Source organism: Acidovorax sp. HDW3 (assembly GCF_011303755.1).
Classification (GTDB): domain Bacteria; phylum Pseudomonadota; class Gammaproteobacteria; order Burkholderiales; family Burkholderiaceae_C; genus Paenacidovorax.
Map to the genome: position 1 here is coordinate 1,192,545 of NZ_CP049885.1, position 55,280 is coordinate 1,247,824.

General features: G+C 65.6%; 51 protein-coding genes, 2 tRNA genes, 1 other RNA gene and 1 pseudogene (2 of these 55 cut by a window edge). 31 read left to right on the top strand and 24 right to left on the bottom strand.

Annotated features, from left to right (window positions below; translation table 11 throughout):
* The 5 genes from G7045_RS05325 to G7045_RS05345 form a co-directional block, all read left to right on the top strand.
* Window positions 1-498, top strand: the 3' portion of a protein-coding gene (locus G7045_RS05325; protein ID WP_166158333.1) for a DUF364 domain-containing protein. It extends 351 nt beyond the left edge of the window; only the last 498 of its 849 coding nucleotides appear in the window; its start codon lies off the left edge, out of view; its stop codon occupies window positions 496-498.
* 11 nt (window positions 499-509) lie between these two features.
* On the top strand, window positions 510-1,226 hold the full coding sequence (modA, locus tag G7045_RS05330) for a molybdate ABC transporter substrate-binding protein (protein WP_166158336.1): 717 nt from the start codon (window positions 510-512) through the stop codon (window positions 1,224-1,226).
* 9 nt (window positions 1,227-1,235) lie between these two features.
* The gene (gene modB, locus G7045_RS05335) at window positions 1,236-1,898 is read left to right on the top strand and encodes a molybdate ABC transporter permease subunit (protein WP_166158339.1); all 663 of its coding nucleotides are present in this window, start codon (window positions 1,236-1,238) and stop codon (window positions 1,896-1,898) included.
* Entirely contained in the window at window positions 1,895-2,773 is an 879-nt protein-coding gene (modD, locus tag G7045_RS05340; RefSeq protein WP_166158343.1) for a ModD protein, read from the top strand. The genes modB and modD overlap by 4 nt, the downstream gene beginning before the upstream one ends.
* Window positions 2,774-2,905: 132 nt before the next feature.
* Window positions 2,906-3,334, top strand: a complete 429-nt coding sequence (locus tag G7045_RS05345) for a molybdopterin-binding protein (protein ID WP_205737209.1) — start codon at window positions 2,906-2,908, stop codon at window positions 3,332-3,334.
* 28 nt (window positions 3,335-3,362) lie between these two features.
* Here the strand turns inward: G7045_RS05345 and ffs are convergent.
* From ffs to G7045_RS05360, 3 genes are all read right to left on the bottom strand, one after another.
* Window positions 3,363-3,459: signal recognition particle sRNA small type (ffs, locus tag G7045_RS05350), an RNA gene on the bottom strand.
* Window positions 3,460-3,511: 52 nt separating this feature from the next.
* Window positions 3,512-5,866 carry a DUF1631 family protein gene (locus G7045_RS05355; RefSeq protein ID WP_166158349.1) on the bottom strand — a complete coding sequence of 785 codons (2,355 nt, stop codon included), beginning with the start codon at window positions 5,864-5,866 and terminating at the stop codon, window positions 3,512-3,514.
* Between the two features lie 74 nt (window positions 5,867-5,940).
* Entirely contained in the window at window positions 5,941-8,016 is a 2,076-nt protein-coding gene (locus G7045_RS05360) for a sodium-translocating pyrophosphatase (RefSeq protein WP_166158352.1), read from the bottom strand.
* A 243-nt stretch (window positions 8,017-8,259) separates the two neighbouring features.
* Here G7045_RS05360 and ppa point away from each other — a divergent pair, with 243 nt between their 5' ends.
* The 3 genes from ppa (at window position 8,260) to G7045_RS05375 (ending at window position 11,383) form a co-directional block, all read left to right on the top strand.
* Window positions 8,260-8,796 (top strand): inorganic diphosphatase, encoded by a 537-nt coding sequence (ppa, locus tag G7045_RS05365; RefSeq protein WP_166158355.1) that lies wholly within the window; start codon window positions 8,260-8,262, stop codon window positions 8,794-8,796.
* 218 nt (window positions 8,797-9,014) lie between these two features.
* Window positions 9,015-9,506, top strand: coding sequence for a chemotaxis protein CheW (locus tag G7045_RS05370; RefSeq protein WP_166158358.1), 492 nt, complete (start codon window positions 9,015-9,017; stop codon window positions 9,504-9,506).
* Window positions 9,507-9,598: 92 nt separating this feature from the next.
* Window positions 9,599-11,383 carry a methyl-accepting chemotaxis protein gene (locus G7045_RS05375; protein ID WP_166158361.1) on the top strand — a complete coding sequence of 595 codons (1,785 nt, stop codon included), beginning with the start codon at window positions 9,599-9,601 and terminating at the stop codon, window positions 11,381-11,383.
* Between the two features lie 135 nt (window positions 11,384-11,518).
* Here G7045_RS05375 and G7045_RS05380 read toward each other — a convergent pair whose 3' ends face one another.
* Complete coding sequence (locus G7045_RS05380) at window positions 11,519-12,556, bottom strand: porin (protein ID WP_166158364.1); 1,038 nt, start codon at window positions 12,554-12,556, stop codon at window positions 11,519-11,521.
* Between the two features lie 215 nt (window positions 12,557-12,771).
* Between G7045_RS05380 and phaR the strand changes: the two genes are divergently transcribed.
* The 5 genes from phaR (at window position 12,772) to recR (ending at window position 17,690) form a co-directional block, all read left to right on the top strand.
* Entirely contained in the window at window positions 12,772-13,302 is a 531-nt protein-coding gene (phaR, locus tag G7045_RS05385) for a polyhydroxyalkanoate synthesis repressor PhaR (RefSeq protein ID WP_166158367.1), read from the top strand.
* A 51-nt stretch (window positions 13,303-13,353) separates the two neighbouring features.
* Complete coding sequence (rimO, locus tag G7045_RS05390) at window positions 13,354-14,748, top strand: 30S ribosomal protein S12 methylthiotransferase RimO (RefSeq protein ID WP_166158370.1); 1,395 nt, start codon at window positions 13,354-13,356, stop codon at window positions 14,746-14,748.
* A 123-nt stretch (window positions 14,749-14,871) separates the two neighbouring features.
* Window positions 14,872-16,728 carry a DNA polymerase III subunit gamma/tau gene (gene dnaX / locus G7045_RS05395; protein ID WP_166158373.1) on the top strand — a complete coding sequence of 619 codons (1,857 nt, stop codon included), beginning with the start codon at window positions 14,872-14,874 and terminating at the stop codon, window positions 16,726-16,728.
* Window positions 16,729-16,763: 35 nt separating this feature from the next.
* Entirely contained in the window at window positions 16,764-17,096 is a 333-nt protein-coding gene (locus tag G7045_RS05400) for a YbaB/EbfC family nucleoid-associated protein (protein ID WP_166158376.1), read from the top strand.
* A 3-nt stretch (window positions 17,097-17,099) separates the two neighbouring features.
* Window positions 17,100-17,690 carry a recombination mediator RecR gene (gene recR / locus G7045_RS05405; protein WP_166158379.1) on the top strand — a complete coding sequence of 197 codons (591 nt, stop codon included), beginning with the start codon at window positions 17,100-17,102 and terminating at the stop codon, window positions 17,688-17,690.
* Between the two features lie 64 nt (window positions 17,691-17,754).
* Here the strand turns inward: recR and G7045_RS05410 are convergent, their stop codons facing one another.
* Window positions 17,755-19,236, bottom strand: coding sequence for a transglycosylase SLT domain-containing protein (locus G7045_RS05410; RefSeq protein WP_166158382.1), 1,482 nt, complete (start codon window positions 19,234-19,236; stop codon window positions 17,755-17,757).
* A complete protein-coding gene (gene gloB / locus G7045_RS05415) occupies window positions 19,233-20,009 on the bottom strand; it encodes a hydroxyacylglutathione hydrolase (RefSeq protein WP_166158385.1) in 777 nt (258 codons plus the stop codon). The genes G7045_RS05410 and gloB overlap by 4 nt, the downstream gene beginning before the upstream one ends.
* Between gloB and G7045_RS05420 the strand changes: the two genes are divergently transcribed.
* Window positions 20,008-20,799: a class I SAM-dependent methyltransferase gene (locus G7045_RS05420; RefSeq protein WP_166158388.1), complete on the top strand. Its 792-nt coding sequence runs from the start codon at window positions 20,008-20,010 to the stop codon at window positions 20,797-20,799. The genes gloB and G7045_RS05420 overlap by 2 nt on opposite strands.
* Before the next feature lie 2 nt (window positions 20,800-20,801).
* Window positions 20,802-21,248: a ribonuclease HI gene (gene rnhA, locus G7045_RS05425; RefSeq protein WP_166158391.1), complete on the top strand. Its 447-nt coding sequence runs from the start codon at window positions 20,802-20,804 to the stop codon at window positions 21,246-21,248.
* Window positions 21,249-21,255: 7 nt separating this feature from the next.
* Here the strand turns inward: rnhA and G7045_RS05430 are convergent, their stop codons facing one another.
* From G7045_RS05430 to moaA, 4 genes are read right to left on the bottom strand one after another with little or no spacing between them, the layout of a single operon-like run.
* Window positions 21,256-21,573, bottom strand: a complete 318-nt coding sequence (locus G7045_RS05430) for a thioredoxin family protein (RefSeq protein WP_166158394.1) — start codon at window positions 21,571-21,573, stop codon at window positions 21,256-21,258.
* Between the two features lie 7 nt (window positions 21,574-21,580).
* The gene (locus G7045_RS05435) at window positions 21,581-22,111 is read right to left on the bottom strand and encodes a GNAT family N-acetyltransferase (protein WP_166158397.1); all 531 of its coding nucleotides are present in this window, start codon (window positions 22,109-22,111) and stop codon (window positions 21,581-21,583) included.
* The gene (mobA, locus tag G7045_RS05440; protein WP_166158400.1) at window positions 22,108-22,755 is read right to left on the bottom strand and encodes a molybdenum cofactor guanylyltransferase MobA; all 648 of its coding nucleotides are present in this window, start codon (window positions 22,753-22,755) and stop codon (window positions 22,108-22,110) included. Before mobA ends, G7045_RS05435 begins: the two co-directional genes overlap by 4 nt.
* A complete protein-coding gene (gene moaA / locus G7045_RS05445; RefSeq protein WP_166158403.1) occupies window positions 22,752-23,894 on the bottom strand; it encodes a GTP 3',8-cyclase MoaA in 1,143 nt (380 codons plus the stop codon). The genes mobA and moaA overlap by 4 nt, the downstream gene beginning before the upstream one ends.
* A gap of 157 nt (window positions 23,895-24,051) precedes the next feature.
* On the opposite strand from moaA, the gene G7045_RS05450 reads away from it, so the two are divergent.
* The 3 genes from G7045_RS05450 to G7045_RS05460 all read left to right on the top strand — a co-directional run bounded on the left by G7045_RS05450 (window position 24,052) and on the right by G7045_RS05460 (window position 26,778).
* A complete protein-coding gene (locus G7045_RS05450; protein WP_166158406.1) occupies window positions 24,052-24,882 on the top strand; it encodes a type IV pili methyl-accepting chemotaxis transducer N-terminal domain-containing protein in 831 nt (276 codons plus the stop codon).
* A 189-nt stretch (window positions 24,883-25,071) separates the two neighbouring features.
* Window positions 25,072-25,827: a type IV pili methyl-accepting chemotaxis transducer N-terminal domain-containing protein gene (locus G7045_RS05455; protein WP_240919284.1), complete on the top strand. Its 756-nt coding sequence runs from the start codon at window positions 25,072-25,074 to the stop codon at window positions 25,825-25,827.
* A 105-nt stretch (window positions 25,828-25,932) separates the two neighbouring features.
* Complete coding sequence (locus G7045_RS05460) at window positions 25,933-26,778, top strand: type IV pili methyl-accepting chemotaxis transducer N-terminal domain-containing protein (protein WP_166158409.1); 846 nt, start codon at window positions 25,933-25,935, stop codon at window positions 26,776-26,778.
* 35 nt (window positions 26,779-26,813) lie between these two features.
* Here G7045_RS05460 and G7045_RS05465 read toward each other — a convergent pair whose 3' ends face one another.
* Window positions 26,814-27,728 carry an SPFH domain-containing protein gene (locus G7045_RS05465; RefSeq protein ID WP_166158412.1) on the bottom strand — a complete coding sequence of 305 codons (915 nt, stop codon included), beginning with the start codon at window positions 27,726-27,728 and terminating at the stop codon, window positions 26,814-26,816.
* Between the two features lie 14 nt (window positions 27,729-27,742).
* Window positions 27,743-28,168, bottom strand: a complete 426-nt coding sequence (locus G7045_RS05470; RefSeq protein ID WP_166158415.1) for an NfeD family protein — start codon at window positions 28,166-28,168, stop codon at window positions 27,743-27,745.
* A gap of 142 nt (window positions 28,169-28,310) precedes the next feature.
* Here G7045_RS05470 and G7045_RS05475 point away from each other — a divergent pair, with 142 nt between their 5' ends.
* On the top strand, window positions 28,311-30,629 hold the full coding sequence (locus G7045_RS05475) for an arginine/lysine/ornithine decarboxylase (protein ID WP_166158418.1): 2,319 nt from the start codon (window positions 28,311-28,313) through the stop codon (window positions 30,627-30,629).
* A 61-nt stretch (window positions 30,630-30,690) separates the two neighbouring features.
* Here G7045_RS05475 and G7045_RS05480 read toward each other — a convergent pair whose 3' ends face one another.
* Window positions 30,691-31,620, bottom strand: a complete 930-nt coding sequence (locus tag G7045_RS05480; RefSeq protein WP_370521756.1) for a DNA ligase — start codon at window positions 31,618-31,620, stop codon at window positions 30,691-30,693.
* A gap of 133 nt (window positions 31,621-31,753) precedes the next feature.
* Here G7045_RS05480 and G7045_RS05485 point away from each other — a divergent pair, with 133 nt between their 5' ends.
* Window positions 31,754-31,978, top strand: a complete 225-nt coding sequence (locus tag G7045_RS05485; protein ID WP_166158424.1) for a YdcH family protein — start codon at window positions 31,754-31,756, stop codon at window positions 31,976-31,978.
* 8 nt (window positions 31,979-31,986) lie between these two features.
* Here the strand turns inward: G7045_RS05485 and G7045_RS05490 are convergent, their stop codons facing one another.
* The 5 genes from G7045_RS05490 to G7045_RS05510 all read right to left on the bottom strand — a co-directional run bounded on the left by G7045_RS05490 (window position 31,987) and on the right by G7045_RS05510 (window position 34,697).
* Window positions 31,987-32,745, bottom strand: a complete 759-nt coding sequence (locus G7045_RS05490; protein ID WP_166158427.1) for a 3-hydroxyacyl-CoA dehydrogenase — start codon at window positions 32,743-32,745, stop codon at window positions 31,987-31,989.
* 75 nt (window positions 32,746-32,820) lie between these two features.
* On the bottom strand, window positions 32,821-33,873 hold the full coding sequence (locus tag G7045_RS05495) for an extracellular solute-binding protein (protein ID WP_166158430.1): 1,053 nt from the start codon (window positions 33,871-33,873) through the stop codon (window positions 32,821-32,823).
* A gap of 131 nt (window positions 33,874-34,004) precedes the next feature.
* Window positions 34,005-34,080 (bottom strand) — tRNA-Asn (locus tag G7045_RS05500).
* 52 nt (window positions 34,081-34,132) lie between these two features.
* A tRNA-Asn gene (locus tag G7045_RS05505) sits at window positions 34,133-34,208 on the bottom strand.
* Between the two features lie 63 nt (window positions 34,209-34,271).
* The gene (locus G7045_RS05510) at window positions 34,272-34,697 is read right to left on the bottom strand and encodes a YbaN family protein (protein WP_370521730.1); all 426 of its coding nucleotides are present in this window, start codon (window positions 34,695-34,697) and stop codon (window positions 34,272-34,274) included.
* A gap of 127 nt (window positions 34,698-34,824) precedes the next feature.
* Between G7045_RS05510 and G7045_RS05515 the strand changes: the two genes are divergently transcribed.
* Both G7045_RS05515 and G7045_RS05520 read left to right on the top strand, forming a co-directional pair.
* On the top strand, window positions 34,825-35,136 hold the full coding sequence (locus tag G7045_RS05515) for a hypothetical protein (protein WP_166158433.1): 312 nt from the start codon (window positions 34,825-34,827) through the stop codon (window positions 35,134-35,136).
* A gap of 20 nt (window positions 35,137-35,156) precedes the next feature.
* Complete coding sequence (locus G7045_RS05520; protein ID WP_166158436.1) at window positions 35,157-35,495, top strand: hypothetical protein; 339 nt, start codon at window positions 35,157-35,159, stop codon at window positions 35,493-35,495.
* Between the two features lie 7 nt (window positions 35,496-35,502).
* On the opposite strand, the gene G7045_RS05525 is transcribed toward G7045_RS05520, so the two are convergent.
* Window positions 35,503-38,094: a [protein-PII] uridylyltransferase gene (locus G7045_RS05525; protein WP_166158439.1), complete on the bottom strand. Its 2,592-nt coding sequence runs from the start codon at window positions 38,092-38,094 to the stop codon at window positions 35,503-35,505.
* 7 nt (window positions 38,095-38,101) lie between these two features.
* On the bottom strand, window positions 38,102-38,917 hold the full coding sequence (gene map, locus G7045_RS05530) for a type I methionyl aminopeptidase (RefSeq protein ID WP_166158442.1): 816 nt from the start codon (window positions 38,915-38,917) through the stop codon (window positions 38,102-38,104).
* Between the two features lie 93 nt (window positions 38,918-39,010).
* Between map and purL the strand changes: the two genes are divergently transcribed.
* The 7 genes and pseudogenes from purL (at window position 39,011) to arsB (ending at window position 48,262) form a co-directional block, all read left to right on the top strand.
* Entirely contained in the window at window positions 39,011-43,027 is a 4,017-nt protein-coding gene (gene purL, locus G7045_RS05535; protein WP_370521732.1) for a phosphoribosylformylglycinamidine synthase, read from the top strand.
* A gap of 93 nt (window positions 43,028-43,120) precedes the next feature.
* A complete protein-coding gene (locus tag G7045_RS05540) occupies window positions 43,121-44,098 on the top strand; it encodes a DUF808 domain-containing protein (protein WP_166158448.1) in 978 nt (325 codons plus the stop codon).
* A 70-nt stretch (window positions 44,099-44,168) separates the two neighbouring features.
* Window positions 44,169-44,405, top strand: a pseudogene (locus G7045_RS14675) (ArsR/SmtB family transcription factor); the annotation flags it as partial.
* A gap of 57 nt (window positions 44,406-44,462) precedes the next feature.
* Window positions 44,463-44,990, top strand: coding sequence for an arsenate reductase ArsC (locus G7045_RS05545; RefSeq protein ID WP_240919300.1), 528 nt, complete (start codon window positions 44,463-44,465; stop codon window positions 44,988-44,990).
* Window positions 44,991-45,075: 85 nt separating this feature from the next.
* Window positions 45,076-45,435: an arsenite efflux transporter metallochaperone ArsD gene (gene arsD / locus G7045_RS05550; protein WP_166158454.1), complete on the top strand. Its 360-nt coding sequence runs from the start codon at window positions 45,076-45,078 to the stop codon at window positions 45,433-45,435.
* A 14-nt stretch (window positions 45,436-45,449) separates the two neighbouring features.
* Window positions 45,450-47,216 (top strand): arsenical pump-driving ATPase, encoded by a 1,767-nt coding sequence (gene arsA / locus G7045_RS05555; RefSeq protein WP_166158457.1) that lies wholly within the window; start codon window positions 45,450-45,452, stop codon window positions 47,214-47,216.
* Between the two features lie 20 nt (window positions 47,217-47,236).
* A complete protein-coding gene (gene arsB / locus G7045_RS05560; RefSeq protein ID WP_166160364.1) occupies window positions 47,237-48,262 on the top strand; it encodes an ACR3 family arsenite efflux transporter in 1,026 nt (341 codons plus the stop codon).
* 98 nt (window positions 48,263-48,360) lie between these two features.
* Here the strand turns inward: arsB and G7045_RS05565 are convergent, their stop codons facing one another.
* Window positions 48,361-49,461: an alkene reductase gene (locus G7045_RS05565; RefSeq protein WP_166158460.1), complete on the bottom strand. Its 1,101-nt coding sequence runs from the start codon at window positions 49,459-49,461 to the stop codon at window positions 48,361-48,363.
* A 203-nt stretch (window positions 49,462-49,664) separates the two neighbouring features.
* On the opposite strand from G7045_RS05565, the gene G7045_RS05570 reads away from it, so the two are divergent.
* The gene (locus G7045_RS05570; protein WP_166158463.1) at window positions 49,665-50,261 is read left to right on the top strand and encodes an OmpW family protein; all 597 of its coding nucleotides are present in this window, start codon (window positions 49,665-49,667) and stop codon (window positions 50,259-50,261) included.
* A gap of 58 nt (window positions 50,262-50,319) precedes the next feature.
* Here the strand turns inward: G7045_RS05570 and metE are convergent, their stop codons facing one another.
* Complete coding sequence (gene metE / locus G7045_RS05575) at window positions 50,320-52,659, bottom strand: 5-methyltetrahydropteroyltriglutamate--homocysteine S-methyltransferase (RefSeq protein ID WP_166158466.1); 2,340 nt, start codon at window positions 52,657-52,659, stop codon at window positions 50,320-50,322.
* A 104-nt stretch (window positions 52,660-52,763) separates the two neighbouring features.
* On the opposite strand from metE, the gene G7045_RS05580 reads away from it, so the two are divergent.
* A complete protein-coding gene (locus tag G7045_RS05580) occupies window positions 52,764-53,651 on the top strand; it encodes a LysR family transcriptional regulator (RefSeq protein WP_166158469.1) in 888 nt (295 codons plus the stop codon).
* On the opposite strand, the gene G7045_RS05585 is transcribed toward G7045_RS05580, so the two are convergent.
* Both G7045_RS05585 and G7045_RS05590 read right to left on the bottom strand, forming a co-directional pair.
* Window positions 53,648-54,934 carry an O-acetylhomoserine aminocarboxypropyltransferase/cysteine synthase family protein gene (locus G7045_RS05585; RefSeq protein WP_166158472.1) on the bottom strand — a complete coding sequence of 429 codons (1,287 nt, stop codon included), beginning with the start codon at window positions 54,932-54,934 and terminating at the stop codon, window positions 53,648-53,650. The genes G7045_RS05580 and G7045_RS05585 overlap by 4 nt on opposite strands.
* A 70-nt stretch (window positions 54,935-55,004) precedes the next feature.
* On the bottom strand, window positions 55,005-55,280 hold the final stretch of the coding sequence (locus G7045_RS05590; protein WP_166158475.1) for a U32 family peptidase. 1,704 nt of this gene lie beyond the right edge of the window; the window shows 276 of its 1,980 coding nt (coding positions 1,705-1,980); its start codon lies beyond the right edge, outside the window; it ends in the stop codon at window positions 55,005-55,007.

Below are 55,280 nucleotides of genomic sequence, written 5' to 3' on the forward strand. Positions count from 1 at the left end.
CAGCGTGATGGCCCGCCGCCGGACGTGCGGGTGCAGGCGGGCGATGCCTTCGATGCCCTGGCCATTGCCCCGGGCGAGCGCGTGGCGCTGGTGGGGGCCTTCCCGCCGTATATGCGCCGCCTGCGCCAGGCCGGCCAGCCGTTCACGGTACTCGAACTCGATCCGGCCACGCTCAAGGCCGAGGAGTTGCCGTACTACCGTCCGGCACACCAAGCGGCTGAAGTGCTGGCGCAGTGCGATGCCCTCATCACCACCGGCACCACCTTGGTCAACGACAGCCTCGACGGGCTGCTTGCGCACCTGCGCCCGGGCGCTCGCGCCGCCGTCGTCGGCCCCAGTGCCACCTTGCTGGCCGCACCCTTTGCACGCCGGGGCGTGCGCGTGGTCGGCGGCACGCGCGTGCTGCAGCCCCAGGGGCTCCTGGACTTGCTGGCCGAGGGCGGTTCGGGCTACCACTTTTTTGACAAGGTGGTGCAGCGGGTGTGCCTGTGCTGGTGAAAGGAGAGCGTATGTTCCGATGGCTGTGGGCCAGTCTGGCCTTGGTGTGGGTGTGCAACGTCTGGGCGGGCGAGCCCCTGCTGGTAGCGGCCGGAGCGGGCTACCGTAAACCAGTGCTGGAGTTGTTGGCGGGATTTACACAAGCCAGCGGCATTCAGGCCGAAGCCAGTTTCGGCAACATGCAGCAGGTGCAGACCCAGGCACAGCAGAATCCGGCGATTGCTTTGCTCATTGGTGACCGCGCCTTTCTTGAACCCATGGGCTTGACCGAACGTTTGCAGCCCCTGGGGCAGGGCCTGCTGGTGCTGGTGACGGCGCGTGGGCAGGCGCTTGCCAGCCTCGATGAGCTGCGTGCGCCGCGCTTTGGGCGTATTGCCTTGCCCGACCGCAACAAAGCCGTCTATGGCCGTGCAGCGGCCATATGCCTTGAGCGGCTGGGGCTGCAGCAGGCGCTGGCCGCCCGGTTACTGGAGGTGGCCACCGTACCCCAGGTGGCGGCCTATGTGGCGGCAGGGGAGGTCGATGCCGGTTTCGTCAATCGCACGCAGGCCCTGGCTCTGCAGGAGCGTGTCGGCACCGTCCTGGAGGTGCCGCCGGGCTGCTACCCGCCTATCGAACTGAGTGTGGGCGTGCTGCGCGGGCGCAGCGAGGCGACAGCGGTACGGGCCTTTTTGGCCTACCTGGAGGGGCCGCAGGCGCGCCAGGTGCTGCAGCGGCATGGGATGTAGGGTCCAACCATGTGGGGTGGCTGTTCGGCAGCACCACTGTCTTTGAGCCTGGGCGTGCTGGCGGCGAGCCTGGCGCTGCAGCTGGTCATCGGTACGGCCCTGGCCTGGCTGCTGGCGCGCCGGAATTTTGCTGGGCGTGGCTTGCTGGATGCGCTGGTGACGCTGCCGCTGGTGTTCCCGCCCATCGTCCTTGGTTACGGCCTGTTGTTGTTGCTCGGCCGCCAGGGGGCGCTGGTGCGCTGGTTGCCGCCAGCGTGGCAACCGGAAATCATTTTTACCGCCACCGGGTTGGTGCTGGCGGCCTTTGTCGCCGGACTGCCGCTGATGGTCAAGTCGGTGCAGGCTGCCTTGGGCAGCGTGTCGCCGCGCCTGCATGAAGCGGCGGCCCTGCTGGGGCACGGGCGGTGGTCGGTGTTCTGGCGTATCGACGTGCCCCTGGCCCGGCGTGGGGTGGTGGCCGGGCTGATCTTGGCTGCTGGGCGCAGCCTGGGGGAGGTGGGACTGTCGCTCATGCTGGGCGGCAACATTGCCGGGCGCACGGAAACACTGTCGCTGGCCATTTACAACCATGTGCTCGATGGCAATGCGGGCTGCGCGAACACGTTGTCGCTGCTTCTGGGCGCCGTTGCCTGGGCCGCTTTTTGGGCCTTGCGCCGTTGGGGAATGCTGTGAATGATGTTTTCGATGTTTTTTTTGACCACGCCACGATCGACGCCTGGATTGCCGAGGATGCAGGCTACCTCGACCTGACGGCGCATCTGCTCGGGCTGGGGGCGCAGCCGGCGTGCATTGCGTTCACGCTGCGCGGCGCCGGCGTTGCAGCGTGCACCGAGGAGGCGGCGCGGGTGCTGCAGCACTGCGGTGCGCAGCTGCTGCGGCTGCGCCCCAGCGGCACGCCGGTGCCGGCGGGTAGCGAGCTGCTGGCGGCCAGCGGGCCGGCGGCGAGTGTGCTGCGGGCCTGGAAGGTGGTGCAGAACCTGCTGGAGACGGCCTGCGGCATCGCCAGCGCCACGGCAGCCATGGTGGCGGCCGTGCAGGCCACGGCGCCTGGGGTGGCGTTGCTGACGACGCGCAAGAGCGCCCCCGGCCTGCGCCGCATCGCCCTCAAGGCCACGCTGTGTGGCGGCGCGCATCCGCATCGCCTGGGGGTGGGGGAGACGGTGCTGGTGTTTGCCCAGCACCGGGCGTTGCTTGGCGATGCCCCCTCGGGCCATTGGCCGGCGTTGGTGCAGCGGCTGGCGCGCATGGCGCCAGCGTTGGCAGAGAAGCTCTGCGTGATCGAGGTGACCTCGCTCGAAGAAGCCTGGTTGGCCGCACAGGCCGGCGCCCAGGTGCTGCAGTTCGACAAGGTGGCACCACCGCAGTTGCGTGCCTGGGGGCCGCAGCTGCGGGCACGTTACCCGCAGCTGCGCCTGTTGGCGGCTGGCGGTATTCATCTGGGCAATGTGGCCGATTACGCCGCCAGCGGTGTGGATGCCTTGGTCAGCAGCAGCCCGCACCATGCGCCGCCGGCGGATGTGGCAGTGCAGGTGCTGCCGCTGCAGTAGACAAAAAAATATTTTTTTGCAGCGCTAGGGTTATTTGGCGAGCCCACAATCGCAGCCGCTTTCAGTGGGCCAACGTCGTGTGCAGGCATGGGGCTTGTGCCGGCAAAGGCCGCTTTTTCAAGGAACCATGCTATGAAAACCAGTGCACGCAACCAGTTTGCCGGCCAAGTCACGCGCGTTGTCGCCGGGGCGGTGAATGATGAGATCGAGATCAACGTCCCCGGTGTGGGCGCGCTCGTGGCCATCGTTACCCACGGCAGCGCCGTGAACCTCGGGCTGCAGGCCGGTGCGAGCGCCGTGGCCCTGGTCAAGGCGTCGTCGGTGATCGTCGTGGCGCAGGCGCAGGGCGCCAAGTTCTCGGCACGCAACCATCTGCAGGGTCAGGTGACGCGCGTGCAAAAAGGTGCTGTCAATACCGAGGTGGTGATTGGCCTGCCTGCCGGCGGCGCCGTGGCAGCGATCGTGACGAACGAGAGCGCCGTGGCGCTGGGCCTGGCGGTGGGTGTGCCGGCAGCGGCGCTGTTCAAGGCGTCGAGCGTGATCGTCGGCGTGAACGCGTAAGGCGCAGGCAGAAAACGGGGGAGGGGGAGTTGACGAGCCTTACCCCCGGCACTGTATCCACGGTTAGGGCTGCTTGGTTCCCCACCTGACCCGGTTGGCCGCTTCCCCATGCGAGGAGGCCCGTCAGCCGCTGATTGTAGGTCAAAAGGGCCGGGCTTTGATCCGGCCCTTGCTATTTCAGAGGGTGCTATCGACGCTGTTGCGGATGGCGGTTTGGGTGATGGCGTCCAGGGCGCCATCGACGACTTTGTGCGGCGACAGAATGTGCAGGGCGCCTTGCTCGCGCAGGCGGTTGAGCAGGCGCAGCGTCATGGATTGGGTGCGACCGCTGGCGCTGGTGAACAGAAACAGGGTGTCATGCGGGCCGATCCAGGACAGCTGCATACGCTCCCACTGGCCTTGCACCAGCAGGTTGATCCAGGTGCCCAGGGCCAGGGTGGGTTCGGGCGCAAGAAGTGGCGCGGGGCTGCTCGGCAGGGGCAGGGGGGCGCTGTCTTCGATGAGCGCGGCATCCATGAAGCCGGAGTCTTTGGCCTCTGCTGGGGCCACCCACAGGTCGTCGTTGAGCTCCAGGGCTGGCCGGGGTTTGGGCGGTGGCGCTGCGGGCGTGGGTGCAGGGGGCAATATGACCTGTGTGGCTGGCGCGGTGGGTTCTGCGTTGCTGGGGCGAAAGGCTTCTTGGTGCAGCTGCATCAGGCAGTCGAAAAAAGCCCGGGTTTCGTTGGCTGGATAGTCGATGCAAGCGAGTCCTTCGCGCAGCTTGGCCAGGAGCTTGGGCACCAGGCGGGCGAGTTGGCTGGCGTTGGCGCGGGTGAGCTCGGGTTGGGCGCTCCAGAGCAGGGCATCGACGGTTTCGCGGTAACGGCCGGGGTCGCTGCTGCTGCTGGCGGTGCTGTCGTGGTTTTCTAGGCGTGCTTGTGCAATGACCTGTACCCAGGGGCCGAGTAAAAAGCTGGCAATTTCACCGGGCACTTTGTCGATTTGCGGCAGCAACCAGATTTCGCGCGAAATATCGACGGCCAGCAGGTGGCGCTGCTCGGCGTGCTCCAGGGCGGCGATGGCGCGCGTGCGCTCGCGGGTGCCGGTTTCTTCCTGGCGGGCCCAGATGGCTTGCAGTTGCGCCAGTACCTGGGCAAAAGGGGCCTGGCTGTCGATGGTGGCACTCACCAGGGGGCCTGCGGTGTCGAGCAGCGTTTGCATGAAGGCGTCAAACCCCGGTGATTGGGGGTGGGCAAAGGCCAGGCTGCGCTCGGTGATGTCTTGCAGCAGGCGGCGTGCCGGATGGTCTTTTTGGCTGAAAAAGCGCGGGTCGATGATGGCCAGTTGCAGCAGCGCAGGTTCGAGCGTGCGTACAAACTGCTGTACGGGGGGCAGCAGCCGGTCGTCGTGGGCGATGTTTTCGAGCATGAGCGCCACGACTTCCATGCTCAGGGCCTGGCCCAGGCCGCCGGGCTGCTGGCGCAGCGCGGCGTAGTCGGTGCTGCGGTTGGGGCCTTGTGCGCGTTGCTGCGCGAGGCGGGTCACCATGTGATCGACCTGCTTCATCTCTTGCAGGGCTTCAAAGGCGGCGGGCACGGTGATGGCGAAGTCGGTGCTCGGAGGCTCCAGCGAGGGCAGGGCGCCGGGGGCTTCAAATTCGCGCGCAAAGCGGGCGGCAAAGTCGTCACCGGCGGTGGGGGCGGTGGGAGTGGTGTTGTGGGGCGCTGGTGTGAGCTCGCCCAGCAGCAGGCTGCGCAGGCGTTCGAGCGTGAGCAGCGAGGCTTCTGTCTGCGGCGTGGCTTCGGTGGGGGCGGCATCAAAGCCGGGGCTGCTGCTACCGCTGCTGCTGGGAGTGATGTAGGCGTAGTCGCCGCCAGCTTGGCGCATGGCAAAGCCCACGGGTTGTACGCCGCTTTGGCGCAGCTGGCCGATCAGCTGTAGATACAGCTGGCGCAGCTGCACGCCCAGCGCCGGGGCCATGTGCCCTATCCATTCGTGCCGCACGGCGGGCGTGGCCTGCATGGGCGTTAGCACTTTTTGTAGTGCCTGTAAAAACACTTCGGGGCGCAGCGGGTTGTGGGCGGTATCGACGGTATGGAGCCCCAGGGCGGCGCAGACCAGCCCATCGAGATCGGCCAGTGGCCCTTCGACGCTGGCGGCCAGGATTTGCTGCGCCCGGGCCCGTTCCACGCTTTCGCTCACCTGTGTCTCATCCATGAGTTCGAGGTCGTCGAAATGAATGCTCGATAGCGTGCGTGCGGCGGGGCGGGGTCCGCTCGATGGGCCGCGCCCGTGGTGCGCGCTCAGGCTGCTGCGCAGCGCCTCGGGGTAGCGCTCGGTCATGATGCGGCCCAGGCGCACGAGCTGCTGGCGTGCCTCGTGCAGGGCCTGGTGCTCGCCGGCGGTGCGCGCCTGATCTTCGCGGTTGCGTAAGGACAGGCGGGCGGCTTCGATGACTTGCTCGATCAGATCACCGGCCCCTGCCAGCACCTGGGTCAGGAGCTGGGGCAAAGGGGAGGAGGCAGGGGCAGGCGGGGCAGAAAAAACGTCCATGGGGCGATGTCAGGCAATACCGGCGGCAATCGGTGGATGCGACCGTGGGCCGGGCAGGGCGGTTGTCCTGGTGCTCAATTCACGTGGAATTTGACGACCAGCGGCACGATCAGCAGCGCGACAATGTTAATGATTTTGATTAAGGGGTTGATCGCCGGCCCCGCCGTGTCTTTGTAGGGGTCGCCCACGGTGTCGCCCGTGACGGCGGCCTTGTGCGCCTCTGAGCCCTTGCCGCCGTGGTGGCCGTCCTCGATGTATTTCTTGGCGTTGTCCCAGGCGCCGCCGCCGGTGCACATGCTGATCGCCACGAACAGCCCGGTGACGATGGTACCCATGAGCAGCCCGCCCAGCGCCTTGGGGCCCAGCAGCAAACCGACGATGAGGGGCGCGGCCACGGGCAGCAGGCTGGGGACGATCATTTCCTTGATGGCGGCGGAGGTCAGCATATCGACCGCGCGGCCATATTCGGGCTTGGCCGTGCCTTCCATGATGCCTTTGATCTCGCGGAACTGGCGCCGCACCTCGACCACCACGCTGCCGGCGGCGCGGCCCACGGCCTCCATCGCCATGGCGCCGAACAGGTAGGGAATCATGCCGCCGAGGAACAGGCCGACGATGACCAGAGGGTCGGACAGATCAAACGCCACCTGCAGGCCGTAGCTGCCGAGCTTGTGCGTGTAATCGGCAAACAGCACCAGCGCGGCCAGGCCGGCAGAGCCGATGGCGTAGCCTTTGGTGACAGCTTTGGTGGTGTTGCCCACGGCGTCCAGTGGGTCGGTGATGTCGCGTACGCTGCTGGGCAGCTCGGCCATTTCGGCAATGCCGCCGGCGTTGTCGGTAATCGGCCCGTAGGCGTCGAGCGCGACGACGATGCCCGCCATGCTGAGCATGGACATGGCGGCGATGGCAATGCCGTACAGCCCTGCCAGGCTGTAGGCGGCAACGATGGCGGCGCACACAAAAACCACCGGCCAGGCGGTCGAGCGCATGGACACCCCCAGGCCGGCAATGATGTTGGTGCCGTGCCCGGTGGTCGAGGCCTGGGCGATGTGCTGCACTGGCGAATACTGCGTGCCGGTGTAGAACTCGGTGATCCACACCAGCGCCGCCGTCAGCAGCAGGCCGGTGGCGCAGGCGCCAAAGAGTTGCAGCTGTGCACCAGCGCCGCCCAGGGCGTTGTCGGGAATGATCCAGACCGTGACAAACCAAAAGGCGATGAGCGACAGCACACCGGCAATGGCCAGGCCTTTGTAGAGGGCTGGCATGACGTTTTTCATGCCCGGCGATGCCTTGACGAAAAAGCAGCCAATGATGGAGGCGACGATGGACACGGCCCCCAGCGCCAGCGGGTAGGCTACCGCTGCAGCAGGCGCTGCGCCCACCAGCAGCGCGCCCAGCACCATGGTGGCAATCAAGGTGACGGCGTAGGTTTCAAACAAGTCGGCGGCCATGCCGGCGCAGTCGCCCACGTTGTCGCCCACGTTGTCGGCAATCACGGCGGGGTTGCGCGGGTCGTCCTCGGGGATGCCGGCTTCGACCTTGCCCACCAGGTCGGCGCCCACGTCGGCGCCCTTGGTGAAAATGCCGCCGCCCAGGCGCGCGAAGATGGAGATGAGCGAGGAGCCAAAGGCAAAGCCGATCAGCGGGTGCAGCGCAGCCGAGAGGCTGGCCCCGGGCGCTGCATTGGCCAGCAGCAGCCAGGCAAAGCCGGCCACGCCCAAAAGGCCCAGGCCGACGACCAACATGCCGGTAATGGCACCGCCGCGAAACGCCACTGTCAGCGCCGGCCCCATGCCCTGGGTGGCGGCCTGCGCGGTGCGCACGTTGGCGCGTACCGAGACGTTCATGCCGATGAAGCCGCAGGCGCCCGAGAGCAGGGCGCCAACGACGAAGCCGGCGGCAGTGAGGGGATCCAAAAACGCCCCAATGCACAGCGCCAGCACCGCGCCCACCAGGGCAATCGTCTTGTATTGACGTGCCAGGTAGGCGCTGGCGCCGGCCTCGATGGCGGCGGCGATCTCCTGCATTCGGGCGTTGCCCGCGTCTTTGGACAAAATCCAGCTACGGGCCCATAGGCCATAGAGCACGGCCAGCAGGCCGCAGGCCAGGGCCCATACCAGGGGGGAAGTCAGTGCCGATGCTTGCGCCATACGCTGTCTCTCCATGCCAGGGGATAGGGTGGCAAGCACGATGGACAAAACAAAAAAGATGCTGCTTGCCGCTGCGTGGCGGCGGCCCCACAGGCGTTGTGCGAGCGCAACCACCGGGCCATTTAACGCCGATTGCGCCGCTGCAAGCAAGCAGCAAGGGGCCAGGGCCTAAAATCCGTGGTTGTTTCGCAGCAGGGGCAAACCCGGTGGCGATGCATTTTCTTTTTCTACCCCAACCCCATCATGTCGCTCAATAACGTCAAGCCTGGCAAGAACCTTCCTGAAACCTTCAACGTGGTGATCGAGATCCCCGCTGAATCCGATCCGATCAAGTACGAGGTGGACAAGGAGTCGGGCGCGGTGTTCGTGGATCGTTTCTTGACCACGGCCATGTACTACCCCTGCAACTACGGCTACGTGCCCCAGACCCTGTCGGGCGACGGTGACCCGGTCGATGTGCTGGTCATCACCCCTTACCCGCTGCTGCCGGGCGTGGTTGTGCCTTGCCGCGCGCTGGGCATCTTGAAGATGGAAGACGAAGCCGGCGTGGACGGCAAGGTGCTGGCCGTGCCCACCACCAAGATTTTGAAGATGTACGAAGGCTGGAAGAGCGTGGAAGACGTCAACCCCATGCGCCTCAAAGCCATCAGCCACTTCTTTGAGCACTACAAGGACCTGGAAGAAGGCAAGTGGGTCAAGGTGCTGGGCTGGGAGGGGGTGGAGGCAGCGCACAAAGAAGTGCTCGACGGCGTTGAAAGCTACCAAAAGTCCCTGGCTTAAGGGTCAAAACAGCTTGTAGCGCTTGTCCATCAAGCGCTAGTAGCTATAAAAATAGGAGCGTTTACCTGGGTTGCAGGTAACGCTCCTTTTTTATTAGCACAAACGCCAGTATTCACAGCCGCCTGGGGTTGAGCGCAAAATCAGCCACAATGCGGCCCGCAAACTGCAACAATTTGTGTTGCAACTGTTTTCCGTTTTTGCTTGAGAAAGACCTGACTATGGCCACCACCGCTTCTTCCTCCCCACGCGCCGCTGCTGCGGCTGAATTTCTGACCTTCCGCCTGGGCCAGGAGGAGTACGGCATCGACATCCTGCGGGTGCAGGAGATCCGCTCCTATGAGCAGCCCACGCGCATGGCCCACGCGCCCGATTTCATCAAAGGCGTGATCGACCTGCGCGGCGTCATCGTGCCCATCGTTGATCTGCGCCTCAAGCTCGGCTGCGCCAGCGCGGAGTACACCGATTTCACCGTGGTCATCATCCTCAACGTCGGCGGCACGGTGCTTGGCGCCGTGGTCGATGCCGTGGCCGACGTCGTGCCCTTGATGAACGAGGCCATCAAGCCGGCGCCGCAGTTCCAGGGTGCGGTCGATGCCGCGTTTGTCCGAGGTATTGCCACCGTGGGCGAGCGTATGCTGATCGTGATGGACATTGAATCGTTGCTCAGCAGCGCCGAAATGGGCCTGGTGCAGGCCGTCGCTGCCGCGTAATACGCAGCCGGCGCGCGCGTTCAAGACCCGCCTGACTGCGGGCTTGGTGGTTTGTTTTCTGGCCAGCCCTGCAGGGGCGTGAGGGGTGCAAAATGGGCTTTTCCAATCTGCGCATCGGCGTCAAACTGGGGCTGGCTTTTGCCGCCATGGTGCTGCTCAGCCTGCTGTTGGGCCTGTTGTCGCTGAGCAAACTCAGCGACGTCAACGACGACACGCGTGAGATCGCCAGCAACTGGCTACCCAGTGTGCAGGTGCTGGGGCAGATGCGCGCTACCGTCAACCGCTTGCGTGCCAATGAGATTGGCATGGTGCTCTCGGATGCTGCTGAAACCAAGATACGTCTGGCGGACGATGTCAAAGCCGTCAATCAGATTCTGGCCGAGCAGGAAAAAAGCTACGCAGCCATGGTGTCGCCCGCCGAGGCCCAGGGCTACGAGGAATTCAAGCAAATGCGCCAAGCTTATATGGCGCAGCAGGCGCAGCTGATGGAGCTGGCCAAGGCCGGTGACGGCCGCCAGGTGGACGCTACCAAAATGCTGTACGGCGATTCGCAAAAAGCCTTCGCCACCATGGCTGAGCAGATTGGCAAGCTCTCCAAAATCAACAGCGATGGCGCCAGCACGGCGTTCCAGACGTCGCAAAGTGCCTACGCTACGGCGCGCACCATCGTCATCGGTGTGCTGCTGCTCTCGGTGCTGGCGGCGGTGGTGCTGGGCTGGTGGATTGCGCGCCTCATTACCGTGCCTGTGGCCGAGGCTGTGCAGGCAACGCGGGAGATGGCGCAAGGCAACTTGGCTGCGCACCTGAGCGTGCGCTCCAGCGACGAAATCGGCCAGCTGCTGCAGGCGCTGCTGGAGATGCGCGACAAGCTCGCTGGTGTGGTCGCAGGCGTGCGCCGCAGCGCCGAGGGCGTGGCAACGGCCAGTGCAGAAATTGCCTCGGGCAATCATGACCTGTCGGCGCGCACCGAAAGCCAGGCGAGTGCGCTGGAGCAAACGGCCGCCTCGATGGAGGAGCTGGGCTCGACGGTGCGCCAGAACGCCGACAACGCCCGCCAGGCCAACCAGCTGGCGCTCAACGCCTCGACGGTGGCGGCGCAGGGCGGCGAGGTGGTGTTGCAGGTGGTCGATACCATGCGCGGCATCAACGAGGCCAGCCGCAAGATCAGCGACATCATCGGCGTCATCGACGGCATTGCCTTCCAGACCAACATCCTGGCGCTCAACGCCGCCGTCGAAGCGGCGCGCGCGGGCGAGCAGGGGCGCGGCTTTGCCGTCGTCGCTGGCGAGGTGCGCAGCCTGGCGCAGCGCAGCGCCGACGCCGCCAAGGAGATCAAGGGCCTGATCGGCACCAGCGTCGAGCGTGTGGACAAGGGCTCGCAGCTGGTGGACATGGCCGGCGCGACCATGGAGGAGGTGGTGGGCGCCATCCGCCGCGTCACCGACATCATGGGCGAGATCAGCGCCGCCAGCAGCGAGCAGGCCAACGGCGTAGCCCAGGTGGGCGAGGCCGTGACGCAGATGGACCAGGCGACGCAGCAAAACGCCGCCCTGGTGGAAGAAAGCGCCGCCGCTGCCGCCAGCCTGAACCAGCAAGCGCAGGAGCTGGTGAGCGCGGTGGCCGTGTTCCAGCTCTCGGCGCAGCAGTCCGGCCCCGGTTTTGCCACGGCAGCGCGCACACCAGCGCCGCACGCGCCGGCCCCGGTTGCAGCCCCAGCCCCGGCTTTGCGCAAGCCTGCTGCGCCACCCAAGAAGGCACTGGGCGCCCAGCCTGCGGCCAAGCCGGTGGCTGCGCCTGCAGCGGCCAAACCCTTGGCCGCACCCAAGGCCAGCGCACCCAAACCCAGTGCTGATGATGGGGATTGGGAAACTTTCTAACCCAATCTACAGATTAAAAAGGCTTGCAGCGCTTGCCAGATAAGCGTGAGCAGCTATCAAAAAAATAGTAAAAAGAAACAAAAACGGCGCCGGGCCAGCAAGCCCTGCGCCGTTTTTTGGTGCTTGCGCGCCGGATTAGAAGCGGTGGCGAATGCCCACCAGCACGCTGGTGCCGGAATTGGTATCGGTGCGCTTGTCGTACATGCCGACGGCGTACAGGTCGGTGCGCTTGGAGAGGAAATGGTCGTAGCCCACGCTGGTGGTGGTGCGCGTCATGTCACCCAAGGCGGCGCCCGAGAGCTGGGTGCGTGCCAGGGCCAGCTTGACGCTGCCGGCCTTGCCCAGCACCGGCACGTCGGCACCGAGCGAGAAGGTCTTGCTGTTGTAATCGGTAGCGCTCACCTTGGACTGGCCGTAGGTCAGAAAAGCCTTGGCGACGTTGAAGTCATACGCGCCGCCGAGCATCCAGGCGGTTTTCAGGTCTTGCACCTTGGGCGTGGGAAAGCTCATGTCCATCTTGCTGCGCTCGTAAAAGCCGGTCAGCGCCAGCGGGCCGGCAAAGTACAGCACATTCAGGCCCAGGTTGCCCTTGTTGTTTTGACCTGCTTGTTCGCCAAATTGGTAGTGGATGTTGGCCTTGAGACCGTTGAAATCGGGCGTGGTGTAGGTGATCTGGTTGCTCCAGCCGGTGTCTGCCGGGGTGGTCAGCGCGCCAAAAGGCCAGCCTGCCGAAGGCACGTTGGCGTGCAGCACCAGCGGCGAGACGGTGAACGAATCGCCAAACGGGTTGAACAAAATGGTGGGCAGGAAGTTGGGCGCCATGCCCCGGCCCAGGGTGAGGGCGCCAAAACCGCCCGACAGGCCCACGTTGGCATCGCGCGAGAAGAAGTTGTCGCCGGGGAAGCGGCCGGGCTCGCCCGTGTCGGTGCGCAAGAAGGAGGTGAGTTGGAAGTTGGCCTTCAAGCCGCCGCCCAGGTCCTCGCTGCCCTTGAAGCCCAGCCACGAGGTGGTCATGCCGCCCGAGCCGACGACGTTGGTGCGCTCGGCATCGCCAGCCATGCGCATGGAACCGGCATACATGTCGATCAAACCAGTGACTTGAACCGAGCTTTGGGCGTAGGCGCCGCTGGCGCAGGCCAGGGCGGCGCCCAGGGCGATGAGAGACTTTTTCATGACAATCCTTTGAAAAAAAGTGGGGCAATACGGGGTGCAGCGGTTTAGGGTTAACTCTGTTGTTTTCCTGCCAGTGCAGCTGTGGGCCGCGTTTGTACCACTGCGCCAGGGTTCGCGCGTGCCCGGTGTGGCAAAAAAGAGCCACTGCAGCCCGGTGGGCTCAGGGTTAGCGCCGCCGGCGCTGGCGGTGGCTGTGCCTAAAATCAACGCAACCCATGAAGGAACCTGCCGTGCCAGAAAGCAACGCCGCTGCCGCTCCCGGCCAGCGCATCATCAAAAAATACCCCAACCGGCGCCTGTACGACACCGACACCTCCAGCTACATCACCCTGGCGCAGGTCAAGCAACTGGTGATGGCGCACACCCCCCTGGTGGTGCGCGACGCCAAGACGGGCGAAGACCTCACGCGCTCGATCCTGCTGCAAATCATTCTGGAAGAGGAGGCCGGCGGCGCCCCCATGTTCAGCGAGGCCGTGCTGGCCAACATCATCCGTTTCTACGGCCACGCCATGCAGGGCATGATGGGCAACTATTTGGAAAAGAACATCCAGCTTGCCACCGACATGCAGGCGCGCATGGCCGAGCAGGCGCAGGGCATGACGCCCGAGATGTGGGCCCAGTTCATGGCGGCACCCGGCCTCATGGGTGGCTATGGCGAGCAGTCGCGCCAGATGTTCTCGCAGATGCAGGAACAGATGCAAAAACAGGCCGAGCAGATGTGGGGCGCCTTCGGTATCAAGCGCTGATATTGAGCCCCGTCCTAAACCCCTACGCCGCCAAACTGGGAAAATGCGGGGATGAGCGAAGCACTCTCCCCCACCAAAACTCCCAAAATCGGTTTCGTCAGCCTGGGTTGCCCCAAGAACCTGACCGACTCCGAACTCATCCTGACCCAGCTCTCGGCCGAGGGCTACCAGACGTCCAAGACCTTTGCCGGGGCCGATCTGGTCATCGTCAACACTTGCGGCTTCATTGACGACGCCGTCAAGGAAAGCCTGGACACCATCGGCGAGGCCCTGGCCGAGAACGGCAAGGTCATCGTCACCGGCTGCCTGGGCGCCAAGACGGGCAGCAGCGGCGACGGCACGCTGATCCAGGAAGTGCACCCCAGCGTGCTCGCCGTCACCGGCCCGCACGCCGCGCAGGAGGTGATGGACGCCGTGCACGCCAACCTGCCCAAGCCGCACGACCCCTTCCTCGACCTGGTGCCCGGCAGCTTTGGCGCCGCCGGCATCAAGCTCACGCCGCGCCACTACGCCTACCTCAAGATCAGCGAGGGCTGCAACCACCGCTGCACCTTCTGCATCATCCCCTCGATGCGTGGCGACCTGGTCTCGCGCCCGGTGGGCGACGTGCTCTCGGAAGCGCGGGCGCTGTTTGCGGGCGGCGTCAAGGAGCTGCTCGTCGTCAGCCAAGACACCTCGGCCTACGGCGTCGATGTCAAGTACCGCATGGGCTTCTGGGACGGCAAACCGGTCAAGACGCGGCTGTTCGACCTGGTGCAGAAACTGGGCGAAATCGCGCGCGAATACGGCGCCTGGGTGCGCCTGCACTACGTCTATCCGTACCCGAGCGTGGACGACATCATCCCGCTGATGCAAGAGGGCCTGGTGCTGCCCTACCTGGACGTGCCGCTGCAGCACAGCCACCCCGACGTCTTGAAGCGCATGAAGCGCCCGGCCAGCGGCGAGAAAAACATCGAGCGCATCGCCCGCTGGCGCGAGCTGTGCCCGGAGATCGTCATCCGCTCCACCTTCATCGCCGGCTTTCCCGGTGAGACGGAGGAAGAATTCGAGCACCTGCTCGACTTCGTGCGCGCCGCGCAGATCGACCGCGCCGGCTGCTTTGCCTACAGCGACGTCAAGGGCGCCGCCGCCAACGACCTGCCCGGCATGTTGCCGCAGGCGCTGCGCGAGGAGCGCCGCGCGCGCTTCATGGCCGTGGCCGAGGAGGTATCGGCCGCACGCCTGCAGCAGCGCGTGGGCCAGACCCTGCAGGTGCTGGTCGATCAGGCGCACAGCCTGGGCAAGAAGGGCGGCGTGGGCCGCAGCTGGGCCGATGCGCCCGAGATCGACGGCCTGGTGCACCTGCTGCCGCCGCAAAAGGCGAGCAAAACCTACAAGGTGGGCGACTTCGTCAAGGCCCGTGTCGTCCAGGCCCAGGGGCATGACCTCGTGGCGCAGCCGATTTAATTATTTAATTTACTATCAAATTGATAGCTGCTCACGCTTGCTGGATAAGCGCGAGTGGCCCATTTGATTCCAAACCCTGAGCGCGCCCGGGCCCCGGGCGGGCACGGCTAGAATTCCTGCCCTATGTCTTACCTCGTCCTGGCGCGCAAGTACCGCCCGCGCAATTTCTCTGAAATGGTGGGCCAAGAGCATGTGGTGCAGGCGCTGACCAATGCGCTCACGCAGCAGCGGTTGCACCATGCCTACCTGTTCACCGGTACGCGCGGTGTCGGCAAGACGACGGTCTCGCGCATTCTGGCCAAATCGCTCAACTGCCAGGGCGCGGACGGCCAGGGCGGCATCACCGCCCAGCCCTGCGGCGTGTGCCCGGCCTGCACGGCCATCGACAGCGGGCGCTTTCCCGACTACACCGAGCTCGACGCCGCCTCCAACCGGGGCGTCGATGAGGTGCAGGGCCTCTTGGAGCAGGCGGTGTACAAGCCGGTGCAGGGGCGCTTCAAGGTCTTCATGATCGACGAAGTGCACATGCTCACCAACCAGGCCTTCAACGCCATGCTCAAGACGCTGGAGGAGCCGCCCGAGTACCTCAAGTTCGTGCTCGCCACCACCGACCCGCAAAAAGTGCCGGTCACCGTGCTCTCGCGCTGCCTGCAGTTCAACCTGCGGCCCATGGCGCCCGAGACGGTGCTCGAACACCTCACGCACGTGCTGGCGCAAGAGAGCGTGCCCGCCGAGCCCCAGGCGCTGCGCCTGCTGGCGCGCGCGGCGCGCGGCTCCATGCGCGATGCGCTCTCGCTCACCGACCAGGCGATTGCCTTTGGCTGCGGCCAGCTGCAGGAGGCGGGCGTGCGCCAGATGCTGGGCGCGGTCGATCGCAGCTACATCTTTCGCCTGATCGAGGCCCTGGCGCTGGGCGACGGCGCCAGCGTGGTCGATACCGCCGAGGCCCTGCGCACGCACGGCCTCTCGGCTGCCGCCACGCTCGAAGACATGTGCGCTGTGCTGCAGCGCATGGCCGTGCTGCAGGCCGTGCCGCAGCGCGCCAGTGCCAGCGATGCCGACCCCGAGGCGCAGGAAACCGCGCGCCTGGCGCAGCTGCTGCCTGCCGACGAAACCCAGCTGCTGTACAGCATCTGCCTGCATGGTCGGGGCGAGCTTGGCCTGGCGCCCGACGAATACGCCGCCCTCACCATGGCGCTGCTGCGCCCGCTGGCCTTCAAGCCCGCCGGCTTCGTGCCCGGTACGCTGGAAAAAAAAACTCTAGCGCCTGCGCCGGTTCAGCCGGCGAGCCCGGTGGCGCCGCCCCCACCCCGGGCGCCTGAATCCCTGCCAGAACCCCGGCCAGAACCCGCGCCTGCGCCGGTTTCTGCGCCGCCGCCGCCGGCCCCCACCATCGCGCTGCCCGTGCGCTCGCTCGAAGAAGTGGCGCAGCCGCTGCCCGTGGAACCACCGCAGGCGCAGGAGGTGCCACCGGCCCCGCCAGCCGCAGCGCCAGCCGTTGTCGCCCTGCCGGTGCACGAGGCACCGGCGCCCAGCGAGCGCCTGCAGCCCCTGCCCGCAGCCGCCAAGGCCCTGGCCGCCGATTCGTTCGAGCCCAGTGCCGAAGGGGCTTTTTGGCACGCCACGGTGCAGCAGCTCATCGCCAGCGAGGCGATTACGGCCCTGGTCAGCCAGCTGGCGCTGCAGTCGCAGCTGGTGCAGCGTGCGGGCGACGCCTGGACGCTGCGCGTCGAGGCCCAGTCGCTGAACCAAGCCGTGGCGCGCGAGCGCCTGCGCGCGGCGCTGCAGGCGGCCGGCCATGCGAGCGTGCTCGACATCGAGGTCGGCCCCGTCACCGACACCCCGGCGCGGCGCAACGCCGCCGCTGCCAGCGCCCGCCAGCGCGCCGCCCAGGCGGTGGTCGAGCAAGACCCCCTGGTGCAGGCGCTGGTGCGCGATTACGACGCCAAAATCCTCCCAGGCAGCGTCAAGCCGCTCTGATCGTCATTCATCTCACCCGAAAAAAGGAAAACACCATGTTCAACAAAGGACAACTCGCCGGCCTCATGAAGCAAGCCCAGGCGATGCAGGACAACCTGAAAAAGGCCCAGGAAGAGCTCGGCAACATCGAGGTCGAGGGCGAGTCCGGCGCCGGCCTGGTCAAGGTCGTCATGACCTGCAAGCACGACGTCAAGCGCATCACCATCGACCCCAGCCTGCTGGCCGAGGACAAGGACATGCTCGAAGACCTGGTGGCCGCCGCTTTCAACGCCGCCGTGCGCCGCGCCGAGGAAACCTCGCAGGAGAAAATGGGCAAGCTCACCGCCGGTATGCCCGGCCTGCCCGGCGGCATGAAGTTCCCGTTCTAAGCCATGGTGCACAGCGGCGCGCTCGATGCGCTGGTGCAGGCCCTGCGCCTGCTGCCGGGGGTGGGTGTCAAGTCGGCGCAGCGCATGGCCTTTCACCTGCTGCAGCGCGACCGCGACGGCGCTCTGCAGCTGGCCCAGGCGCTGCAGCAGGCGGTGCACGGCGTCGGGCATTGCGAGCGCTGCCACACATTCACCGAAGGCGCGCTCTGCGCCACCTGCCTGGACAGCGAGCGTGACGCCACGCGCCTGTGCGTGCTCGAAACCCCGGCCGACCAGGCGGCCATGGAGCGCACCGGCGCTTTCAACGGCCTGTATTTCGTCCTCATGGGGCGGCTCTCGCCGCTCGATGGCGTCGGCCCCAAGGACATCGGCCTGGCGCAGCTGCTCGCGCGCGCCAGCGATGGGGCGGTGCAGGAGGTCATCCTCGCCACCAGCTTCACCGCCGAGGGCGAGGCCACAGCCTACGCCATCAGCGAAGCCCTCAAGAGCCGGGGCCTGCAGGTCACGCGCCTGGCGCGCGGCGTGCCGGTGGGCAGCGAGCTGGAATACGTCGATTTGGGCACCATCGCCCATGCACTCGTGGCCAGGCGCTGATTTGCTATAAAAATAATAGCTGCTTGCGCTTGCTGGGTAAGCCCTAGAGGCTATTTTCTTTTAATTAACGCCGCTGGATCTTGGACGGCTTGCCGCCGCGCCGCTGCGGTGCGGTACTGCTTTTGTCTTTTTTGCTTGGGCCGCTGCTGGCGCGCAGCGGCAGGTGCAGAACCACCTGCTGGCCGGCCTTGAAGCTGGCGCTGGGCTTGACGTCGTTCCAGTCGGCGATGTTGGCGGCGCTGACCCGGTAGCGCTGCGCCAGGCTGGCGACGCTGTCGCGTTTGCCGGCGCGTACGAGGGTGCGGCGGGTGGTGATTTCGGGGGTGAGGGTGATCTGGCCGTTGTCTGCCAGGCGCTCGGTAACGTCGTGTTGTACTGCACTGCTGCGCGGCACGATCAGCGCCGAGCCGGCCTTGATCATCATGCGCGGTGGAATGTCGTTGAGGCTGCGCAGCGTGCCTTCGTTCATGCCGAGCTGCTTGGCGGCAGAGGCGACGCTCAAGGTGCTGGGGGCGGTCCAGACCGTCCAGCTGGCGTACTGCCCTTCGTCGTAGGCCTGCAGGTTGCGCCGAAAAACCTGGGCGTTGTCCCAGGGCAGCAGGATTTGCGGCGTGCCGGCGGCGAAGATCACCGGCTTGGTGTAGCCGGGGTTGAGGGCGCGAAAGTCTTTGGCATCGACGCTGGCGAGTTTGACCACCAGATCGACGTCGATGTCGCGCTCGATCTCCACGCTCTGGAAGTAGGGGTGGTTGGCAATGTCGGGCAGCTCGGCATGGAAGCCGTCGGGGTCGGCGACGATGTTCTTCACCGCCTGCAGCTTGGGCACGTACAGGCGCGTCTCGGTGGGCATTTTCAGCTCGGTGTAGCTCGTGCCCAGGCCCTGCTTCTGGTTGCGCGCGATGGCGCGGCTGACGCTGCCTTCGCCCCAGTTGTAGGCCGCCAGCGCCAGGTGCCAGTCGCCGAACATGGCGTAGAGCTTTTGCAGGTAGTCCAGCGCGGCGCGCGTGGATGCCAGCACGTCGCGCCGGTCGTCACGAAAGGCGTTTTGCTTGAGGTCGAAGTAGTTGCCCGTGGCGGGCATGAACTGCCACATGCCGGCGGCGCGGGCGCTCGATACCGCCTGCGGGTTGAAGGCGCTTTCGATGTAGGGCAGCAGCGCCAGTTCGGTCGGCATTCCCCGGCGTTCGAGCTCTTCGACGATGTGAAACAGGTACTTGGACGAGCGCTGCGTCATGCGCAGGATGTAGTCCGGGCGCGTGGCGTACCACTGCTCGCGCTCTTGCACCAGGTCGTCTTGCAGGTCGGGCATGGCAAAGCCCCGGCGGATGCGCTCCCACAAATCGGCCGGCGGTGTGAGCGAGGCGACACCGCTGCGCTGCGCCTGGCCGGGCGTGATGGGCTTGAGCGGCCCGCCGGGAATGAAGGCGTTGCTGGCCGAGGTCTGGGTGTCGCTGGCGCTGTCCGGGTTTTCGCCTTGGCTTTGGGTGGTGGCACAGCCGGTGAGCCACAGCAGGCTGGCGAGCAGCCAAAAGTGCAGAATTTTCATTGGAAATCGTCTTTCCAGGCGCGCAGTGCGGCCAGTATGGCGGCGCCGTCGTCGGTGTTCAGGTGCGGCACGCGCGCGCGGGCAGCGGCTTGCACTGCTGGCACTTGCGTGCGCAAAAAAGGGTTGATGGCGCATTCCTGCGCCATGGTCGAGGGCAGGGTGGGGCGGCCCTGCGCGCGCAGCGCCTGGCAATGCGCCTGGTACTGCTGCAGGGCCGGGTTGTGCGGCTCTACGGCCAGGGCAAAGCGCAGGTTGGAGAGGGTGTACTCGTGTGCGCAACAGACGCGGGTGCGGCCCGGCAGCGCGGCCAGGCGCGTGAGCGCGGTGTGCATCTGCGCCGCCGTGCCCTCGAACAGGCGCCCACAGCCGCCGGAGAACAGCGTGTCGCCGCAAAACAGCAGCGGCGCGCCATCGACGTCGGGGCAAAAATACGCGATGTGACCGGCGGTGTGGCCAGGCACATCGAGTACTTGCCAGTGCAGCCCCAGCGTCTGGCAGGGCTGGCCGGCCATCAGGGGGGTGTAGGGGCCGGGAATGGCCTCCTGCGCCGGGCCAAAAACTGGGGCGCCGGTGGCGGCACGCAGCTGCGCCACGCCACCGACATGGTCGCCGTGGTGGTGCGTGACTAGAATTGCCTGCAGCTGCAGGCCGTGCTGCTGCAGCGCCTGCAGCACCGGTGCAGCCGCCCCCGGATCGACGACCAGGGCGCGTTGCGCGTCGTGCAGCATCCAGATGTAGTTGTCGGTAAAGGCAGGCAGCGGCAGCAAATTCATGAGCGACGAAATTATAGGTTTGCACCATTGGTTCGAGTCCGCCCCCGGGCGCTACCTGCTCGATTGGGAGCAGGCGCGCCTGGACGCGGCCGTGGCCGATGTGTTTGGCTACCAGGCACTGCAAATCGGCTTGCCGTGGCTCGACGGCCTGCGCTGCAACCGGATGCCGCAGCGCTGGCTGGCGCTCGATGCTGCTTATCTTGGCCTGGACGTGGCCGCGCCCGCGCTCTGGGCGCAGGCGCAGGCGCTGCCATTTGCCGACAACAGCCTGGATTTGGTGTTGTTGCCGCACAGCCTGGAGCACAGCCAGGATCCGCACGCTGCGCTGCGCGAAGTGGCGCGTGTGCTGGTGCCCGAGGGGCGGGTGGTGGTCTGCGGCATCAATCCAGCCAGCCTGTGGGGCTTGCGCCAGCTGCGCGCGCGCTGGGGGCAGCGCTGGGGGGCGCGCCTGTATTTGCCTGACGAGGGCCAGTTCATCGCCCCCTGGCGCCTGCGTGATTGGTTGCGTCTGCTTGACTTTGAAGTCGAGAGCACGCAGTTTGGTTGCTGGCGGCCTGCGGTGCGCTCGGGCGGTTGGCTGCAGCAGTGGCGCTGGCTGGATGCGGCGGGTGCGCGCTGGTGGCCGATACTCGGGGCCGCGTATTTCATGGTTGCCGTCAAGCGCGTGCACGGTATGCGCCTGCTCGAACCCGCCTGGCGCCAGCGCCGGCGGCGCCTGGCGGCGACCGCTGCCCTGGCGCGCCGGGGCAAGGCGCCGCTGGCGGGCCAGCGTTTTCATCACAAGGATTGAGTTTGAACGAAGTTGAGATCTATACCGACGGGGCCTGCAAAGGCAATCCGGGGCCCGGTGGCTGGGGCGTGCTGCTGCGCGCCGGCAGCGTTGAAAAAGAGCTGTGGGGCGGGGCCCTGGACACGACCAACAACCGCATGGAGATGCAGGCCGTGATCGAGGCCCTCTCGGCCTTGAAGCGCCCCTGCGCCGTTACGCTGTACCTGGACAGCCAATACGTGCGCAAGGGCATCACCGAATGGATCCATGGCTGGAAAGCCAAGGGCTGGCGCACGGCGAGCAAGGAGCCGGTGAAGAACGTCGAGCTTTGGCAGCAGCTCGATCACCTCGTCAGCCAGGCGGGGCACCGCATTGAGTGGCGCTGGGTCAAGGGCCATGCGGGCAACCCGGGCAATGAGCGCGCCGACCAGCTTGCCAACCGGGGCGTGGAGCAGGCGCTGGGGCGCTGACGCAGTGCTACGCCCGTAGCGCCTGCTGCAATACCGCCAGGTCTTGCGGGCGCACTACGCGGGCCACCTCCTGGCCGGCGCGCAGCACGATCAGCGTCGGCCAGAGCTTGACGCCAAAGCTGCGCCCCAGGCGCTGTCCCTTGCCGTCTTCGACCTTGATGTGCTCGATCTGCGGGTGCGAAGCCAGGGCGGCTGCGATCAGCGGTTGTGCGCCTTGGCAGTGGCCGCACCAGGGGGCACCGAATTCGAGCAAGCTGGTGCCGGGCAGGGCGTCGATGGCCTCGCGCGTCGGGGCCTGGGGCAGGTGCTGGGCTTGGTAAGGCATGGCAAATCTACGTCCGTGGATGCAGGGGGCGGTTCATGTGCAGGGCATCGTACGCCTGCCCGGCGACGATGAGTGCACGCGGCTGCAATCCCCAGGCGACGAAGCCCAGGCTTTCGTACAGGCGCACCACGTGGGTGTTGCTGGCGGTCACGGTCAGGGTCAGCTGTTCCAGGCCCGGCACCCGCACCGCCACCATCAGCATGTGCTGCAGCAAGCTGCGGCCCAGCCCTTGGCGCTGGGCGCTGGGGGTTACGCACATGCCGACCAGTTGCGCGCTGTGGCGTTGTTGGGCTGGCAGGGCGCGTTCGCAGCCCAGGCAACCCACCAGGGTGTGGCGGGCATCGAAGGCGCCCAGAAAAAACGTGCCTGATAACGGCGAGCCAAAGCGTGGCGCGTAGGCCTGGGCTGGCTGCAAGCGGGCGCTGGCGTAGTTGGCGGCAAAGGCTTCAGGGGCGCAGCGCAGGGCTTCGTCGCGCAGGCGTTTGTAGGCTGGTGCGTCGGCTGCGCCCAGGGGGCGAATACGTGCCGTCGTGCTCATGGTGATGGCTGCTGCAGCGCCTGCAGCTCGGCCAGGGTATTGGCGTTGGCAAAGGCGTGTGGTGCGTCGCCGGGCTGGTTAAAGGGGGCCAGGGCGCAGCCAGCTTGCGCCGCCCAGGCGCCAATCTGGCGTCCACCCGCATCGGTATAGCGCTGCAGGCTGGGCAGCAGACTGCGTTGCAACAGGCAAAACACCGGCTGGCGGCGCAATGGGCTGGGCGCCGTGGTTTGTCCTGGGCTGTGTTCAGGGGCGCAGGCCATGGCCAAGGGGACTTGCGCGCTCTGGGCGGCAGCGAGCAGGCGCTGTGCCAGGTCGAGGGGAAAAAGCGGGCTGTCGCAGGGCACGGTCAGCAGCCAGGGCGTGTGGCAGTGCGCCAGCCCGGTGAGAAAGCCCGCCAGGGGGCCGGCGTAGCCCTCCAGGGAGTCGGTCAGCACGGGGGCGGCGTAGGGCGCGGCCAGGGCCTGGTACTGCTCCAGGTGGCGGTTGGCGCTGATGAGCAGCGGCCCGACCTGCGGCGCCAGGCGCACCAGCGCGTGCTGCGCCAGCGGCTGGCCGTGCAGCAGCTGCAGGCCCTTGTCCACCCCCCCCATGCGGCTGCCCTGGCCGCCAGCGAGCAGCAGGCCGGTGATGTCGTGCGGCTTCATCCGCCGATGTAGCTCATCTCGATGCGCCGTGCCTGGCCGTCGCTGGTGTCGGCCGGCAGGCTGGCGCGCAGCTCCGAGTAGCGGTCGCTGCGGCCTTGCCAGATGTGGGCGATGGCGGTGCTCAGCTGCGCGTCGCTGGCGGTGCTGCGCAGCAGGCTGCGCAGATCCCAGCCCTGGCTGGCGAACAGGCACAGGTAGAGCCGGCCTTCCATCGACAGGCGGGCGCGGTTGCAGGCGCCGCAAAAGGCTTCGGTCACGCTGCTGATGACGCCGATTTCGCCCAGCGCCGGGTCGTGTCGGCCCTGGGCGTCGGCCCAGCCCCAGCGCTTGGCGGTTTCTCCGGGTGCCTGGGCGGCCAACGGCACCAGTGGCAGCGCGGCCTGCAGGCGGGCGATGACTTCGGTCGATGGCACGACCTGATCCATGCGCCAGCCGTTGGTGGCGCCGACGTCCATGTATTCGATGAAACGCAGCGTGATGCCGCTGCCACGAAAATGCTGCGCCATGCGCACGATCTCGTGGTCGTTGGTGCCGCGCTTGACCACCATATTGACCTTGATGCGCTGCAGTCCGGCGGCTTGGGCGGCGTCGATGCCGGCGAGCACCTCGGCGACCGGAAAATCGACATCGTTCATGCGCCGAAAAATGGCGTCGTCCAGGCTGTCGAGGCTGATGGTGACGCGGTCGAGCCCCGCTGCCTTGAGCACGGATGCCTTGCGCGCCAGTAGCGAACCATTGGTGGTGAGGGTGAGCTCGGGTTTGCGCCCTTCGGTGGTGTGCAGCTGTGCCAGCTGTGCTACCAATTTTTCCAGACCTTTGCGCAGCAGCGGCTCGCCGCCGGTGAGGCGAATTTTTTGCACCCCGTGCTGCAGAAACAGTTGCGCCAAGCGGGTGATTTCTTCAAAACTGAGCAGTGCGCTGTGCGGTAGGTAGCGGTACTGGGTATCGAACACCTCCTTGGGCATACAGTAGCTGCAGCGAAAGTTGCAGCGGTCTGTGACGCTGATGCGCAGATCGCGCAGGGGGCGTTGCCAGTGGTCGGTGAGTTCACCCGACGCTGGCTCCAGGGCCCCCAGGGGCAAGGGGGGCACCAGCGCCAGGGCGCGCTGGTCCACAAGAGGAATGACACGTTCAGCCATGGCTGAAATTGTGCCCCATGGCTTGGGTAGGGGGATGGGTGCTTTGCGTGCGTTTGATGTTGGTCAAGGCTTGGCGTGGATTGGGCGTTGGTTGACATATTGTGGTCGCCATAATTTGTACTGTCCGCGCCCTTGCGCGCCTACTCTTTTGATCGCCATGGCATCTTCTGCTTTGCTCCCTCTGTCTTCTTCGTCTGCCAGCCGCCGCCAGGCACTGCGTGCTGCTGCGGCCCTGGGCTTGATGGCGGTGTTGCCGCTGTCGGCGCAGGCGCGGCTGGCGCTGTCTTCGGCTATCAACCGCACGGCGCGCAACCGGGCGTTGTCGCAGCGCATTGCCAAGGCCTACGCCCAGCTGTTGCTGGGCGTTTTCCCGGATCGCGCCCGGGAGATCATCAATACTGCACGCCAGTTGGTGCGTGCCGGCTTTGATGAAATGGCGCAGCAGGAATGGCCGGCAGACGTGGCCAAGCTGCTCGCCGAGCTGCGCACGCAGTCCGATCGGCTCGATGCCCTGATCGTTCAGGCGCCCACCAAGGACAGCGTGGTGCAGGTGGCGGTGCAGGCCGATCGGATGCTCGACGCCGCCAATGCCGCCACCTTGGCGCTGGAGAAGCTGTCCCAGGCGGGCACGGCCAAGTTGGTCAACCTCGCTGGGCGCGAGCGCATGTTGTCGCAGCGCCTGGCCAAGAACTACAACCTGCAGGCGGTGCACCCGGACAGCAAAGCGGTGCGCGACATCCTGGCGTCCGATGCGCTCGAATTCAAGCGGGGGCTCGATGAACTCGGAAAAACGCCAATTTCCACCCCGGCGATTCGTACCCAGCTGGAGCTGGCCCAGGGGCAGTGGGTGTTTTTTGATGCCGCCTTGCAGCGTCAGGCTGACGCACGCGGCCTGGAGGCGGTGGCCACCACCAGCGAGCGTTTGCTCGAAGTCACCAATCGTCTGACGGATCTGTACGAGCTGGCACTCAAAGAAGTCTTGGGGTAATTGGTAACAGATTGGCAATTCCTGTGTGCGCATAGGTTTTTGGGATTTGTGTCATTGAAATGACAGGATAATTAGGGTTTACACCATTGCGTGTTTTCTCTTATTGTTGTTATGAAATCGATGGATTCCCTGTTTTCCTTTGGCTCAGTACAGGCTGGCCGCCGTCAGGCATTGCGCGCAGGTGCAGCCTTGACCCTGTTGGCGGCCCTGCCCCTGGCGGCGCAGGCACGCTTGGCGATCGCCACCGCCATCAACCGCACGGCACGCAATCGTGCGCTGTCGCAGCGCATTGCCAAGGCCTATGCCCAGCTGCAGCTGGGGGTACTGCCTGACCGCGCGCGTGATGTGCTCACCACGGCCCGTCAGCTGGTGCGCAATGGTTTCAAGGAAATGGGGCAGCACGAATGGCCCGCTGATATTGGCAAGCTGTTGGCGCAGTTGCACACCGAGGCCGACAAGCTCGACAGCCTGGTGACCCAGGCGCCGACCAAGGACGGGGTGCTGCAGGTTTCGGCCCAGGCCGACCGGATGCTCGATGCCGCCAACACCGCCACCCTGGCGCTGGAAAAACTGGCCCAGGCCGGCACAGCCAAGCTGGTGAACGAGGCGGGCCACCAGCGCTGGCTGTCGCAGCGTCTGGCCAAGAACTACAACCTGCGGGCCATCAGCCCCGAGGACAAGGCGCTGCGCGAACAGCTGCAGGCCGATGCGCAGGCGTTTCGCCATGGCATGGACATGCTGGCCAAGGCGCCGATTTCCACCCCGGCGATTCGTACCCAGCTGGAGCTGGCGCAGGGCCAGTGGATGTTCTTTGATGCCGCCTTGCAGCGCCCGTCTGATACACGCGGCCTCGAAGCCGTGGCCACGACCAGCGAGCGCTTGATCGAAGTCACCAACCAGCTCACCGATTTGTACGAAGTGGCTCTTAAGGAAGTGCTCGGTTGAGCCCTTTCGTTTGAAACGGTTGTCTACAAACTGTTGCAAGGAGGCGTGGGCAGGAGTTGATCGGCGTCAGAGTGGGGTTGGTAAGTGGTTTCCACAATCGCGCCCATGTCCGATACCTCCAGCTCCTTGCCTTTTTCTGCATCTTGCGCCTTGCGCTGGCCGCGCCGTCGTGCAGCGCTGCGCCTTTTGGTGGCCACCGTAGGGGCTGCGGCCTTGCCCCTGTCGGCCCAGGTGCGCCCGGCCTTGCTCACGGCCATCAACCGCACGGCCAGCCTGCGCGCCTTGGCACAGCGCCAGGCCAAGTTGTACGCACAGCATTTTTTGAGTGTGCAGTCGCCCAAAGCGCAAGAGCTGCAGGCTTACACGCGCCAGCAAATTCAAGCCGTGTTTGCGGATGTGTTGCCCCATCCCTGGCCGGCTGAGGTGGTGCAGGCGCTGGAGCAGGCACGCAGCCAATGCACGCAGCTCGATGCCTTGCTGGTGCGCGTGCCCACCAAGGAGTTGGTGGCGCAGGTATCGGCGCAGGCAGACAAGGCTTTGGAGGCGGCCCAGCAGGCTACGCTGGCGCTGGAGAAGCAGGCGCCGGCACCTACGGCGCGTCTGGTCAGTCTGGCAGGGCGCTTGCGTTGGTTGTCGCAGCGTCTGGCCAAAAACTACTATCTGTTGGCCACGGGCATGGATGCCAAGCTGCTGCGCGAGCAGATGGCGCAAGATGCGGTCGAGTTTCGGCAAACGCTCGAAAGCCTGCAAAAAGCCCCGGTGGCGACGCCGGCGATTCGTTCGCAGTTGGAGCTGGCGCAGGGGCAATGGGTGTTTTTTGACGCTGCCCTGCAGCGCCCGGTTGATGGCCGGGGGCTCGACGCCATGAGCACTGCCAGCGAGCGGATGCTGGAGGTGATGCAGCAGCTCGCTGGCGCTTATGAGGCAGCTCTCAAGGAAATTTTGGGCTAAAAGGCCCGCAGCCCTTGCTGAATCAGCGTGAGCTGCTATTGTTTTTGTGTTCCCTGCACCATCTTCATGGCCGAGGCAATCAGGGCGGAGACTTCCCCCATGTTGCTGGGCACGATGAGGGTGGTCTGGGCATCCTTGGCGACGCGGCCATAGGCGTCCACGGCTTTTTCTGCCACCTTGAGCTGCACTGCCTGGGCGCCGCCGGGGCGTTCAATGGCGCCAGCGACGCGCTCGATGGCGCGGGCGCTGGCTTCGGCCACGGCCAGGATGGCGGCCGCCTCGCCCTGCGCGCGGTTGATGGCGGCTTGTTTTTCCCCTTCGGATTTGGCAATGAAGGACTGGCGCTCGCCTTCGGCAAGGTTGATCTGCTCTTGTCGGCGGCCTTCGGAGGCGGCAATCAGCGCGCGCTTTTCACGCTCGGCGGTGATTTGCGCCTGCATGGCGCGCAGGATGTCGGCTGGCGGCGTCAAATCCTTGATTTCGTAGCGCAGCACCTTCACGCCCCAGTTGAGCGCCGCCTCGTCGATGGCGGTCACTACTTGGGCGTTGATCATGTCGCGCTCCTCGAAGGTGCGGTCGAGTTCGAGCTTGCCGATGACGCTGCGCAGCGAAGTTTGTGCCAGTTGGGTGATGGCCATGATGTAGTTGGAGGAGCCGTAGCTGGCGCGCATCGGGTCGGTGACCTGGAAGTACAGGATGCCATCGACCTGCAGCTGGGTGTTGTCCTTGGTGATGCAGACCTGGCTGGGCACGTCCAGTGGCACTTCTTTGAGGCTGTGGCGGTAGGCGATCTGATCGACGAAGGGAATGAGGTAATTCAAACCTGGCCCCAGCGTACCAGCGTACTTACCCAGGCGTTCTTTGACCCAGGCGTGCTGCTGCGGCACGATTTTGATCGAGCGCACGATGAACAGGGCGGCGATAACGAACAGGACGATGGCGACTTCCATGGCTGTACTCCTTTTTAGATTTTTTCCACCACCAGGCGGTTGCCCAGCAGTTCAACGACGCGGTGTGCTCCCGGGCTGGGGCTGCTGCCGGGGCGGGACAGGGCTGTCCATTGGGCGCCTCGGTATTTGACCTGGGCTGTGCCGTCGGGCTGCCAGGTGTCGATGTGCAGTGTCTCACCAATGTCGAGGTTGACGCTGCGGTCCGCGCGCACGGAGGGCGCTCCGGGTGGTGGGCGCCGGCGCAGGTAGGCCAGGGTTACTGCGGCGCTGCCGACCAAGGCGGCGAGCACAATTTGCAGCACCGTCCCGGCACCGCCGTATGCGGCTAGCGCACCTGCAGCCAGGCCCAGAGCCAGCATCAAGAGGTAGAAGGTGCCGGTCAGCAGTTCCAGAGCGACGGCGGCACCGGCGGCCAGCCACCAGAGGTTGGCATCGGTCATGGGGTTGTCATCTCCTGAGGTTTGTATGTAGTTCGCCACATTCTGAGTGAAAAAGGGCGCTGTTCCGAGGGGGGTGGGGCTTATTCCTTACACTTCGCGCCTGCTTTATTTTTGAGTCCGCTTCGAGCCTAGGAGGCCGCGCATGAAATTCCGCTTTCCCATTGTCATCATCGATGAGGATTACCGCTCCGACAACACCTCGGGGCTGGGCATTCGCGCCCTGGCGCAGGCGATTGAAGAAGAGGGCTTTGAAGTGCTGGGCGTGACCAGCTATGGCGACCTGAGCCAGTTCGCGCAGCAGCAAAGCCGCGCCAGCGCTTTCATTCTGTCGATTGACGACGAAGAATTTACGCTGGGTGCGGGCCAGGACCCCATCATTCACAGCCTGCGCAGCTTCATCGGCGAGGTGCGGCGCAAAAACGCCGACGTGCCGATCTATATCTACGGCGAGACGAAAACGGCGCGCCACCTGCCCAACGACATCTTGCGCGAGCTGCACGGCTTCATTCATATGTTTGAAGACACGCCGGAGTTCGTCGCCAAGCACATCATCCGCGAAGCCAAGAGCTACCTGGAGGGCGTGCAGCCGCCGTTCTTCAAGGCGCTTCTCGACTACGCCGAAGATGGCTCGTACAGCTGGCACTGCCCCGGACATTCGGGCGGCGTGGCATTTTTGAAGAGCCCCGTGGGCCAGATGTACCACCAGTTCTACGGCGAGAACATGCTGCGTGCCGACGTGTGCAACGCCGTGGAAGAGCTGGGCCAATTGCTGGACCACAACGGCGCCATTGGCGAATCCGAGCGCAATGCGGCGCGCATCTTCAACGCCGATCACTGCTTTTTCGTCACCAACGGCACCAGCACGAGCAACAAAATCGTCTGGCACCACACCGTGGCCCCGGGCGACGTGGTGGTGGTGGACCGCAACTGCCACAAGTCCATCCTGCACAGCATCATCATGACCGGCGCCGTGCCGGTGTTCCTGAAGCCCACGCGCAACCACTTCGGCATCATCGGCCCGATCCCGCAAAGCGAGTTCGAGCCTGACACCATCCGCGCCAAAATTGCTGCCAACCCGCTGCTGGGGGGCGTGGATGCCAAAGCCGTCAAGCCGCGTGTGCTCACGCTCACGCAATCGACCTACGACGGCGTGCTCTACAACACCGAGACCATCAAGCAGATGCTCGACGGCTACGTGGACAACCTGCACTTCGACGAGGCCTGGTTGCCGCACGCCGCTTTCCACCCGTTCTACGGCAGCTTCCACGCCATGGGCAAGAAGCGCGCGCGTCCGCAGCATTCGGTGGTCTATGCCACGCAGTCCATCCACAAGCTGCTCGCCGGCATCAGCCAGGCCAGCCATGTGCTGGTGCAGGATTCGCAAAGCGAAAAGCTCGACCGGCATCTGTTCAACGAGGCCTACCTGATGCACACCAGTACCTCGCCGCAGTACAGCATCATTGCCAGCTGCGACGTGGCCGCCGCCATGATGGAGCCGCCCGGCGGCACGGCACTGGTGGAAGAAAGCCTGGTCGAAGCCCTGGACTTTCGCCGCGCCATGCGCCAGGTGGAAGATGAATTTGGCAAGAACGACTGGTGGTTCAAGGTCTGGGGCCCCGAGGAACTCGTGGACGATGGCCTGGGCACGGCCGAGACCTGGGTGTTTCGCAACAAGGGCAAGAAGAAGAATGGCGCGGCCCAAAATGCCGCGAAATGGCACGGCTTTGGTGACCTGGCCGACGGCTTCAACATGCTCGACCCGATCAAATCGACCATCGTCACGCCTGGCCTGAACCTCGATGGCAAGTTTGATGCCACAGGCATTCCGGCTTCCATCGTCACCAAGTACCTGGCCGAGCACGGCGTGGTGGTGGAAAAGACCGGCTTGTACAGCTTCTTCATCATGTTCACCATCGGCATCACCAAGGGCCGCTGGAACACGCTCTTGGCGGCGCTGCAGCAGTTCAAGGACGACTACGAGAAGAACCAGCCGATGTGGCGCATCCTTCCGGAGTTCTGCCAGCAGCACAAGCGCTACGAGAAGATGGGCCTCAAAGACCTGTGCCAGCACGTGCACCAGCTCTACGCCAAATACGACATCGCGCGCCTGACGACCGAGATGTATTTGAGCGACCTGACCCCGGCCATGAAGCCCAGCGACGCCTACGCCCACATCGCCCAGCGCAAGACCGAGCGCGTGGCCATTGATGCGCTGGAAGGGCGCATCACCACCAGCCTGATCACGCCGTACCCGCCGGGCATCCCGCTCTTGATTCCGGGTGAGGTGTTCAACAAGAAGATCGTGGACTACCTCAAGTTCGCGCGCGAGTTCGCCAAGGTGTGCCCGGGCTTCGAGACTGACATCCACGGCCTGGTGGAGATCGAAGATGACATGGGCAACGTGAGTTACTACGCTGACTGTGTGGCTGAGCTGGGCCGCCCCGCGAAGAAAGCTGCCTAGGGGCAGATGGGGGACGACGGGCCCTTTGGCAGCACCTTTGGCAGCACCTTTGGGTGCTCCTTTATTGAGAGCTGCTAGCGCTTGATGGACGGGCGCTAGAGGCCGATTTGGCTTCAAATTCTGGCGCAGGTGGCGCATCTGCCCGTACGCGCCAGAAGCGCGCAAAGCGCGGCAGGCCGCTGGCGTGGGTGCCGTTGTAGCGGTAGGTCACCACGCTACCGATGGGCGGCGGCGTGCGGCGCAGCCCATCGGGCAGGCCGCTGCCCAGGCGAAAGCGCTGGCCGCTGGGCATCTGCACCAGTAGCGCACCGGTCTGGCCGGCGTACTTGCCCTTGCCGGGCATGTGGCCCACGACGACGGCCTCTGCGTCCTCGAAGGACTTGAGTTTGAGCAGGTCGTCGCTGCGCCCGCCCCGGTAGGGTGCGTCATCCCGACGCAGCATCAGCCCTTCGGCGCCGGCCTTCTCGTGCGTGCGCAGCTGCTGCATCAGCGCGCCATGGCTGGCCACGCGCCACTGCGGCACGGCCTGCACCCAGGGCTGCTCCAGCGCGGCGACGGTCTGCCGCAGGTGCGGCAGGCGTTCGCCGAAGCCGCCCGGCTGGCCGGGCAGGTCGAACACCATGTAGCGCAGCGCGCGCCACGGCGCATCCTGCGGCGCGGCCTGGGCTACGACGGCCTGGACTTGCTCAAACCGCCCGCGCCCGGCCCAAAGTTCGCCGTCCATTGGCACGTCGGGCCAGCCGACGGTGAACCATGCGGGCGCGTGGATTGGTAGGCCCTGGCGCGAGCGCAGTTCCTGCCCCGTCCAGAGCGCGCGCACGCCGTCGTATTTCTCGCTGACCCAGTAGGCCGTCACGTCGATGCCAGGCCGGTAGACCTGCGCCAGCGTCGGTGCGGGTGCCGCAGCACTGCCCCCCACGTGCCAGCAGGCCATCAAAAACCATAGCGCCCAGCGCAGGATGGGCGGGCGTTTGCGGCTGAAAAGGTGCATGAATAACATGGTGCCTTCAGGGACTGCAAGGATGTGGAGCATGATCTATGTCACTTTTTGTGCAGAGCAAAACAGTAGGGATCATGCGGATTCGTAGAATGGAGCGACACAACCCTTACTTCAAGGAGAGCTGATGTTTCCCGAATACCGCGACCTGATCACCAAGATCAAGGGCAATGACGTCCATTTCACGCGTTTGTTTGATAAGCACAACGAGATGGATCAAGCGATCAAGAACATGGAAGCGCGCATCATCCAAGCCACTGCTGCGGAGATCGAAACCTTGAAAAAGGAAAAGCTCCAGCTCAAGGACAAGATTTACGCGCACCTGCGCGGCCTCGACCCCGCGCAGGCGTAATTCCAGCGTTATTTCGGGGTCAGGCGAATGGCCCCGTCCAGGCGAATTACTTCGCCATTGAGCATGTCGTTTTCCAGGATGTGCTGCACCAGCTTGGCGTAGTCCTCCGGCCGGCCCAGGCGGCTCGGAAAGGGGACGGTGGCCGCCAGTGCATCCTGCACTTCCTGCGGCATCCCAAAGAGCATGGGGGTGCCAAAAATGCCGGGGGCAATGGTCATGTTGCGAATGCCGTTGCGTGCCAGGTCGCGCGCAATGGGCAGCGTCATTCCGACCACGCCGCCCTTGGAGGCGGCGTACGCTGCCTGGCCCATTTGGCCGTCGTAAGCGGCCACGCTGGCCGTAGAGATGAGTACCCCGCGCTCGCCCGTGGCCTCGGGCGCGTTCTGCGCCATGGCCGCCGCCGCCAAGCGGATCATGTTGAAGCTGCCCAGCAGATTCACGGTAATGGTTTTTTGAAACAGCGCCAGGCTGTGGGCGCCGTTTTTACCGACCGTTTTTTCTGCGGGGGCAATACCCGCGCAGTTGACCAGGCCCATGAGCTTGCCCAGCGCCTGTGCCTGGGCCACGGCGGTTTGGCCATCGGCTTCGCTGCTGACGTCGCAGCGCACAAAAGTGCCGCCAATATCGCGCGCCACGGCCTGGCCCTTGTCCTCCTGCATGTCTGCCAGTACCACCTTGCCGCCCAGCGCTGCGAGGCGGCGTGCCGTGCCTTCACCCAGGCCCGAAGCGGCGCCGGTGACGATGAATACTTTGCCTTCAATCTCCATGCCAATCTCCTTACGTTGACGTAAACGTCAATTATGGGGCGAAAAAAAGCCCGGCGGTACCGGGCGGGGAGGGGATCAGGGGAAGCCGACGCGGTCGAGCATCTGCTGCACCTTGGGCATGTTGGCGCCGACTGCACTGATCGGAATGGTTTCGCTCTTGAAGGGTTTGCCACCCGTCATGGCTTTGAGGGCTGGGTTGCCCAGTTCCACGCCTTTGGCGGCAGGCCATTCATTGTTGCCGTTGGCAAAGTATTCCTGCGCCTGGGGGCTGGCCAGGTATTCGAGGAACTGGATGGCATTGGCCTGGTGCTTGGCGTGCTTGGCGACTGCGCCGCCGGCAATGTTCAAGTGTGTGCCCCAGGATTGCTGGTTCGGGAACATCACCCCGACCTTGTTCGCTACGGCCACGTCCTCGGGCTTGTTGGAGCGCATGAGGCGGGCAAAGTAATAGCTGTTGGTGACGGCAATATCGCATTCGCCAGCAGCCACAGCCTTGATTTGGTCGGTGTCGCCGCCCTTGGGGGTGCGTGCCAGGTTGTCTTTCACGCCTTGCAGCCAGGCCTGGGCCTTGGGCTCGCCCATGTGCTCGGTGATGGCGCCAAACAGGCTCAGGTTGTACGGATGCGAACCCGAGCGGATGCAGATCTTGCCCTTGTTTTTGGGATCGGCCAGCTTTTCGTAGCTGTCCACATCGCTGGCGGCGACCTTGACCTTGTTGTAAACAATGACGCGGGCGCGGGTCGAGAGACCGAACCAGGCAATGCCGCCATCGGCCGTCGGCTGGGCGTGCAGGTTGGCCGGAATGGCATCCTCGAGTACCTTGGAGCGGATCGGCTGGAACAGGCCGTCGGCTTCGCCCCGGTACAGGCGCGCGGCATCGACGAGCAGGATGACGTCGGCGGGTGAGGCGCTGCCTTCGGCTTTGAGGCGTGCCAGGATGCCGGCATCGTCGGCATCCACGCGGTTGATCTTGATGCCCGTGGCCTTGGTGAAGTTGTCGTACAGCGCCTCATCCGTAGAGTAGTGGCGGGCGGAGTACAGGTTGACGACCTGCTCTTCTGCAGCGGCGGCGCTGCCCAGGGTGGCGATGGCGCAGGCGGCCACCAGGGCCTTCAGGGTGAGATGCATGGCGAGGTTTCTTTCACGGGTGGAAAACCTCGCCATCATAGAGCAAACGCGAATTATTCGCAATTAACGAAGCGCAACAAAACGGTTGCACAAGAAAAAACCCACCGTGCGCAAACACGGTGGGTTTTGAGTGGCTCCTCGACCTGGGCTCGAACCAGGGACCTACGGATTAACAGTCCGGCGCTCTACCGACTGAGCTATCGAGGAATGATCGGTATATGAATTGTGCGGCCTTGTGCAATTGCAAAGCCATGAAGTTTGGCTCCTCGACCTGGGCTCGAACCAGGGACCTACGGATTAACAGTCCGGCGCTCTACCGACTGAGCTATCGAGGAACAAGACTTAGATTATAGGCATAAAAATGCGGCGTTTTTGAAAAAATATGGCTAGATGAAAAATCAACGGGGTTCGGGGCGCATCCATAACCAGATGAGGACACAGGCCATGCAGCCGATTGCGCTGGCGCGGGCCCACCAGGGGGCAGCAACGTATAACAATACCAGGGCGCACAACGCCATCATGGCGCTGGCGCTGCACTTGGCTCGTCGGCTGACGCAGCCCCCGCGTGCCCAGTCGCGCAGCATGGAGCCAAACAGTGGGTGCTGCCAGAGCCAGACGTGCAGGCGTGGTGAGCTGCGTGCCGCTGCCCAGCCTGCCAATAAGATGAAGACAGTGGTCGGCAGTCCTGGCACAAAGATGCCAATGATTCCCAGTATCAGGCTGAGCACGGCCAAGCATAGATAGAACACACGCATCAGCGGCGTAGTCGGCGCCAGGGGCGGCGGCGCGTCATCGGCAGGGTAGGCAGCAGAGGCGGGAGGCATGGGGTGATTGTGCCCGCCAGGTTGCTGTCCCTGCCTGCGCTAAACCGGCAGGGGCTGTGGGTTCTTTACTTTTGCCAGGGATTGGAGGACTATAGGCAGCAATCCCCCGTATTTTCAGGAGAAGACCATGGCCGCCGATCGCATCAGCTTGGCTGCTTCCAGCCACCTGAACAGTTCCAGCAGTACAGAAGCGCAGCGCAACCATGCCCCGCGCCGTGCCGATATGCATGGGCCGGCAGCGGCGCAGCCGCCTGTCGCTGCATCTTCCTCGGCACGAACATCCAGCACCGAAGTCACTATCAGCCAGCGCGCCAAGGACATGGCCGCTCAGCGCCAAAACAGTGATGGCCGCCAAGAAACGCAACGTATGCAGGAGCAGCAGGCGGTGCAGCAGATGTCGTTGCTCAACGGTGAATTGCGCCGGGCCTATGGCGCATGACGTGAAAGCGAGGTGACACTATGGCTGCCGCCATTGCCCCCTTTGCTGCTGCCGCCCGCCCTTCGTATCAGGTGCAGTCTGCGCAGCGCGAGGCCCGCCAGGCCGAACAAACGGCGCAAAATTTGCGCCGCCAAGCTGATTCGGCGCAGCGCAGCGCCGATCAGGAGCAAACCCGCGCCGATGGCCTGAAAGCCCAGTCGGACGACGCCAACACCCGCTGGGAAACTGCACGTGGCCAGCTCAACGCTGCCCAGGCCAGCAGCAACGATGTGGTGAGGGTGCGCACTGCACCCAGTGGCGTGCCATTCATGAATGGCACGGGACAGGCCACCGGGCTGCTGTTGCACGTACTTGCTTGAGCCTTGTTCAGCTTTCCACGGCCAGGGCCTGCAGCAATTCTTTTTCTATTTCCAGTTGGCGCGCACTGCTTTGCAGTTCGGCACCCTGGATCAGGAAGCTGTCTTCCACCCGCTCGCCCAAAGTGCTGACCTTGGCCAGCTGTACGCTCAGTTGGTGCGCTGCCAGCACCCGGGCGACTTGGTAGAGCAGGCCGGCACGGTCGGTTGCCGAGATGTTCAGCACCCAGCGTTGGGCTTTTTCGTCTGGGCGCAGGGAAACGCGTGGCGTTTGCGGAAAACTTTGCACCCGCCGCGACATGCGTTTGCGCCGGGGATCGGGCAGGGCGCTGCAGGAGGCCAGGGTCTGCGCCAGGTCGTTTTCCACCATGTGCGTGAGTTCCCGGTAATGGTCCGGCATGGTGGCGGTGATGACTTGAAAGGTGTCGAGCGCGTAACCGTCGCGTGTGGTGTGGATGCGGGCATCGAGAATTGAAAAGCCCGCGCGGTCAAAGTAGCCGCAGATGCGGGCGAACAGGTCGGCCTGGTCGGGGGCGTACACCAGCACCTCCAGTCCCTCGCCAGCGAGCGACATGCGCGCCCGCACGATGGCTTGGGGCGTGCCGACATGGCGCGAGAGGTGGCGCGTGTGCCAGGCAATGTCTGGTGCCTCGTGGCGCATGAAATAGCTCACGTCCAGCGTATCCCACAGGCGCTTGTGCGCTTCGTGGGGCAGGGCGCTCAGGGCCAGCAGGATCAGGGCTTCGCGTTTGCGGGCCTCGACTTCGGCCGCCGGATTGACCGTGCCACCGCCGAGCACGCGCAGCGTGGCGCGGTACAGGTCTTCGAGCAGCTTGCCCTTCCACGCGTTCCACACTTTGGGGCTGGTGCCGCGAATGTCGGCGACGGTGAGCAGGTACAGGGCGGTGAGGTGGCGCTCGCTGCCGACCCGTTGGGCAAAGCTGGTGATGACGTCCGGATCGGAAAGGTCTTGTTTTTGCGCTACCTGGCTCATGGTCAGGTGCTCGCGCACCAGGAATTCGGCCAGCTGCGCATCCTCGCCGATGACGCCATGCTGGCGGCAAAAACGCCGCATCTCCAGTGCTCCGATAACGGAATGGTCGCCACCGCGCCCCTTGCCAATGTCGTGGAACAGCGCGGCCAGGTACAGCAGCCAGGGCTTGTCCCAACCGCTGGCGAGCTGCGAGCAAAACGGGTATTCGTGCGTGTGCTCGGGCATGAAGAAGCGCCGCATATTGCGCAGCACCATCAGGATGTGCTGGTCCACGGTGTACACGTGAAACAAGTCGTGCTGCATTTGCCCGACGATGCGCCGAAACGGCCACAGGTAGCGCCCGAGCACCGAGGTCTGGTTCATCAGCCGCATGGTGCGCGTGATGCCTTCGGGCTGCTGCAGGATGCGCAAGAAGCAGGCGCGGTTTTCCGGGTCACGTCGAAAGGCCCCATCCATTACGCCGCGTGCGTTGTAGAGCGCGCGCAGCGTGCGCTCGGACAGGGCCTTGAGCCCCGGGGAGCGCTCGTAGAGCAAAAAAGTGTGCAGGATGGCCTGTGGCTGGCGCTGGTACAGGTCGTCGCTGGTGACTTCGATCAGCCCGCCCTTGTCGTAGAACCAGTCGTTGATCGGGCGCAGCTCCTGCGTGCTTGGTGCCAAGCGTGCGGTAATGCCTTGGAGCAGGATTTGGCTCAGCTGCGTCACGGCCTTGGCGGCCCAGTAATAGCGGCGCATCAGCGCCTCGCTGGCGCGCAGATGTACACGTTTGCCGTCAGTCGCCAGGCTGTTGCGGTAGCCAAAAGATTCGGCCACAGCCGTTTGCAGGTCGAACACCAGCCGGTCTTCGCGCCGCCCGGCCAGGGCGTGCAGGCGCGCGCGGATCAGGAACAGGAGCGCTTCGTTGCGCTCGATCTGGCGCAGCTCAAACGGCGTGGCCAGGCCGTTGGCAGCGAGCTCGCGCCAGCTCGTGCCCAGGCCGGCGGCGCGGGCCACCCAGAGCACGGTGTGCAGGTCGCGCAGGCCACCGGGCGATTCTTTGCAGTTGGGTTCGAGCGCGTAGGGGGTGTTTTCAAACTTGGTGTGGCGCTGGTTCATCTCCAGCGTCTTGGCATCCAGAAATGCCTGCGGGTCGAGCTGCGCGGCAAACTGTTGCTGCAAAGCGCCAAACAGAGCGGCGCTGCCGTGCACCAGGCGGGCTTCGAGCAGGGCGGTCTGGATGGTGACGTCTTGCGCCGCCTCAGCCAGGCATTCGGGCACGCTGCGCACGCTCGAGCCAATCTCCAGCCCCGCATCCCAGCAGTGGCTGATGAAGGCGGCAAGGCGCTCTTGCAGGGCGCTGTCGGTGCCGGCCCCGTCGGGCAACAGCACCAGCACATCGACGTCGGAATGGGGAAAGAGCTGCCCCCGGCCATAGCCGCCTACAGCCACCAGGGCCAGGCTGTCTGGCAGTGCGGCACGCTGCCACAGGTTTTGCAGCAGCGCATCGGCCAGTTGGGCCAATTGCATGAGCAGCTGGCGGGCGCTGCGCAGGGAACGGCCCTGGGTTTGGGCGGTGATGAGGGCAGCCTTGTCGCTGCGGTAACGCGCGCGCAGGGCGGTCAGCTCGTTCATGGGTGGATCAGGTGCGGGTGGCCTGCACAAAAGAGGGCAGGGCGGGGCTGCCGGCCGAGAGCGTCATCACCTCGTAGCCGGTGTCGGTCACCAGCACCGTGTGCTCCCACTGCGCCGAGAGGCTGCGATCCTTGGTGATGATGGTCCAGCCGTCCTTGCCCAGCTCCTTGATGTCGCGCTTGCCCAGGTTGAGCATGGGCTCGATGGTGAACACCATGCCCGGCTGCAGCAGTTCGCCCGTGCCGGGGCGGCCGTAGTGCAGCACCTGCGGTTCTTCGTGAAATTTTTGCCCGATGCCGTGGCCGCAAAATTCGCGCACCACCGACAGGCCATGGCCTTCGGCAAACTGCTGGATGGCGTGGCCGATGTCGCCCAGGCGCGCGCCGGGCTTGACCTGCTGTATGCCCAGCCACATGGATTCGAAGGTGAGCTTGGACAGGCGCTTGGCCGCGACCGAGCAGTCGCCGATCAAAAACATGCGGCTGTTGTCGCCAAACCAGCCGTCCTGGGTGATGACGGTGACGTCCACGTTGACGATGTCGCCCTTCTTGAGCGGCTTGTCGTTCGGGATGCCGTGGCATACCACGTGGTTGACCGAGGTGCACAGGTGGCCGGGGTAGGGCGGGTAGCCCGGCGGCTGGTAGCCGATGGTGGCCGACACCGTGCCCTGCTGCGCCATGCATTCGGCGCCCAGGCGGTCGATTTCAAGGGTGGTGATGCCCGGTTGGATATGGGGCGTGATGTAGTCCAGTACTTCGGAGGCCAGGCGGCAGGCCTCGCGCATGGCGGCAATGTCGGCCGCAGACTTGATGGTGATCGTCATGGCGCCCGATTATCCGACAGCCTCCAAGGACGTGCAGGGGCCCCAGTAAAATGGCGGGCTTCGCCTCTCACAGCGCCCGCTGCTACCGTGACCATGCACAAGATTTCGTTTGCGGGGGGCAACGCCCTCAGCACTTTCCGCGCCCAGCAACTGCAATCGGCCCTGGCCGCCATCCACCCCAAAATCACCGGCGTGGCTGCGCGCTTTGTGCACCTGGTGGCGCTCGATGATGCCCCCACGCCCGCGCAGCAAGAGCGCCTGGCCGCGCTGCTGACCTACGGCGAGCCCTACGCCGGCCCCGAGGACGGCGGCTTGCTGCTGGTCGTCACGCCGCGCCTGGGCACGGTCTCGCCCTGGGCCAGCAAGGCCACCGACATTGCGCGCAACTGCGGCCTGGCGGTGCACCGCGTCGAGCGCATCACCGAATACCGCCTCACGCTCAAAACCGGCCTCTTGGGCGGCCAGCCCGAAGTCTTGCCGGCGCAACTGGCGCAGATCGCCGCGCTCCTGCACGACCGCATGACCGAATCCGTCATGCCCACGCGCGCCGAGGCCGAGCAGCTTTTTACCGAGCTGCAGGCCCAGCCCATGGAGTTTGTCGATGTGCTCGCCGGTGGCCGCGCTGCGCTGGAAAAAGCCAACCTGCAATGGGGCCTGGCCCTGGCCGACGATGAAATCGACTACCTGGTGAATGCCTTCACCCAACTGGGCCGCAACCCCACGGACGTGGAGCTGATGATGTTCGCCCAGGCCAACAGCGAGCATTGCCGCCACAAAATCTTCAACGCCGAGTTCACCATCGACGGCGTCGCGCAAGACAAATCCCTGTTCGGCATGATCCGCCACACCGAGGCCACCTCGCCCCAGCACACCATCGTCGCCTACGCCGACAACGCTTCCATCATGGAAGGCAGCCCGGTGGAGCGATTTGTGGCAAAAATGGGCGCTAGCGCAAGCGCAGCAAGCGCGGCCAGCTATCAAAAAGAGAGCGCAACCCACCATGTGCTGATGAAGGTGGAAACGCACAACCACCCCACCGCCATTTCGCCCTTCCCCGGCGCATCGACCGGCGCGGGCGGCGAGATCCGCGACGAGGGCGCGACCGGGCGCGGCTCCAAGCCCAAGGCGGGGCTCTCGGGCTTCACCGTCTCCAAGCTCTGGGGGGGGCTCTCCGACCAGGCGGGCGGCAAGCCCGCGCACATCGCCAGCCCGCTGCAGATCATGACCGAAGGGCCGCTGGGCGGCGCGGCGTTCAACAACGAGTTTGGCCGCCCGAATCTGGCCGGGTACTTCCGCGAGTACGAGCAGGAAGTGGCAGGCGTGCAGCGCGGCTACCACAAGCCCATCATGATCGCCGGCGGCCTGGGCGTGATCGACGCGGGCCTGACGCACAAAATCGAATTCCCCGCCGGCACGCTGCTCATTCAACTGGGCGGCCCGGGGATGCGCATTGGCATGGGCGGTGGCGCGGCCAGCTCCATGGCCACGGGGCAGAACGCCGCCGAGCTGGACTTTGATTCGGTGCAGCGCGGCAACCCCGAGATCGAGCGCCGCGCGCAAGAGGTCATCAACCACTGCTGGGCTCAAGGAGCCGCCAACCCCATCCTCGCCATCCACGACGTGGGCGCGGGCGGCCTGTCCAACGCCTTCCCTGAGCTGACCAACGACGCGGGCCGGGGCGCACGCTTTGACCTGCGCGCCGTGCCGCTGGAAGAATCGGGCCTGGCGCCCAAGGAAATCTGGAGCAACGAAAGCCAGGAGCGCTACGTGCTGGCGATTGCCCCCGCGTCGCTGGAGCAGTTCAAGGCCTTTTGCGAGCGCGAACGCTGCCCGTTCGCCGTCGTCGGCGTGGCCACCGAGGAGCGCCAGCTGGTGCTCGACGACACCGCCCTGCAGGGCGGCGCACAAAAATACCCCGTCGATATGCCCATGAACGTGCTGCTGGGCAAGCCGCCCAAGATGCAGCGCGACGTGGCCACCGTTGCCCGCCAGGGCGCGCCGCTGCAGCTCGACGGCCTGGCGCTGGAAAAGGCCGTGATCGAGGTGCTGGCGCATCCCACGGTCGCCAGCAAGCGTTTTCTCATCACCATTGGCGACCGCGCCGTGGGCGGCCTCACGCACCGCGACCAGATGGTCGGCCCCTGGCAGATTCCCGTGGCCGACGTGGCCGTGACCCTGGCCGACTTCAAGGGTTTTGCTGGCGAAGCCATGGCCATGGGCGAGCGCACGCCGCTGGCCGCCACCAACGCGGCGGCGTCGGGCCGCATGGCCGTGGCCGAGAGCATCACCAACCTGCTGGCCGCGCCCATTGCGCTGCCGCGCGTCAAGCTGTCGGCCAACTGGATGGCCGCCTGCGGCGAAGCGGGCGAGGACGCCGACCTCTACGCCACCGTCAAAGCCGTGGGCATGGAACTGTGCCCGCAGCTCGGTATTTCCATCCCCGTGGGCAAGGACAGCCTTTCGATGCGCACGCAGTGGGCGGCAGAAGGCGAGGCGAAAAAAGTCGTCTCCCCCGTCAGCCTCATCGTCACCGCCTTTGCCACCCTGCAGGATGTGCGCGGCACGCTCACGCCGCAGCTCGACGCTACGGTGGATGACAGCTCCCTCGTGCTCATCGACCTGGGCCGGGGCCAAAACCGCATGGGCGGCTCCATCTTGAGCCAGGTGCTGGGCCAAAGCGGCACCGAAGTGCCCGACCTGGACGACGCGCAAGACTTGAAAAACCTGGTCAACGCCGTCAACCAACTGCGCGCCCAGGGCCAAATCCTGGCCTACCACGACCGCAGCGACGGCGGCCTCTTGGCGGCAGTGGCTGAAATGGCCTTTGCCGGCCAGGTGGGCGTGGCGCTGAACGTGGATATGCTCGTGACCGAGGGCGACGGCATCAGCGACAGCCGCATGGACAGCGGCGAAGGCAAGAACTGGGGCCAGCAGGTGGCGGGCCGGCGCGACGTGCAAACCCTGCACGCCCTGTTCAACGAAGAACTGGGCGTGGTGCTGCAAATCCGCACCGAGCAGCGCAGCGCCGTCATGCAAACCCTGCGCGAGCACGGCCTGATCCAGTGCAGCCACATCATCGGCAAAACCCGCCCGGCCAGCTCGCCGGTGGACATGGGCAAGGGCGAGCTGCAAGTCTGGCGCGACGCGAAAAAAGCCTTTGGCGCCAAGCTCGAAGACCTGCACCAGGTCTGGGACGCCGTGAGCTGGAAAATCGCCCAGGGCCGCGACAACCCCGCCTGCGCCGACAGCGAACACGCCGCCGCCGGCGACCCGGCCAACCCCGGCCTGCACCTGCACCTGGCGTTCGACCCCGCCGACGACGTGGCCGCGCCCTACCTGAACCTGGCCAAGCCCCGCGTGGCCGTGCTGCGCGAGCAGGGCGTGAACTCGCACGTCGAAATGGCCTACGCCTTTACCGAAGCGGGCTTTGAAGCGCACGACGTGCACATGAGCGACCTGCAAGCGGGCCGCGCCGACCTGGCGCAGTTCGCCGGCGTGGTCGCCTGCGGGGGCTTTAGCTACGGCGACACCCTGGGCGCGGGCATTGGCTGGGCGCGCTCCATCACCTTCAACGAACGGCTGTCGGCGCAGTTCCAGCAGTTCTTTGCCCGCCATGACACCTTTGCCCTGGGCGTGTGCAACGGCTGCCAGATGTTTGCCGAGCTGGCCGACATCATCCCGGGCGCTGCCGCTTGGCCGCGCTTCACGCAAAACCAAAGCCACCGCTTTGAGGCGCGCCTGGCTATGGTGGAAGTGCTGGAGTCGCCCAGCATCTTTTTGCAGGGCATGGCAGGCAGCCGCCTGCCCATCGTCGTCTCGCACGGCGAGGGCTACGCCAACTTTGCCCACCGGGGCGACGCCGCCACCGTGCTGGCGGCGATGCGCTACGTGGACAACCACGGCCAGCCGACCGAGCGCTACCCCTTCAACCCCAACGGCAGCAGCGGCGGCCTGACGGCGGTGACCACCGCAGACGGGCGCTTCACGGCCATGATGCCGCACCCCGAGCGGGTGTTCCGCAACGTGCAGATGAGCTGGACGAGCGGCGATATCTCGCAGCTTTCGCCATGGATGCGCATCTGGCGCAATGCGCGCAAGTGGGTGGGGTGAGAAAGCCAGCCGTGGCGCTATTGAAATAAGAGCTGCTAGCGCTTGCTGGGCAAGGGCTAGAGCCTTATTTCATTCATTTTTTTAAGGAATTTTATGGCCGGAGCCAGCCTGCTGACCCTGCTCGACGACATTGCTGCCATCCTCGACGACGTGGCCGTGATGACCAAAGTGGCAGCCAAAAAAAGTGCCGCCGTGGCCGACGACGTGACCGCCATGACCAAGGTGGCGACGCAAAAAACCGCCGGGGTGCTGGGTGACGACCTGGCGCTCAACGCCCAGCAGGTCACGGGCGTGCGTGCCGACCGTGAGCTGCCCGTGGTCTGGGCCGTGGCCAAGGGGTCGATGGTGAACAAGGCCATCCTGGTACCTGCGGCCCTGCTCATCAGCGCCTTCTTGCCCATGTTGATCACACCGCTCTTGATGCTGGGCGGGGCGTTCTTGTGCTTTGAGGGCGTGGAAAAGCTGGCGCACAAATTGCTGCACAGCGCCGCCGAGGACGATGCCGATCACGCCGCCCATGCCCAGGCCAACGCCAACCCGGCCATGGATTTGGTGGCGCTGGAAAAAGACAAGATCAAGGGTGCGGTGCGCACCGATTTCATCCTTTCGGCAGAAATCATCGTCATTGCCCTGGGCACGGTGGCTGCGGCGGCGTTTGCACAGCAGGTGGCCGTGCTGGTGGGCATTGCCATCCTCATGACGGTGGGCGTGTACGGCCTGGTGGGCGCCATCGTCAAGCTCGACGATGCCGGCCTGTGGTTGGCCGGCAAAGACAGCCGCGCCGCCCAGGCCCTGGGCCGGGGGCTGCTGGCGTTTGCGCCCTGGCTGATGAAGTTCCTCTCCGTGGCCGGTACGGCGGCCATGTTCCTGGTGGGCGGCGGTATTCTGGTGCACGGCGTGGCGCCCCTGCACCACGCCATCGAGGCCGCAGGCGCCGCTGTGGGGCAGGGCGCCCTGGGCGGGCTGTGGCAGGCGCTGGCTACCAATGCACTCAACGCCGTGGCGGGCATTGCTGCTGGGGCACTGGTGCTGGCGGCGGTGGCGCTGGTGCAGAAGCTGCGCGGGCGTTGAAATGCATCGCGACCAGGGGCGACATTGCCCCTGGTTTTTTTTTGTCTTAAATTTCGACTATCATTGAAGCATGGAAATAAAAGCTGCTGTTACCGCCCTGGCGGCCCTGGCCCAGGAATCGCGCCTCACGGTGTTTCGCTTGCTTGTTCAGGCGGGATCTTCCGGCATGGCCGCCGGCAAGATCGCCGAGGCGGCGGGCATCCCGCCATCCTCTCTGTCCTTCCATCTCAAGGAGCTGGCCCATGCCGGTATGGTCGCGTCGCGCCAGGAGGGCCGCTTCGTCATCTACGAGGCGAACTTCTCCAAGGCGGCGGCCCTGGTGGCATTTCTGTCGGAAAACTGCTGCGGCGGCCAGGCCTGCGACCTGAGCTGCGCCCCCGGTGCCGGGCAGGCTGTAGAAAGAGTCTTTAACGTTCTGATCCTGTGCACCGGCAATTCGGCCCGCAGCATCCTGGCCGAGGCACTGATCAACACGATGGGTCAGGGGCGCTTTCGTGCCTGGAGCGCGGGCAGCCAGCCCACGGGCAAGGTCAACCCCTTTGCCATCGAAAAGCTGCAGTCCATCGAGTACCCCACTAACAGCCTGCGCAGCAAGAGTTGGGACGAGTTCGCCGTGCCTGGCGCGCCGCAGATGGATTTCGTCATCACCGTCTGCGACAACGCCGCTGGCGAGGTCTGCCCGCTGTGGCCGGGGCAGCCGGTCTCGGCACATTGGGGCTTTGAAGACCCGGCCGCCGCAGAAGGCAGCGACGAAGACAAGCGCCGCGCCTTCGACAAGGTGTTCCGGCTGATGCTGAACCGGGTGCGCCTGTTTGTGAACCTGCCCTTGGGGACGCTGGACGCCGCCGCCCTGCGGCGTGAACTGCACCACATTGGCCAGTCCAGCCAATGAAACTCTTGCCCATCCTGTGGCAGCCCTTGGTCAGCGCCCAGGGCTCGACGTTGTGAACCGTTCCATTTTTCCAAGGAGTGCCACCATGCCATCCATCCAAATCTTCGACCCGGCCCTGTGCTGCAGCACTGGCGTGTGCGGCACCGAGGTGGACCAGAGCCTCGTCACCTTTGCCGCCGACGTGCAGTGGGCGCAGCAGGACGGCGCCCAGGTGCAGCGCTACAACCTGGCGCAGCAGCCCATGGCCTTTGCCGACAACGCCATCGTCAAGGGCCTGCTCGAGCGCACCGGCCAGGCCGCCCTGCCGGTCACGCTGGTGGACGGCCAACTGGCGCTGGCGGGCCGCTACCCCGCGCGCGCCGACCTGGCGCGCTGGGCGGGCTTGGCGCTGGGTGAGGCCAAAACCGCCGCTGACGCTTGCTGCTCGGGCGGTAGCTGCTGCTGAAACAGGAGCATTCCATGCAATTTCTCACCCAGGCGCCACGCTTTCTGTTCTTTACCGGCAAGGGCGGCGTCGGCAAGACGTCCATCGCCTGCGCCGCTGCCGTGCAGCTGGCGGGCGAAGGTCAACGGGTGCTGCTCGTCAGCACTGACCCGGCCTCCAACGTCGGCCAGGTGTTCGGCGAGACCATTGGCAACCGCGTCACGGCCATCCCCGCCGTGTCCAAGCTGTGGGCGCTGGAGATCGACCCGCAGGCCGCTGCCCAGGCCTACCGCGACCGCATCGTCGGCCCGGTGCGCGGCGTGCTGCCCGATGAGGCCGTGCGCAGCATCGAGGAGCAGCTCTCGGGCGCCTGCACCACCGAGATCGCCGCCTTCGACGAGTTCACCGCCCTGCTGACCGATGCGGCGCTCACCGCCGGCTACGAACACATCCTGTTCGACACCGCGCCCACGGGCCACACCATCCGCCTGCTGCAACTGCCGGGCGCATGGAGCGGCTTTCTGGCGGCAGGCCAGGGCGACGCCTCCTGCCTGGGGCCGCTGGCCGGGCTGGAGAAGCAGCGCAGCCAGTACCAGCAGGCCGTGGCCGCCCTGGCCGACCCGCGGCGCACGCGCCTGGTGCTGGTGGCCCGCGCCCAGCGCACCACGCTGCGCGAGGCCGCGCGCACCCACGAGGAGCTGGCCGCCATCGGCCTGTCGCAGCAGCACCTGGTGATCAACGGCGTGTTCCCGGCTGATGCGGTGGGGCAGGACGCGCTGGCCGCCACCATCGTGCGGCGCGAGCAGGCCACGCTGGCCGACATTCCACCCGCGCTGCAGGCCCTGCCGCGCGACCAGATCGTGCTCAAGCCCTTCAACCTGGTGGGGCTCGATGCCCTGCGGCATTTACTGGCCGATGCCGCCAGCCCCGGCCAGATGGATGCCACCGCGCTGCCCGCCACGCTGGCCACGCCGGATCTGGCGGCGCTGGTGAACGACATTGCCGCCGACGGCCACGGCCTGGTCATGGTGATGGGCAAGGGCGGCGTGGGCAAGACCACGCTGGCCGCAGCCATTGCCGTGGAGCTGGCGCAGCGCGGCCTGCCCGTGCACCTGAGCACTTCCGACCCCGCCGCGCACCTGGCCGAGACGCTCGAAGGCACGCTGCCCCAGCTCACACTGAGCCGCATCGACCCGCACGAGGCCACGGCGCGCTACCGCCAGCAGGTGCTGGACACCAAGGGCGCCACGCTCGACGCCCAGGGCCGCGCCCTGCTGGAAGAGGATTTGCGCTCGCCCTGCACCGAGGAGATCGCCGTCTTCCAGGCCTTCTCGCGCACCATCCGCGAGGCCGGCAGGAAGTTCGTCGTCATGGACACGGCCCCCACCGGCCACACCCTGCTGCTGCTCGACGCCACCGGTGCCTACCACCGCGAAATCGCCCGGCAGATGGCGGGCACCGGCCTGCACTACACGACGCCCATGATGCAGCTGCAAGACCCCCGGCAGACCAAGGTGCTCATCGCCACGCTGGCCGAGACCACGCCCGTGCTGGAGGCCGCCCACCTGCAGGACGACCTGCGCCGCGCGGGCATCGAACCCTGGGCCTGGGTGGTCAACAACAGCGTGGCCGCCGCGCAGCCGCAGTCGCCGCTGCTGCGCCAGCGCGCGCAGAACGAGCTGCGCGAGATCGACGCCGTGGCCACGCAGCACGCGCGGCGCTACGCCGTGGTGCCGCTGCTGGCCGAGGAGCCCGTGGGCGTGGCGCGCCTGCGCCAGCTGGTGCAGGGCAAACCGTCATGAAGCCCGCAGACGACACGCCGATGGGCCTCTTCGAGCGCTACCTGACGGTCTGGGTGGCGCTGTGCATTCTGGCGGGCGTTGCCCTGGGCAACCTGGCCCCGGGGCTGTTCGGCGCCCTGGCCGGGCTCGAATATGCCTCGGTCAACCTGGTGGTGGCGGTGCTGATCTGGGCCATGGTCTACCCGATGATGATTGCCATCGACCTGGGCTCGCTCAAGGCCGTGGGCCAGCGCCCCCGGGGCCTGGTCATCACCCTGGCGGTCAACTGGCTCATCAAGCCCTTCACCATGGCGGGCCTGGCGGTGCTGTTCTTCCATTATTTTTTCGCCGGGATCATCGCGCCCGCCAATGCGCAGCAATACATCGCCGGGCTGATTCTGCTGGGCGCGGCGCCCTGCACGGCGATGGTGTTCGTCTGGTCGCAGATGACCCGGGGCGACCCCAGCTACACCCTGGTGCAGGTCACCATCAACGACCTGGTGATGGTGGTGGCCTTTGCGCCCATCGTCGCCTTCCTGCTGGGCGTGACCGACATCGCCGTGCCCTGGGAGACCCTGGTGCTGTCGGGCGTGCTGTACATCGTCTTGCCGCTGCTGGCCGGGGTGCTCACCCGCCGCCGCCTGATCGCCCGGGGCGGCGCCGGCGCCGTGGCGGCCTTTACCGCCGGCATCAAGCCCCTGTCCATGCTGGGCCTGCTGCTGACCGTGGTGCTGCTGTTTGGTTTTCAGGGGCCGGTGATCCTGAACCAGCCGCTGCTGATCGCCCTGATTGCGCTGCCCATCGTGCTCCAGTCCTACGGCATCTTTGCGCTGGCCTACGCCTGGGCCTGGGCGTGGAAGCTGCCGCACCGCATTGCCGCGCCCTGCGCCCTGATCGGCACCTCGAATTTCTTCGAGCTGGCCGTGGCCGTGGCCATAGGCCTGTTCGGCCTGAACTCCGGTGCGGCGCTGGCCACCGTGGTCGGCGTGCTGGTGGAGGTGCCGGTGATGCTGTCGCTGGTGGCGATTGCCAACCGTTCCCAGGGGCGGTTTCGGTGGGACGCCTGAGTGTGCGGTACCCGGCGCAGCGGTTTGGGTCGGGTACGGTGCTATCAAAATAATAGCTTCTAGCGCTTGCTGGACGGGCGCTAGAGGCTATTTTTGTTTCAAGGCAGCGCCGGGTAGTCGGTGTAGCCGTGCGGGCCGGTGCCGCCGTAGATCGGGGCGTCGGCAAAGGGCGCGTTGGCCGGCAGGTTCTCGCGCAGGCGGCGCGGCCAGTCGGGGGTGGTGAGCATGGCGCGGCCAAACGACACCATGTCGGCGCGGCCGCTGGCGATGGCGTCGATGGCCATTTCGCGTGTGTAGCCGTTGTTCACCATCCACAGGCCCTTGTACAGGCGGCGCAGCGCGGCGTAGTCGAACGGGGCGTTGTCGCGCGGGCCGCCGGTGTGGCCTTCGACGACGTGGATGTACACCGGGTGCAGCTTGTCGAGCGCGCGCACCACATGCTCGAACAGCGGCTGCGGCTGGCTCTCCGACGAGTCGTTCACCGGCGAGACGGGCGAGAGGCGGATGCCGGTGCGCTCGGCGCCAATCTCCTGCGTGACGGCGGCCATCACTTCGAGCAGCAGGCGGGCGCGGTTTTCAATGCTGCCGCCGTACTGGTCGGTGCGGTGGTTGGAGCCGTCGCGCAGGAAGGCGTCGAGCAGGTAGCCGTGCGCGCCGTGGATTTCCACGCCGTCAAAACCCGCCGCGATGGCGTTGGCAGCCGCCTGGCGGAAGTCGTTGACCACGCCGGCGATTTCGGCCGTTTCCAACGCGCGCGGCACGGCGCAGTCCACGTAGCCCTGGCCGGCGATGTAGGTCTTGGCCTTGGCGGCGATGGCCGAAGGTGCGACCGGTGCTTTTTCGCCCGGCTGGAAGGCGTTGTGCGACATGCGGCCGGTGTGCCACAGCTGCACGAAAATTTTGCCGCCCGCCGCGTGCACGGCGTCGGTCACCAGCTTCCAGGCGGCGATCTGGCCCGGCGTGTGCAGGCCCGGGGTGTGGGTGTAGCCCTGGGCGCTGGGGGAGATTTGCGTCGCCTCGGCAATGATCAGGCCGGCGCTGGCGCGCTGGCGGTAGTACTCCACGGTCATGGCCGTGGGTTCGAGTGCGTCGTTGGCGCGGTTGCGCGTGAGCGGCGCCATGGCGATGCGGTTGGCCAGCTGGGTGCGGCCCAGTTGCAGGGGCTGGAACAGGGCGTTGGCGTTCAGAGGGTGATCCATGGAGTGCTTCCTTGTAGTGCAGGGCTGGACATGGGGGCGCTGCGCCAGGGGTTCAAGGGCTGTGGGTGCGCCAACCAGCTCCTGGTGTCTCTTGATATGGCGCAAACGGTTTGTTGACTTACAGCAAAATTGACCATTTTGCTCATGGGCCTAATGGTTTCCACGGGGGTCGTCCCCGTTCAACCACTCAAAGAGACCGAACCATGAAAAAAAGTCTGCTGGCCTTGGCTGCTGTGTGTGCAATGACCTCTGGCGCTGCGTTTGCCGACCAGGGCCAAAGCCCCTGGCTGGTGCGCGTGCGCGCCGTGAACATCGACAGCGCCAACGGTGACAGCACCGGCCTGGGCCTGTCGATCAACAACAAGGTCATCCCCGAGCTGGATGTGTCGTACTTTTTCACGCCCAACATCGCTGCCGAGCTGATCCTGACCTACCCGCAAAAGCACGATCTGCGCTCCAACGGTGCCAAGATCGGCACGCTCAAGCACCTGCCGCCGACGCTGCTGGCGCAGTACCACTTCACCAACTTCGGCGGCTTCAAGCCCTACGTCGGTGCCGGTATCAACTACACCCGTTTCTCTAACGTGGACGTTCTTGGTGGCGCTGCCGATGTCGATCGCAACAGCTGGGGCGCCGCGCTGCAAGTGGGCTTTGACATCCCGCTGAACAAGCAGTGGTCGCTGAACTTCGACGTGAAGAAGGTTTACATCAAGACCGACGTTTACGCCGGTGGCAACAAGGCTGGCACCTTCAAGGTCGATCCGGTGCTGGTCGGCGTGGGCGTGGGCTACCGCTTCTAAGCTACATAGTCATCGATGGGGAGAGCCGGCGCTGCGCCACCCGCAGCGCCGGCTTTTTTTACGCTGCCCGCAGCGCCTGGGCGGCGGCCACCATGGCGCGCAGGGCGGGCAGCACCTCGCTCCACTGGCGGGTTTTGAGGCCGCAGTCGGGATTGACCCACAGTTGGTTGGCGGCAATGCGCTCGCTTGCCTGGCGCAGCAGTTGCACCATGCCAGCCTGGCTGGGGATGTTGGGCGAGTGGATGTCGTACACCCCCGGGCCGATGGCGTTGGGGTAGGCAAAGTGCTCAAAGGCGTCGAGCAGCTCCATCTGCGAGCGCGAGGTTTCTATGGTGATGACGTCGGCATCCATGCGGGCAATGGCGGCAATGATGTCGTTGAACTCCGAGTAGCACATGTGGGTGTGGATTTGCGTCGCATCGCCCACACCGTTGGCGGCGATGCGAAACGCCTGCACCGCCCAGTCCAGGTAGTCGGGCCATTGCGTGCGGCGCAGCGGCAGCCCTTCGCGCAGCGCCGCTTCGTCGATTTGGATGATTTTGACGCCCGCGCGCTCCAGGTCCTGCACCTCGGCGCGAATGGCCAGCGCCAGTTGCAGGCAGGTGCTGCGCCGGGGCTGGTCGTCGCGCACGAAAGACCAGTTGAGCAGCGTCACCGGGCCGGTCAACATGCCTTTCATGGGCTTGTCGGTCAGGGACTGGGCGTAGGCAATCCAGTCCAGCGTCATGGGTTGTGGGCGCGTGATGTCGCCAAACACAATCGGCGGCTTGACGCAGCGCGAGCCGTAGCTTTGCACCCAGCCGAACTGGCTGAAGGCGTAGCCACCGAGCTGTTCGCCAAAGTATTCGACCATGTCGTTGCGCTCGGCCTCGCCGTGTACCAGCACGTCCAGCCCCAGTTCTTCTTGCACGCGCACGCTGTGGGCTATCTCGGCCTGCATGGCGGCCTGGTAACTGGCCGCGTCCAGACGCCCGGCCTTGAAGTCGCTGCGCGCGCGGCGGATGTCGGGCGTTTGCGGAAAGCTGCCAATCGTCGTCGTCGGGTAGGGCGGCAGCTTGAGCGCCTGCGCCTGCACGGCGCTGCGCTGGGCGTAGGGGCTGTGGCGCTGGCCCAGCTCTGCGGTGATGGCGGCCACGGCGGCCTGCACCTCGGGGCGGTGCACGCGCGGAGAGCTGCGCCGCGCTGCCAAGGCGGCGGCGTTGGCCGCCAGCGCCGCTGCCACGGCCGGTCGGCCTTGGCGCAGCGCCTGGCCCAGCAGTTGCAGTTCGATGAGCTTTTGCCGCGCAAAGGCGAGCCAGTGGTGGACTTCGGGGTCGAGCTGCTGTTCGCTCTCCAAGTCCATGGGGACGTGCAAGAGCGAGCAACTGGGCGCGAGCCACAGGCGCTCGCCCAGGCGTGCCGCCAGCGGTTCGAGCCAGTCGAGCAGGGCGTTGAGGTCGGTTTTCCAGATATTGCGCCCGTCGATCACGCCCAGCGACAGCACCTTGTGCGCTGGCAGCAGGCCCAGCAGCGCCAGCACATCGTCGCGCCCGGTGACGGCGTCCACATGCAGCCCGGCCACGGGCAGGTTGGCGGCCAGGTATTTGTTGTCCAGCAGCGGGCCAAAGTAGCTCGCCAGCAAAATTTGCACGCGGCAGCTCTTGAGCTGGTGGTAGGCGCTGGTGAAGGCGTGCTGCCAGTCGGCGTCCAGCTCGGTGGCCAAAATCGGCTCGTCGATCTGCACCCAGGTGACCCCTTGTGCTGCCAGGGTGTCGAGCAGTTGTGCGTACACCGGCAGCAGGCGATCGAGCAGGGCGAGTTTGTCCGAGCCGTCCTTGGCCTTGCCCAGCGCCAGGTAGGTGACGGGGCCGATGAGCACGGGCTTGGTGCGCACGCCCTGGGCTTGTGCCTCTGCCAACTGCGCCAGCAGGCGCGAAGCATCCAGCGTGAAGGTGGTCTGGGCGTTGAATTCGGGCACGATGTAGTGGTAATTGGTGTCGAACCACTTGGTCATCTCACCGGCCATGACCTCGCCGTCGCTGTCGCTGTGGCTGCTACCACCGCAGCCGCCGCAGCAACCCTGGTGCTCGGCCTGCTGAGCCTGTGGAGGCTTCCCGGCGCTGCGGCCCCGGGCGAGGCGAAAGTAGTTGTCCAGCACGTCGCCCGCAAAGCCTTGGATGCGCTCGGGCAGGTGGCCCAGGGTGAAGCCCATGTCCAGCACCTGGTCGTAGAACGAAAAATCGCCCACCGGCACCCAGTCCAGCCCCGCTTGCTGCTGCCAGTGCTGCTGGCGCAGTTGCGCACCCAGCGCCAGCAGTGCCGCGCGTGGGCTCTCGCCCTTCCAGTACGACTCCAGGCCGAATTTGAGTTCACGCCGCGCACCGATGCGCGGATAGCCCAGGTTATGCAAAGTCACCATGCTTTTCTCCTCCGTTAGATGCAGCAATGGAGGGCATGGTAGAAAGCTCTATCAATGAAGTAAAATGGTTTTATCTCACGAATTGATGAATTTTATTCATTTATATGCTGGAACGCATCCATCTCTCCATCGTTGCCGAGGTGCAGCGGCAGGGCTCACTCACCGCCGCCGCCGAGCGCCTGTGCCTGACGCAATCGGCCCTGAGCCACAGCATGAAAAAGCTCGAACAGCAGGTGGGCACACCGCTGTGGCTGCGCGAGGGCCGGGGCCTGCGCCTGACCCAGGCCGGGGCCTATGTGCTGGCGCTGGCGCAGCGCGTATTGCCGCAACTGGAGCAGGCCGAGGGCCAGTTGCGCCAGTTTGCCCAGGGCCAGCGCGGCAGCTTGCGCATTGGCATGGAGTGCCACCCCTGCTACCAATGGCTGCTCAAGGTGGTTGCGCCCTATCTGGCGGCCTGGCCGGACGTGGATGTGGATGTGCGGCAAAAATTCCAGTTTGGCGGCCTGGCGGCGCTCGAGGGCTACGAGGTGGACTTGCTGGTCACGCCCGACCCGGTGTTCAAACCCGGGCTGCGCTTTGTGCCGGTGTTCGACTACGAACAGGTGCTGGTTGTCGCCGCCAGCCACCCGCTGGCCGCTGAGGCTGTGGTGCGCCCAGACCAACTGGCAACCGAGACCCTGATTACCTACCCGGTGGCCACCGAGCGGCTGGACATCTACACCCAGTTTTTACTACCCACCGGCATGGCCCCGGCGCGGCACAAGACGATAGAGACGACCGACATCATGCTGCAGATGGTCGCCGGCGGGCGCGGGGTGGCGGCGCTGCCGCGCTGGCTGGCGCTGGAGTACGCGCAGCGCCTGCCCCTGGCCGTGCTGCGCCTGGGGCCCCAAGGCATTGCCAAGCAAATCCACCTGGGCCTGCGCGAGAGCGAGCAGGCGGTGGACTATCTGGCGGCGTTCATTGCCTTGGCGGGCGAGGGCGCGATTTAAACCGCCGCCAGCGCCTGCTGCAGGTCGGCCAGCAGGTCGTCGATGTGCTCAATGCCCACCGACAGGCGCACCATGCCTTCGGTCACGCCGGCTTTGGCCAGTTCTTCGGCGTTGAGCTGGCGGTGCGTGGTGCTCGCTGGGTGCGTGGCCAGCGATTTGGCGTCGCCGATGTTGACCAGGCGCAGGAACAGTTGCAGCGCGTCCAGAAAGCGTGCGCCAGCGGCGCGGGCATCTTCGCCGGGGGCGGTTTGGAGACTGAAGGACAAAATGCCCGAAGCCTTGCCGCCCATTTGGCGCTGCACCAGGGCGTGGTCGGGGTGGTCGGATAGGCCTGCGTAGCGCACCCACTCCACCTTGGGGTGTTGTTGCAGCGCCTGGGCAATGGCCAGGGCGTTGCTGCAAATGCGGTCCATGCGCAGCGGCAGGGTTTCAATGCCCTGCAGCGTCGCCCAGGCGTTAAAGGGCGAGAGCGCCGCGCCCATATTGCGCAGCGGCACGACGCGCGCGCGGGCAATGTAGGCGGCAGCGCCCAGGGCCTCGGTATAGACCACGCCGTGGTAGCTCACGTCGGGCTCGTTCAGGCGCTTGAAGCGTTCTTTGTGCTCGGCCCAGGGGAATTTGCCGCTATCGACGATGACGCCGCCAATGCTGTTGCCGTGGCCGTTCATGTACTTGGTCAGGGCGTGGACGACGATGTCCGCGCCATGCTCGAACGGGCGGCACAGGTAGGGGCTGGGCACGGTGTTATCGACAATCAAGGGCAGGCCAGCGGCGTGCGCCACGTCGGCCAGGGCGCGGATGTCGGTCACGTTGCCCAGCGGGTTGCCGATGGATTCGCAAAACACGGCCTTGGTGCGCGCATCCACCAGCTTGGCAAAGCTCGCCGGGTCACGCGGGTCGGCAAAGCGCACTTCGATGCCCTGCTGCGGGAAGGTGTGGGCAAACAGGTTGTAGGTGCCTCCGTACAGCGTGCTGGCGCTGATGATGTTGTCGCCCGCCTCGGCAATGGTCTGGATGGCTGCCGTAATCGCCGCCATGCCCGAGGCCATGGCCAGCGCACCCACGCCGCCTTCGAGGGCGGCGACGCGCTGCTCCAGCACGTCGGTGGTGGGGTTCATGATGCGGGTGTAGATGTTGCCCGCCACTTTCAGGTCGAACAAATCTGCGCCGTGCTGGGCGCTGTCGAAGGTGTAGGACGTGGTCTGGTACAGCGGCACGGCTGCCGATTTGGTGGTGGGCTCAGACTTGTAGCCAGCGTGGACGGCCAGGGTTTCGATGCGCATGGGGTGTCTCTCTCCTTGGGTTGATCGGGCGCCTATTGTGGCCCGAGAGGAAAGCAGACGAATGCAGCGTTCAGTGCTGTGGTTTGGTGCGGTAGAACTGCAGCGGCTTTTCCTGCATCTCGCGCTGGTGCTGGGCGATGACGGATTTTTTCATCTTGCCCACTACGTGCATCTCGCACGGCTTGCAGTCAAACACCAGCTTGAGTTTTTCCTTGCCGTTGATGAGCTGCAGCGGCTCCGCCTTGATCGTGCCCTTGACGCCAATCACCCCCTTGGCCTGCTTGGGGCACAGGCTCATGGAAAAGCGCACGCAGTGCTTGGTGATCATCAGGCTGACTTCGCCTTC

Coding starts and splice junctions, on each gene's coding strand:
- G7045_RS05570 (WP_166158463.1), top strand. CDS start 49,665: ATGAAAAAAAGTCTGCTGGCCTTGGCTGCTGTGTGTGCAATGACCTCT.
- G7045_RS05495 (WP_166158430.1), bottom strand. CDS start 33,873: ATGCATCTCACCCTGAAGGCCCTGGTGGCCGCCTGCGCCATCGCCACC.
- G7045_RS05360 (WP_166158352.1), bottom strand. CDS start 8,016: ATGGCGCAAGCATCGGCACTGACTTCCCCCCTGGTATGGGCCCTGGCC.
- modA (WP_166158336.1), top strand. CDS start 510: ATGTTCCGATGGCTGTGGGCCAGTCTGGCCTTGGTGTGGGTGTGCAAC.
- G7045_RS05435 (WP_166158397.1), bottom strand. CDS start 22,111: ATGAGCACGACGGCACGTATTCGCCCCCTGGGCGCAGCCGACGCACCA.
- map (WP_166158442.1), bottom strand. CDS start 38,917: ATGACGATCACCATCAAGTCTGCGGCCGACATTGCCGCCATGCGCGAG.
- G7045_RS05450 (WP_166158406.1), top strand. CDS start 24,052: ATGGCATCTTCTGCTTTGCTCCCTCTGTCTTCTTCGTCTGCCAGCCGC.
- G7045_RS05520 (WP_166158436.1), top strand. CDS start 35,157: ATGGCTGCCGCCATTGCCCCCTTTGCTGCTGCCGCCCGCCCTTCGTAT.
- moaA (WP_166158403.1), bottom strand. CDS start 23,894: ATGGCTGAACGTGTCATTCCTCTTGTGGACCAGCGCGCCCTGGCGCTG.
- G7045_RS05380 (WP_166158364.1), bottom strand. CDS start 12,556: ATGAAAAAGTCTCTCATCGCCCTGGGCGCCGCCCTGGCCTGCGCCAGC.
- G7045_RS05355 (WP_166158349.1), bottom strand. CDS start 5,866: ATGGACGTTTTTTCTGCCCCGCCTGCCCCTGCCTCCTCCCCTTTGCCC.
- G7045_RS05470 (WP_166158415.1), bottom strand. CDS start 28,168: ATGACCGATGCCAACCTCTGGTGGCTGGCCGCCGGTGCCGCCGTCGCT.
- metE (WP_166158466.1), bottom strand. CDS start 52,659: ATGGTGACTTTGCATAACCTGGGCTATCCGCGCATCGGTGCGCGGCGT.
- G7045_RS05465 (WP_166158412.1), bottom strand. CDS start 27,728: ATGGAAGTCGCCATCGTCCTGTTCGTTATCGCCGCCCTGTTCATCGTG.
- G7045_RS05585 (WP_166158472.1), bottom strand. CDS start 54,934: ATGCGCATCGAAACCCTGGCCGTCCACGCTGGCTACAAGTCTGAGCCC.
- G7045_RS05460 (WP_166158409.1), top strand. CDS start 25,933: ATGTCCGATACCTCCAGCTCCTTGCCTTTTTCTGCATCTTGCGCCTTG.
- rimO (WP_166158370.1), top strand. CDS start 13,354: ATGAGCGAAGCACTCTCCCCCACCAAAACTCCCAAAATCGGTTTCGTC.
- G7045_RS05525 (WP_166158439.1), bottom strand. CDS start 38,094: ATGAACGAGCTGACCGCCCTGCGCGCGCGTTACCGCAGCGACAAGGCT.
- recR (WP_166158379.1), top strand. CDS start 17,100: ATGGTGCACAGCGGCGCGCTCGATGCGCTGGTGCAGGCCCTGCGCCTG.
- G7045_RS05475 (WP_166158418.1), top strand. CDS start 28,311: ATGAAATTCCGCTTTCCCATTGTCATCATCGATGAGGATTACCGCTCC.
- gloB (WP_166158385.1), bottom strand. CDS start 20,009: ATGAATTTGCTGCCGCTGCCTGCCTTTACCGACAACTACATCTGGATG.
- G7045_RS05485 (WP_166158424.1), top strand. CDS start 31,754: ATGTTTCCCGAATACCGCGACCTGATCACCAAGATCAAGGGCAATGAC.
- arsD (WP_166158454.1), top strand. CDS start 45,076: ATGCCATCCATCCAAATCTTCGACCCGGCCCTGTGCTGCAGCACTGGC.
- G7045_RS05370 (WP_166158358.1), top strand. CDS start 9,015: ATGGCCACCACCGCTTCTTCCTCCCCACGCGCCGCTGCTGCGGCTGAA.
- G7045_RS05375 (WP_166158361.1), top strand. CDS start 9,599: ATGGGCTTTTCCAATCTGCGCATCGGCGTCAAACTGGGGCTGGCTTTT.
- G7045_RS05420 (WP_166158388.1), top strand. CDS start 20,008: ATGAGCGACGAAATTATAGGTTTGCACCATTGGTTCGAGTCCGCCCCC.
- G7045_RS05515 (WP_166158433.1), top strand. CDS start 34,825: ATGGCCGCCGATCGCATCAGCTTGGCTGCTTCCAGCCACCTGAACAGT.
- G7045_RS05540 (WP_166158448.1), top strand. CDS start 43,121: ATGGCCGGAGCCAGCCTGCTGACCCTGCTCGACGACATTGCTGCCATC.
- G7045_RS05410 (WP_166158382.1), bottom strand. CDS start 19,236: ATGAAAATTCTGCACTTTTGGCTGCTCGCCAGCCTGCTGTGGCTCACC.
- mobA (WP_166158400.1), bottom strand. CDS start 22,755: ATGAAGCCGCACGACATCACCGGCCTGCTGCTCGCTGGCGGCCAGGGC.
- G7045_RS05480 (WP_370521756.1), bottom strand. CDS start 31,620: ATGCACCTTTTCAGCCGCAAACGCCCGCCCATCCTGCGCTGGGCGCTA.
- G7045_RS05490 (WP_166158427.1), bottom strand. CDS start 32,745: ATGGAGATTGAAGGCAAAGTATTCATCGTCACCGGCGCCGCTTCGGGC.
- G7045_RS05565 (WP_166158460.1), bottom strand. CDS start 49,461: ATGGATCACCCTCTGAACGCCAACGCCCTGTTCCAGCCCCTGCAACTG.
- G7045_RS05580 (WP_166158469.1), top strand. CDS start 52,764: ATGCTGGAACGCATCCATCTCTCCATCGTTGCCGAGGTGCAGCGGCAG.
- ppa (WP_166158355.1), top strand. CDS start 8,260: ATGTCGCTCAATAACGTCAAGCCTGGCAAGAACCTTCCTGAAACCTTC.
- G7045_RS05345 (WP_205737209.1), top strand. CDS start 2,906: ATGAAAACCAGTGCACGCAACCAGTTTGCCGGCCAAGTCACGCGCGTT.
- G7045_RS05430 (WP_166158394.1), bottom strand. CDS start 21,573: ATGCCTTACCAAGCCCAGCACCTGCCCCAGGCCCCGACGCGCGAGGCC.
- dnaX (WP_166158373.1), top strand. CDS start 14,872: ATGTCTTACCTCGTCCTGGCGCGCAAGTACCGCCCGCGCAATTTCTCT.
- purL (WP_370521732.1), top strand. CDS start 39,011: ATGCACAAGATTTCGTTTGCGGGGGGCAACGCCCTCAGCACTTTCCGC.
- arsB (WP_166160364.1), top strand. CDS start 47,237: ATGGGCCTCTTCGAGCGCTACCTGACGGTCTGGGTGGCGCTGTGCATT.
- G7045_RS05510 (WP_370521730.1), bottom strand. CDS start 34,697: ATGCCTCCCGCCTCTGCTGCCTACCCTGCCGATGACGCGCCGCCGCCC.
- G7045_RS05400 (WP_166158376.1), top strand. CDS start 16,764: ATGTTCAACAAAGGACAACTCGCCGGCCTCATGAAGCAAGCCCAGGCG.
- arsA (WP_166158457.1), top strand. CDS start 45,450: ATGCAATTTCTCACCCAGGCGCCACGCTTTCTGTTCTTTACCGGCAAG.
- modB (WP_166158339.1), top strand. CDS start 1,236: ATGTGGGGTGGCTGTTCGGCAGCACCACTGTCTTTGAGCCTGGGCGTG.
- phaR (WP_166158367.1), top strand. CDS start 12,772: ATGAAGGAACCTGCCGTGCCAGAAAGCAACGCCGCTGCCGCTCCCGGC.